Below are 57,671 nucleotides of genomic sequence, written 5' to 3'. Positions count from 1 at the left end.
CCCCTTGTGCGAGACGGCTGACGGGAATTCCCGTCCACTTCGACACGATATCGGAAATCTCTTCGTCCGTCACGGCTTCCCGGACGAGTTCATGCGCGACGTGTTCCGCTGATTCTTCCGCCACTTTCAACTGATTTTCAAGTGCCGGAATCTGTCCGTATTTGATTTCCGAGGCTGTATTCAAATCATACCGTCCTTCAGCTTCCTGAAGAGCCAGTTTTGCTTTTTCAAGATCTGCCCGCAACTGCTGGACATTTTGGGAACTGTCTTTCTCGCGTTCCCATCGTGTCCGGAGCGCACTTTCGTCTTCCCGGACAGAACTGAGTTCCTGTTGCAGGGTCTCGAGTCGTTTCCGGGATGCTTCATCGGTTTCTTTTTTCAGTGCGGCTTCTTCGATTTCAAGTTGCATGACACGGCGGACGAGTGAATCCAGTTCCGCCGGCATCGATTCCATATCGGTCCGAATCATCGCACACGCTTCATCGACTAAATCAATGGCTTTATCGGGCATGAAACGGTCCGTGATGTACCGGTCTGACAGGATGGCTGCCGCAACCAGGGCATTATCATGAATCCGGACACCATGATGGATTTCAAACCGTTCTTTCAGACCACGTAAAATCGAAATCGTATCTTCGACATCCGGTTCCGCGACCAGCACTTGTTGGAAGCGGCGTTCAAGTGCAGGATCTTTTTCGATGTACTTCCGGTATTCATCTAAAGTCGTCGCACCGATACAGTGCAGCTCTCCGCGGGCAAGCATCGGTTTCAGCATGTTTCCGGCATCCATCGCGCCTTCGGTCTTCCCGGCACCGACAATCGTGTGCAATTCGTCGATGAACAACAGAATCTGTCCTTCTGCTTCCTTAACTTCATTTAAGACCGCCTGAAGACGTTCTTCGAATTCACCACGGTATTTGGCACCCGCGACAAGCGTACTCATATCGAGACTGAACAACTGTTTGTTTTTGAGACTCTCCGGTACATCGCCCCGGACAATCCGTTGAGCCAGTCCTTCGACGATTGCCGTTTTACCGACCCCAGGTTCGCCGATCAGGACGGGATTATTTTTTGTTTTCCGGCTGAGAATCCGGATGACCCGGCGAATCTCGTCATCCCGTCCGATGACCGGATCCGTTTTACCGGACCGGAAATCCGCGACGAGATCCCGCCCGTATTTCTTCAGGACATCAAAGGTCGCTTCCGGATTTTTCGTCGTCACCTTCCGGTTGCCCCGCATCTCGATGATGGCTTCCCGCAAGACCTGCTCGGTCACACCCTGACTCCGCAAATATTGTGTCGCCGGACTGGATTGTTTCACAAGACCTAACAATAAGTGCTCGACAGAAACGTAATCGTCTTGCATCAAACGGGCTTCGGTTTCTGCTTCCGTCAACACCTGCAATAAGGAGTTGCTGATTCGCGGCGTCGAGGATTGACCGAGCGCCGGTAACCGTCCGAGTGCTTCATTGACGCCCGTCTCCAACTGGTCGATCCGTTGATCGAGTTTCTCAAAAACAATCCGTGCAATGCCTTCTTCTTGTGAAAGCAAAGCCAGCAACAAGTGCCACTCTGTAATCTCACTGTGTCGACGCTGTTTGGCAATGGCTTGTGCCGATACGATGGCTTCATGTGCCCGGTCCGTTAATTTTTCGAAATCCATTTTCCCGTCACTCCTTCACAGATAAACGATTTTCCCACTCTTCATAAAACGATGGTTCCATTTCCGGTAATTTGACTTCCAGTTGAACCAGCAAGGCACCGCGGTGTCCCTCCCGGTTACTGAGTCCCCGATTCGGGATCCGAAGACGGGCTCCCGGTTTTGTGCCGGGCTTGATTTTTAATTTGACACGTTTTCCTTCCAACGTATCTGCCACGACTTCTCCACCGAGAACAAATACCGTCGGATAGACACGGACAGTCGAGATGACATCGGTTTCCTGCCGGCGGAATTGATCATCATCCTTCAGGTGAATCGTCACGTACACATCTCCCGCAATTCCTTTACGGTTGCGTTTCGAACTTTTCCCGCGTAACCGGACTTTTTTCCCGTCATACAAATCTTTCGGCAGACTCATTTGAATGGCTCCTGTCGCCAGTCGGATCGTCACCTTGTCATTCTGACTGAGATGACTTAACGGAACCGTCAATTCGAGTTCTTCGTCCGTTTCTTCCGGTTCTTGACTAAAAAACGAACCGAACATATCTTCAAATCCAAACGATTGCCCTGCCGATCCCGCCGTCCGGGATTGACGTCCGTTGAATTGGCGGAAAAGATCGTCATAGTCGGCTGACTGTCCATACCCCGCTCCAGCCATCCGTTCATAGTTACTTCCATATTGATCATACTGTGCCCGTTTTTCTTCATCCCCGAGGACATCAAACGCTTCCTGGATATCTTTGAAGCGCTGATCCGCACTCGCTTCCTGATTGACGTCCGGATGGTATTGTTTCGCAAGCTTCCGGTATGCCCGTTTGATTTCCTGGTTCGATGCCGTCTTCTCGACACCAAGCGTTCGATAATAGTCTTTCGCCACGCTGATCACTCCCTTAACTTTTTGTTCTGTATCTTAATTATAGAATTGGTCAGTCAATTGGTCAAATATAGTCAAACTTTTTTTGACGATTCTTTTGTTCTTTTCACTTTACGCATTTTCCTCAAACAAGTTTCGCTCCAGGAAACCATGATATACTGACAACTAGCATTATGAAAAAGGAGCGATCAAGACATGGATGGTAAAAAACGCGCCGATGTTAAAATCGGACAACACGTCAGTATCGTATTAAAACAAGACCAGCGGACAGGTAAACGGACGGAAGGAATCGTCAAGGATCTGTTGACCAAGTCGCCGAATCACCCGCACGGAATCAAAGTCCGTCTCGAAGACGGACAAGTCGGTCGGGTTCAAGAAATCTTATAAGAGAGCACATGAAAAAGACACCCGTCTTCCGGTCATCATCGGCCGGAAAATGGGTGTCTTTTCGTCAATTACTGGACTCTTCGAGATAACGTAAGGTCACTTCGATTAAAATACGGGCTGCATGCTGCATCGCCTGCTCTTCAAAGTCAAACTTCGGGTGGTGATGGGGATAAAAGGTTTCGTCCCCTGCTCCCGTGAAGAAAAAGGTGCCGGGTACTTGTTGCAGATAATACGCGAAGTCTTCGCCGCCCATCGTCGGAGCAATTTCAAAGACGTGATCCGCACCCATGATGTCAGACGCAACGGTCCGTAAAAGGTTCGTTTCTTGCGGATGATTGACGACCGCCGGATATCCTCTTTCGTACGTAAACGAATAGGTCGCCCCTGCCGCGTCACACACGCCTTTAATCGTCCGTTCCATTTCGTGGACGATTTGCTCAGCGACTTCCGGATCAAATGTCCGGATTGTCCCGGTCAGTTCCGCACTGTCGGCAATGACATTAAACGTATTCCCGGCATGCAGTGTTCCGATGGTCAAGACCGCTTGCTGAAGCGGATCGAGTCGGCGGCTGACGATACTTTGCAACTCTTTGACGACCGTCGCCCCGAGTACGACGGCATCAATCGTTTCGTGTGGCTTCGCGCCATGTCCCCCGCGCCCGAACAACGTCAACTCGAACTTATCGGCCGCTGCCATGACAGGACCGATCCGGTAACCAATCGTTCCAAGTTTCGTCGTCGACCACAGATGGGTTCCGAAGATGACATCGACACCGTCGAGGCATCCGTCGGCAACCATGTCCCGTGCCCCGCCCGGAACGACTTCTTCCGCGTGTTGGTGAATCAAGACGACGTTCCCTGCCAACTGTTCTTTCTGACGGACCAGAATTTCGGCGACGGCAAGTAACGTCGCTGTATGGCCGTCATGTCCGCATGCATGCATGACACCGGGCACGATCGACCGGTAATCGACGGTTTTTTCATCCTGAATCGGCAACGCATCAAAGTCTGCCCGCAGTGCGACCGTTTTTCCCGGTTTTCCTCCGCGAATCGTTCCGACTACCCCCCGGCCACCGACACCGGTCCGGACTTCAATCCCAAGCTCCGTCAATCGATCCGCAATGAATTGCGGGGTATCGACCTCATGAAACGACAACTCCGGATGTTGATGTAAATACCGACGCCGTTCGACCATCACTGGAAATAACTGCTCCACCATCTCTTCCACTGTCTGTTTCATTATGTACGCCCCCTATTTTTTACTGTGCAACATCTTGACGCTTTCCCGTGTATACTGCAGCCGTTCGATCGTATCGTCATAATGGACAGCAGCATAGGATAAAAACAACACATCAATCGCAAACAACTGGGCGAGACGCGAACTTAAGGCCGCACTGCGTAACGGCGCTTCCGGCGCCCGTGACGTCCATAAGGCGATATCCGCCAACTGGCTGACCCGGTTATCCCCGAACCGCGTCAAACTGATGACTTTCAGCCCGCGAATCTTGGCAAGCCGGATTAACTCGACGACTTCCTCGGTTTCACCACTGTAAGAAATCGCAAAAAAGACATCATCCGGACTGGCGTTCGCAAGAATCGTCGCGACGAGATGTTGATCCGATTCCTGAATCGTCAGTTTCCCGACGCGTGTCCATTTTTGTGCAGCATCCAACGCGACGACGTTCGATGCCCCGATTCCGTAAAAGTAAATTGCGCGTGCCTGGTCCAAGACATCCGCCGCTTCGGCAATCCGGTCTTCACTCAATTGTTTCGCCGTATCTTGTAAGGCTTGAATGCTGTTGCTGACCGTTTTTTCCACTAAGTCAGCAGGCCGTTCATTTTTTTCAATATCATGATACCCCTTTAAATCGGTTCGTGCCGTATCCGCTGAAATCCGCATCCGCAGTTCTGGATATCCTTTTAAACCGAGTGCCCGGCAAAAACGGACGACCGCTGCGGCACTTGTTCCCGATTCCTCGGCTAAATGATGAATCGTCATCCCCGCGATTTCATTCATATGCGCTAAAACAAAATCAGCGACTTTCCGCGAAGAAGAAGGCAACTCTTCGTGGACGGCGCTAATCTGTGAAAAAATACCACCTTTCATGCGACCCGCTCCCTTACCATGGATTAAAACAGGCGAATCCAGCGTGTCTCTGCTGATTCGCATGATGCTTCTTTTCTATTATGCGCTTTCAAGACGGCTTTCGTAAATCTAAAGAAATCTGACAATAGTAAATCGTTGTTTTGTTGTGCTTAAAAGTCAGCTTAGACTCAACAAAAAAGACTCCTGCTTGCGCAAGGAGCCTGTCTGTTCAAATGAAATCAACGGATTTTGACAATCGGTTTTTTCATATCCGGCTCGATGAATAACATCGCTTCCGTATCGCCGTTCAAGTTCGTGACGGTAATCGTTGTCGGGACATTCCGATTGTATTCCCAACGATTTTCGAGCAAGTAGGTCACATATTGAATGAACGCTACGAGTTCTGCTTTTCCGTAAAACTGAACCGGAATCTTGATTTCCAACTTCTTCAGTTCACCTTCCTGATAAAAGCCTTCTCCCATCATACCGGTGTAGTTCGGGAAATAGTCTTCGAGGCGGTCCTTGAACAAATCAAACTTCGCGGAATCATCACGGACATCGTTCGTCGCGGCACCCGATGGGTAGTAATAGTATTTTTCATCATAGTTCTTCCAGTCGTTCGAACTGATCTGATTGCCGCGCCCGATAAAGGCGGAAGATACATAATGTCCGGAAACCGGTGACCCTTCACTTTCCTGCAAATACAAGGCGACGTGGATCGGTGTCGTTTTGATACCGTCCGTTTTCCGCATTTTCTTGACCAATTCATTTGCCATCCGTTTTCCTTCTGCGATGACTTTTTTCTCGTCGAGTTTCACGGTATAGGTCGGACCGTAGTTTTCATCCTGGAAAACATATTCGCTGTTTAAGACTAAAGCGACGGATGTCCCGCCGAGTTCGAGTTTTTTATCTTCTTCCAACATGTAGTCCTGTTCCAAAATGTGCGATAGAATCAAAGGAGACTTTTGGTTTTTTTCTTTGTAAGACTTTCCGGTCGTATAGGCAGGGTTCAAGCCGTTCGGATCACTGACACCATCCCCGGCTTTTCCTTTTCGTAACAACCACTGGGCAATTTGATCGGCCTCGAGCAGTTGTCCTTCTTGATAATAGTATTTATCCGGAGCAAAAAATTGAGTGGAGTGACGCATCAATCCGGTCTCGATTTCATCCAGCTCCAGGCGTGAACTGACTCGTTTTTGTGTCATCCCGCGAGCGACACTCGGCCGGAACGGTAAGACGGTCCGGTAATAGGAATCGGTCGTATCAATCGCCGGACTGACGACAGCCTGGACTTCTTTTCCTTGTTCACTCTCTGTAATGACTTCTTTTGTATCGCTTTTTTGTGATAAATCAAACGAACACGCGCCGAGGAATAGTGTACTCGTCAACGTCAACGCGACTATTTTTTTAGATTTCATCTGTTTTCGCACCCCATGTTTTCAAAATCGTTCTCTCTATCATAACAGAATAGTTTTCCATCGGGGAAGGTGTAGTTTTTCCCTGATTTTCAAAAAAGTATATCCTGCTTTTCAGCAGATGAAAGGATTTTTTTATGAAACGACGACTTCTTGGTCTTCTTCTTTTGATTGCCGGCATCCTGCTCATTCTTTGGCCGATGTATACCAATCATCAAAAACAACAGGCCGCTGACGAACTAAAACAGCAATGGACACAAAATTTAAAGGCGGTCGATGCCAAGGAAACGAAGAAACCGGTCGCAACAAACGGTAGCGGCTTACTGACGATTCCATCACTTGATTTTGAACAGGTCATCTTAGAAGGTGCTTCGACGACCATTCTTGATCAAAGCATCGGTCATCTGAAAGGAACCGGCGCGCCCGGTAAAGGGAATTACGCCTTAGCGGGACACCGCAGTTTCACGAAAGGACTGCATTTCAACCGTCTGCCCGAGTTGAAAACGGGTGCACATGTCATCGTGACGACAAAAAGTCATCGGTATACCTATCAAATGAAGACCTCACAACTTGTCAAACCAACGGATTTGTCCGTCTTAAATCAAGACGTCAAACAAGCAACCCTTACACTGATTACGTGTGATCCGCCGGAAACGGCAACCAATCGTTTGATTAAACAAGGGATTTTAATCAAAACCGAATCGTTGTAATTCTCCGTACACTTCAATACGAAACAGGGAAGGCGCATGATGCATGCCACCTTCCCTGTTTTTATTTAAATCATCTGTTTGACGGATTTTCTGTTACCCTTCGTATTTCGCCAACTCTTCAAGCAATTGTGTTTCATTCCAAATCTCGATTCCGAGCGACTCGGCTTTCGTTAATTTCGAACCGGCTTTTTCTCCGGCTACCAAAATGTCCGTTTTCTTACTGACGCTGCCGGTCACGTCCGCACCAAGCAACTCGAGCCGTTTCCCGGCTTCTGAACGCTTCAGTGATTCGAGCGTTCCGGTCAACACAATCGTTTTACCGGCGAGCGGTGCATTCGATTGATCGACCCGTTGTCCTAGAAACTGTTGGTTCAGTCCGAGTTCTGCTAAGTCCTTGATCAAGGCTTGCGCTTCCGGATGTTCAAAATACTTCGTCACAGAATCGGCAATCTTACTGCCGATTCCATCAATCGCTAAAATATCTTCATATTCCGCCTGTGCGATGCCGTCGAGTGAATCAAACCGCTCTGCCAGCAGGTACGCCGCTTTTTGACCGACCAATCGAATCCCGAGACCAAACATCAACCGTTCCAAAGAATTTTGCTTCGACGCTTCAATCGCAGTCAGAAGATTATCGACCGACGTTTCACCCATCCGTTCATACGTCAACAATTCATCCCGGTCGAGGCGGTACAAATCGGCGAGCGTCCGGATGGCTTCATGTTCATACAATTGACGCACGACTTTTTCGCCGAGACCGTCGATATTCATCGCTTGACGCGAGACGAAGTGAATGATGCCTTCGACAAGCTGGGCCGGACACTCCGGACTGACACACCGAATATCCGCTTCGCCTTCCAATCGAACAAGTTCCGACTCGCAGGCCGGACAATGAGCCGGAAATTCGATCGGTTGTTCGTTCCCTGTCCGTTCTGAAACGACAACGCTGACGACTGCCGGTATGACGTCTCCGGCTTTTTTGATGATGACTTGATCGTGCAGTCGAATATCTTTTTCCGTGATGAAGTCCGCGTTGTGCAATGTTGCATAACTGACGGTTGATCCGGCGACGACGACCGGCGCAAACCGGGCGCGCGGCGTGACTTTCCCTGTCCGTCCGACACTGAAATCAACTTCTTCGACTGTCGTCATGACTTCTTCTGCGGCAAATTTATACGCCGTCGCAAAGCGGGGACTTTTCGCCGTGAAGCCAAGTTCTTCCTGATCGTCATACCGGTCAACTTTCAGGACGATACCGTCGATTTCATACGGTAAATTAGAACGTTCCATCGTCCAGTGGGCAATGTAGGCTAAAATCTCTTCGACCGTCTCACACGTCTGCATCTCCTTGTTCGTCGGTAACCCGAGCTCAGCCAGCTGAAGCATCGCTTCGCTGTGCGAACGGGCACTCAGTGTATTGACACCGACACCGTAGACGAATAAGGACAGATTGCGGGATGCCGTAATCGACGAGTCGAGCTGGCGTAAGCTCCCTGCTGCTGCATTACGCGGATTGGCGAACAAGGCTTCCTCACGTGCTGCCCGGTCCGCATTCAAGCGTTCAAATGATTGTTTCGGCATATAGGCTTCCCCTCGGACTTCGACCGTCTCATTTCGACGTAACCGAAGGGGTAAGGCTTTGATTGTCCGCAGGTTTTGTGTAATATTCTCGCCGACCGTTCCGTCGCCCCGCGTCGCACCGCGGACAAGTTGTCCGTCTTCGTACTTCAAGGAAATCGCAAGTCCGTCAAACTTCAACTCTGCCACATACGTCGTCGACCGGCCGAGTGAGCGTTCGATGCGGGCGACCCACTCCCGGATTTCTGTTTCGTCAAAGACATTGCCGAGCGATAGCATCGGTAAATCATGAGTCACCTTCTCGAAGGCATCGAGCGGCGCAGCACCGACGCGTTGCGTCGGTGAATCTGGCGTGATCAGTTCCGGATGTGCCGTTTCAAGTTCCGTCAGTTCCCGTAACAATTGATCATAGGTGCTGTCCGGAACAGTCGGTTGATCCTGGACGTAATATTCGTAACTGTATTGGTTCAACTTTTGGCGTAATTCCTCGATTCGTGCCTGTTCTATCATCTTGACGCCTCCACTCATACCTTTTTGATTGGTGCGAATTTCGCAAGCAACCGTTTGACACCGACTTCCGGGAAGGCGATATCGATTTCTAAGCTGTCCCCTGCTCCGCGTGTCTGAACGACGGTTCCGCGTCCCCATTTTCCGTGTTCCGCTTTGTCACCGACGTTCCAGCCGAGTGATTCTGCGCCTGATGTCTTCATCGCTGTCGGTTTCGTGACCGATCGGCCGATGACGGCTTTTCCTTGCGGTACCGGTCGATCTTCCCATGGCAATGGCTTCGGTTTTTTACCGGTCCGTTCCAATACTTCCTCCGGTAATTCGGCAAGGAAACGGGATTCGAGATTGGCATTCGTCCGGCCATACAGTGAACGCATCCGCGCGTGGGACAAGTACAATCGTTTTTCAGCCCGCGTAATTCCGACATAGGCGAGACGACGTTCTTCTTCCATTTCGTCTTCATCCTGCAGGGAGCGGCTGTGCGGGAACAATCCTTCTTCCATCCCGATCAGGAAGACGATCGGGAACTCGAGTCCTTTTGCGGAGTGTAACGTCATCAAGGTGACCTGTTCCCCCGGATCACTCTCATCCAGTGAATCGACATCGGCGACCAGCGTCAAATCCGTTAAGAACGCGATGATCGTTTGGTCTTCCGGATCGGCTTTTTCGGTCTCTTTTTCAAAGTTTTGTGCGACTGTGATGAACTCGTTGATGTTCTCGAGACGACTTTGTGCTTCGAGTGTTTTGTCTTCTTTTAAGACTTGGCGGTATCCGGTTTTCTCAAGGGCTTCTTCCACCAGTTCGGACAGGCTGATGAATTCCTGCATTTGCTGTAAGCCAAGAATCATTGTCCGGAAATCCGTCAGTTTCGCTGCCGTTTTCGGGGCAATGCTCGACAATTCGATGTCGCGGATCGCTTCCATCAAGGACACGCCTTGCAGGTCGGCAAAATCACGCAGTTTATCAATCGTCGTCGCTCCGATACCGCGTTTCGGTTCATTGACAATCCGGGCAAATGATAAGTCTTCGTTCGGATTTGAAATCAGGCGCAGGTACGCCAGGACATCCTTGATTTCTTTACGGTCATAGAACTTCGTGCCGCCGATCATCTTGTACGGGACATTGGATTTCAGCAACGTTTCCTCAATCGCCCGCGATTGGGCATTCGTCCGGTACAGAATTGCGACATCGTTTAGTTTCATGCCGTAACGCAATGCATTCCGGATTTCCTGGACGATATAAAACGCTTCTTCCCGCTCATTTTCCGCTGTATGGACAATCAGTTTTTCGCCTTCTGCGTTTTCCGTCCACAGTTTCTTATCTTTCCGGGTACTGTTGTTTTGAATGACATGGTTCGCTGCATCCAAAATTCGTTTCGACGAACGGTAGTTTTGTTCGAGCAGGATGACTTTCGCTGTCGGATAATCTTCCTCAAACGACAGGATGTTTGCGATATCGGCTCCGCGCCAGCGGTAAATCGACTGATCCGAGTCCCCGACGACACATAGGTTCTGGTGGGCTGCTGCCAGGAGATTGACGAGATCATACTGGGCTTTGTTCGTATCTTGATACTCATCGACATGGATGTATTGGAACTTTCGTTGATAAAACGACAGGACGTCCGGATTTTGTTTAAATAGTTCTGTCGTCTTCCCGATCAAGTCATCAAAATCAAGGGCGTTGTTGCGACGCAGGACCGCTTCGTATCCTTTATAAATCTCAGCAACCGTTTTTTCATACGGATTCGTGACGATGGACGCGTAGAACTCGGCACTGCGCAGTTCATTTTTTTGACTCGAGATAATCGACAGCATCGACCGGGGATCCCACTTCTTCGGATCGAGGTTTTGTTCTTTTAAGACGAGCTTCAGTGCTGACTGTTGATCGCTCGAATCAAGAATCGTGAAGTTTCGGTTATAGCCGATTTTTTCGATGTCACGCCGTAACATCCGGACACACATCGAGTGGAAGGTCGAGACCCAGATGTCATTCGCGACACCGCCGACCAACCGTGAAATCCGGTCACGCATCTCACGTGCCGCTTTATTCGTAAACGTAATCGCCAGGATATTCCACGGAGCGACCTGTTTTGCTGCCATCAAATAGGCAACGCGGTGTGTCAGGACACGGGTTTTCCCGGAGCCTGCTCCCGCCATGATCAAGAGCGGTCCATCGGTGTGTTTGACTGCCTTTGCTTGTTCCGGGTTCAATCCGCTGACAAGCTGTTCACTTAAATTAAACATCTAAATAGCCTCATTTCTATATTCCGAACTTTTGTTCTTATATTTTATCGTGTTGCTGCGACAGTCGCAAGTGCCGCTTCTAAATTGTCATAGATGATGTTGCCGACGATGATCGTATCGGCATGTGTCAACATCTCCTGTGCCCGTTCGATGGAATCAATACCACCGCCGTAGAACAGACGGCCTTGCTTCAAGACCCGTTTGACGGAGGCGACGAGTGACGGATCACCATACATACCGCTGTACTCGAGATAAATGATCGGCATCCGAAAGACACTGTCCGCCAGTTGCGCGTAAGCGACCACTTGATCATCATTAAGAGGTTTTGCTTGTGTGACACGGGCGACCTTGGCGTCAGCGTTCAGGACGATATACCCTTCCCCGACCAGATCTTGATGCGCGAGCATATGTCCGACTTCTTCCAGCGCTTCGACTTGCTTGTCAATCACGTGCTCAAGCGTTCCGCTGTTGAGGACACTCGGCGTCAAATATGCATCAAATCCCATCGTCGCGGCCTCAAGCTCCGATACTTCCAGTGCCACAGCGACCGGATACCGCCGCAAGCGCATCAGTAAATCCAGTGTCGCATCGAGGGTGATATCATCGGTCCCTCCGACGATGATGGCATCCGTTCCCGAAGTCGCAATCGCTTGAAGAGCAGCCTCTTCAATCTCTTTTGCCGGATCGAGTTTAAAGACATGACGCCATTCGTTATAGGGTAACAACATGTTCGTTCCATCCTCTCTTCTCATTCTCTGTACCCAGTATAAAACAAAATCCCATCTCGCGCAGAGCGGGATGGGAGAAGCCATTCAAGTCCGGACCTGGCGTTTCGTTAACAACGCGGCAAGCCCCAGTGCAAAAAAGGCATAAAGGACGGCAAACGCCCACGGTTCTGCCAGGAAAAAACCCAGGACCGGGATATCCAGTAACGGGGAATCCGGCGAACAGAGCGCCCGTCCGTTGACGAGTGCTAAAAACGGTAAAGCCGGCACCATAAAGATATAACCAAAGTTGATCCAAAATGTCCGATTCACGTCACAACCTCCTTAACCGATGATGACTGATTCTTTCGGATAATTGTAATTCCGTTTTGGTTGATTCGCCTTCAGCAACAGGACAAACGAAATAACACCAATCCGTCCGATGAACATCAGGACGGATAAGGTCCATTTGCCGACATCGGATAACTCATTTGTAATTCCAAGCGACAATCCGGTAGTTCCGAACGCGGAACAGGCTTCAAAAAACAGCACGAGGAACGGGGCATCTTCAAAGATCAGCAGGACAATCAGTCCAATCATCGTTACACCGGTCGAAACGACGATGACGACAAAGGCTTTCCAAATGTCCGACTGTCCGATCTCGCGTCCAAAAATCTTGATGCCGTATTCGCCGCGAATAAAGGCGATGACACTGAGGACGGCGACGGCAAATGTCGTCGTCCGAATCCCTCCCCCAACGGAGGACGGCGACGCTCCGATGAACATCAGAATTGACAAGACAAAAATCGAGGCTTGCGAGAACGACGTAATATCGACCGTCGTCAGTCCGCCGTTTCGGGTCGTCACCGATTGGAACAAGGCATCGACCATTTTTTCATTGACCGGCAATCCTTTAAACGATTGATTCCACTCAAACAGCAGCAGACTGACCGTTCCGAATAAAACCAGGATGAAGAACGTCGATGCGGTTAATTTCGTGAATAATGAAAAGTGATACGGTTGACGGGTCGCTTGACGGGTCGCCCGGTACGAGATGTACCGACGGACTTCAACGAGGACCGGGAAACCGATCGCACCAAGCGTCAGCAGTAAAATCTGCATAAAGACGACAAATAAATCTCCCCGAAACGGAAGGAGGGATTCTCCGGTAATGTCGAACCCGGCATTGGTCGTCGCGCTGACCGAACCAAACAATCCTTGCAGCATCGCTTCGCCGAGCGTCGGAAAATATTTCGTATAATACAAACCTAAAATAAGAGCACCGATGATTTCAATTGACAGGATGATGATGATGACTTCCCGAATGTATTTGACGACCCCTTGCATCGTCGTCTGGTTCTGGTCACGGACAACCAGTTGCCGCTCCCGAAAGCCAATCCGTTTGCCGAGGATGACCCACATCGCGATATGCAGGGACATCAATCCGATCCCGCTGACCTGTACGAGAATCATGATCATGAAGTAACCGAACGTCGTGAACGTGTCCGAGACGGAGACTGTCGTCAATCCGGTCACGCTGACACAACTGACGGCCATGAAGACAAGATCCGTGAAATCCCAGTCGTAATTGCCCTGTGTCGACCAGGGTAACCCCAGTAAAATGACGCCGATGATGACGGCTACAAAATAAATAATGACGAGTGACTGGATCGGCGTCAGTTTTCGAATGAAATGTTGCAGTTTTTGTTGATACGCTAAGTCCATCAGGCTTCGTCCTCCTTCACAGAAATAGCGGATAACCGGTTAGTTATCCGCTACTTCCTCTTCTACGAGACCTAATCGTGCGAGTGCTAAGTCATAGCCACCGGAACCGTAATTCAGACAACGTTTCACACGCGAAATCGTTGCTGTCGAAGCACCTGTCGCCTTTTCGATTTTATGATACGTGTTACCTTCGCGTAACTGACGGGCGACTTCAAGACGTTGTGCCAATGCCTGGATCTCATTGACCGTCGCTAAGTCTTCAAACAGCGTATAACAATCTTCTAATGAATCCATCTTCATGATGGCTGTAAATAATTGATCGAGTTCTTTTCCACGCAATTTATCGAGTTGCATCGTCTAACTCCCTTTCCCATGTGTTGCTCTTTAACAGTTTAAAGTGCGACGTTTTAAATTTCAAGCGTCAGCGTAAAATTGCCGGGAAAAGTACTTTTTTCCGTAACACTTCATAGATGCCTTGCGGCGTAATCCGGACATACGGCAAATGGGTCGACGCGAGGAACAAGAGCGTATAAATCGGGTCTTCATACTGATAGCCGCGTGCGAATAACGCTTCCCGCAGTGCCGTCTCCTGCACAATCAAATCTTCCAGCGGTAAATCGGATGTCTGCCCCATTAAGGTCAACGGAACTTCTGCGATTACTTCCCCGTCATCGACAAGGACGACACCACCGCCGAATGATTTCATCCGGTCAAAGGCAATCTGCATGTCCCGTTTCGATTTTCCGATCAACAGGATATCGCCGCTGATCGAATACGAACTGACGAGCCCGCCGACGTGTGTCGCAAAGTTTTTCAAGACCGTATTCAGACGCCATTTGCCCTCCCGGTCAATCAGCATCAAGAAGGACTCATCGCATCCGGCAGGCAAGACTTGCATGCTTGTATCGTGTTCGACCTGATACAGCTTCATGATAACCGAATTGACCATCTCAAGACCAACCGGCATGCTGAAGGAAAAATCCTGTTCGGTTAACTCAATCCCGACTTGCGAAGCCGGCATCAAATCCATCGCCCGGTCCAGCGCTTCGACCGGATAACACGGAATATCATTTCTCCGGACCCAGGTGCCGCGGGCTACGACATCGACCGGTGTCGGCTTATCTTTCGCTTCAAGGATGTTTAAATGCGCAATTCGTCCGGGTGCGATACTGCCGAGCAGATGATCGAGATTAAAGTGACGCGCTGCATTATACGACGCAATCCGGTAAGCTTCTTCCGGAGCAATCCCTGCAGCAAGCATCAATCGGATCGTCTCATCCATCAATCCGGCTTTATAAAAGGAAGGTGTCGATCCGTCCGTCGTCACCAGCACTTTTTCATAATTTTGCAGTCCGGCTTCGACGAGACCGGCAAAGATATCCGGTAGATCCGGGCGAATCGAGGAGTAGCGGATGGTCGTCGTATAACCGAGTTCGAGGCGGGTCAAGGCTTCTTCGACCGTCATCGCTTCATGATCACTCGTCACGCCGAACAATGCCATTTTCGTCAAGGTCTTGGCGGAAGCACCGGGAAAATGTCCTTCAATCGGCTTGCCGAGTTTCATCGCATCCTGCATCCATTGCAACAGCTCGTCGTCGCCTTGCGACAGTCGCGGCCAGCCCGTTAATTCACCGGCTTGGATGACTTGTGGATGTTTCAGCCACGCTTGAATCCGTCGGTTATCAATCGTGATGCTGTCGGCATCCAGTTCTGTTTGAGCATCCAGTCGCGCCCACCAGTACATCGATGTTGGAAGGTCTGCCAGTGCGTCGACCTGCGCAAACGCTTGCTCCGTCGGCTCTAATAAAAGCAGCATATTATCGTTGACGAGTGTCGTCGTTCCGCGCTCTGCCGCAAATTTTGCAAGTGTCGCCGGATTATACAATTGGAACGGATGGGCATGCGGTTCGATGTAACCCGGGACGATGAATTTTCCCGTCGCATCGTAGACTTCATCCGCCGTTTCCGGCATGTCCGGTCCGACGTAGATAATCCGGTCGCCGCTGATCCAAATGTTGGCTGTCCGCCATGTTTTGAGTCCTTGATTTAAGTACGTCGCATTTTCAATCACGAGTGTAGGTGCAAGCTTTCCGTTGATGACCGCTTGATGCGTGCGGACTTCTGTTTTCGTCCATGGGGACCGCCCACAATTTTTTTTCATGAAAGCTCGACCTCCTTTATATTTGAAAACGCTTTCTTATAGTTCTTATACTAAAATGTTACCGGAAAAGTTTCAAGCTTATTCGTCGTCAATTCGAGTCATTTCGCCAAAATAACACAAAACTGCCATGGAAGACAAGTCATGTTCTGCCGTACCCGTCAAAAAAGCCGGCCCTCTCACACTGATGTGAGCAGAACCGGCTTATGGAAAGTAAGAAATTATGTCGTGCGAAATGCTTTTTTGGCGATATCCGTCCGGTAAAAGAAGCCGGTCCGGTCAAATGAATCAAGTCCGCTGTAAACGCTCGCTACGGCCTGCTTCATGTCTTTTGCCTTCGCCACACAGACGAGGACACGTCCTCCGGCCGAAAGAATCACATCATCATCCCCTGCGGCCGTGCCCGCGTGGAAGACAAGGAGATTTGACCCGATTGTATCTGCTGGGACAGGCTGACCCGTAACCGGTTGTTCCGGATAACCGTTCGCCGCGATGACGACACCAACGACCGCTTCATCCGACCAGGCGACTTCCGGAATGTCACCCTGCATCAATGGCATGATGACGTCAAGCAGCTCCGTTTCAAGCCGCGGCAAAATTACTTCTGTTTCCGGATCACCGAAACGGGCGTTGAACTCAATGACGGATGGTCCGCGACTTGTTAACATCAGACCCGCGTATAAGAAGCCGGTAAACGGAATCCCTTCGCTTGCCATCTGCTCGACAAGCGGACGGAGGACACGTTGCATCGCTTCTTCCGTCACGGCCTGTTCGTCAAATTGCGGCAAGGGACTGTACGCCCCCATTCCGCCTGTATTCGGGCCGGAGTCCCCGTCAAAAGCCCGTTTATGATCTTGCGACAGGACCATCGGAATGACGGTTTCTTCATGTACGAAAGCCATCAGCGAACATTCTTCACCGACGAGACATTCTTCAATCACGACACTGCTCTGCTGACCGAAATCGCCGCCAAAAATTTCGTCAATCGCTTGAACAGCCTGTTCAATCGTCGTCGCAACCGTGACACCTTTCCCTGCTGCCAGTCCGTCCGCTTTGACGACGATCGGTGCACCCTGCCGACGGATGTAAGCAGTCGCTTCAGCCGCTGATGTAAAGACGGCATGGTCCGCCGTCGGGATACCGGCCCGGTCCATCAAAGCTTTCGCAAATTGTTTACTGCCTTCAATCGCTGCTGCTTCGCGGGACGGTCCGAAAATCTTTAGGCCGGCTGCTTGAAACGCATTGACGATTCCGAGCACAAGCGGTCCTTCTGGTCCGACAATTGTCCAGTCGATCTGCTCTTCCCGTGCGAACTGAACCAATTCTTCAATCGCGTCTTCCCGGATCGGCACACAGACCGCTTCCGTCATCCCGACGTTGCCGGGTGCTGCATACACTGTCTCGATCCGGACATCCTGTGCCAATTTCCATACGAGCGCATGCTCGCGTCCACCTTTACCGACTACTAATACTTTCATTCGGCTCGCCTCCGCTTAGTGTTTAAAATGACGCACGTTCGTAAAGATCATCGTAATGCCATGTTTGTTGCAGGCATCAATCGATTCCTGGTCACGGATCGAACCGCCCGGTTGAATGATTGCTGTAATGCCTGCCGCAGCAGCTGCCTCAACCGTATCGCCCATCGGGAAGAACGCATCCGATCCCATTGCGGCACCGACTGCTTTAGCACCGGCTTGGGTAATCGCGATATTGGCTGACCCGACACGGTTCATCTGCCCGGCACCGACGCCGACCGTCACTTCATCTTTCGCGATGACGATTGCATTCGATTTAACGTGTTTAACGGCACGCCAAGCGAGTTTTAAGTCTTCCCATTCACCTGCCGTCGGTTTCCGGTCTGTCACGACACGTGCTGACGCGTCATCGAGCGTCTCGTCGTCACTGTCTTGAACGAGCATCCCGCCGGCAACTGCCGTATACCGGATCGCTTGAACCCGTTTGACGTCCAGTTCCAGTAACCGGAGATTTTTCTTCGCTGCAAGCAACGTAAACGCTTCTTCCGTAAAGGATGGAGCGATGATGATTTCGAGGAAGATCCCACTGAGTTGTTCTGCTGTCGCAAGATCGACTTCCCGGTTCAAGGCGACGATTCCGCCGAAAATCGAGACCGGATCCGCGGCATGGGCACGACGGAACGCTTCATCAATCGTCGGTCCGACCGCGACGCCGCACGGATTCATGTGTTTGACGACGACCGCTGCCGCTTCACGGAACTCATCGAGAATCTCAAGTGCCGCATTGGCATCCTGGATGTTGTTGTAAGACAATTCTTTGCCGTGGAGCTGCTTCGCGGACGCGAGTGAAGCCCCGCGGTAGATCGGTGTTTTGTAAAAGGCCGCTTCCTGGTGCGGGTTTTCTCCGTACCGTAAGTCCTGCACTTTTTCGAGCGTAATCGTCAATTGATCGGGGAACTTTTCACCCGTCTGCGTCAGGAAGTAATCGGCAATCAACGCATCATACGCCGCTGTGTGACGGAATGCTTTGGCTGCCAGCTTTTGACGGGTTTCGAATGTCGTTCCACCAAGATGAATTTCCTGAATGACCGCCTGATAATCTGCCGGATCGACGACAACCGTCACGGCGGCATGATTTTTGGCAGCCGAACGGATCATGCTCGGTCCACCGATATCGATGTTCTCGATCGCATCGGCATACGAGACATCTTCATTCATGACCGTTTCTTTAAACGGATAGAGGTTGACGACCACAAAATCAATCGGTTTGATCTGTTGTTCCGCCATCTGTTCGCGATGACTTTCAAGGTCTCGGCGTCCGAGCAGTCCACCGTGAACCATCGGATGGAGGGTCTTGACCCGACCGTCGAGCATTTCCGGGAATTGTGTGACTTCACTGATGCCAATGACCGGAAGTCCTGCTGCTTCAAGGGCTTGATGTGTCCCGCCTGTCGAAATCAATTCGATCCCTGCTTCATGCATCGCTTGTCCCAGTTCGACGATACCTGTTTTGTCTGATACGCTGATTAACGCTCTCATACGTTTGCCTCCTCTTTCATCCACTCTTCGATGACTTGCGGGTACAATCCGTGCTCCACCTGCTGAATCGCCTGTTGGAGCGTTTCCCGTGTCATATCCTCTGTGATCCGAACCGCTTCTTGTGCGATGATCGGTCCTGTATCCATACCTTCATCGACTATATGAATTGTAACACCTGTGATTTTGACTCCGCCACGAAATGCTTGACCGATCGCATCTTTTCCCGGAAACGCCGGGAGCAGTGACGGATGGATGTTGACGATTCGTCCGGCATAATGCGACAGCAGGACATCTCCAATCAACCGCATGTATCCGGCTAAGATGATCCGCTCCACATTTCTCCGTTGTAACTCAGAAACGATTTCCCGCTCGAACGTTGGTTTATCCGGATACTCCTTGGCTGTAAACACAAACACATCACAATTACGTGCGCGTGCCCGTTCAATCACTTTCGCTTGTTTTTGATCACAGACGACGAGTTCAATCGTAGCGTGCAGACGTCCTTCTTCAATCGCTTCGAACAATGCTTCGACATTACTGCCACTTCCCGAGGCAAAACAGGCGATTTTCATTGATCGACTCCATGGATGCGGACGCCCGGCTCACCCGTGACTGTCCCGATTGTGTAGACCGTCTCATTTTCACGGGCAAGACGTGCCGTAACGGCATCGACATCTTCCGGTTTGACGATCATCATGTAGCCGATTCCCATGTTGAAGACGTTGTACATATCGTGACGCGGCACGTTTCCGGCTTGTTCGAGCCAATCGAAGACCGGTAACGTCGGCCATTTTTTCGGGTCAAACGTCGCACCGCATCCTTCAGGAAGAACACGCGGCACGTTTTCGTAAAAACCGCCGCCCGTAATATGGACCATCGCCTGAATTTTTTCTGTCTCAAGGGCCGCTTTGACCGCTTCGACGTAAATCCGGGTCGGCATCAGTAATGTATTGCCGATCGTACTGCCGAACATCATCAGCTCATCTTCATACCGCAGACCGCTTTCAGCGACGATTTTTCGAACGAGTGAGAAGCCGTTCGAATGGACACCGGATGAAGCGAGACCGAGAATGACATCTCCCGGTTGAACGTGTTCTCCTGTGATCAATTTTTGTTTTTCGACGGCACCGACGGCAAAGCCGGCAATATCATACTCACCGTCTGCATACATCCCCGGCATCTCGGCCGTTTCCCCGCCGATCAGGGTACAACCGGATTGGACACAGCCTTCCGCAACACCGGCGACAATCCGCTCGATTTTTGCCGGAATAGCTTTCCCGAGGGCGATGTAATCGAGGAAATAAAGAGGTTCTGCGCCTTGGACAATGATGTCATTGACACACATCGCGACACAATCAATCCCGATCGTATCGTGCTGGTCGAGGGCGAAAGCAAGCTTCAGCTTGGTGCCGACGCCATCCGTCCCGCTGACGAGAACCGGTTCTTTCAGATTCAATTGGCTGAGGTCGAACATTGCACCGAAACTGCCGAGTCCCGTCATGACTTCTTTGCGCATCGAGCGGGCCACGTGTTTTTTCATTCGAGAAACGGATTCGTATCCTGCCGTCAGGCTGACACCTGCTGCTTCGTATTGTTTACTCATGCTTTGTTCCCCCATCTGTTCAAAGTTTAGCTTCTAATTCCAACGTACCGATCGGCGTTGGATATTCGCCTGTGAAACAAGCCGTACATTGGCCTTTTAACGGTCCTTCAAATGGTCGGTCGATCGCATTGACCATTCCGTTGACTGTCAGGAACTCGAGCGAATCGGCTCCGATTTCCCGGCAAATCTCGTCGGGTGTCAACCGGGCGGAAATCAATTCATCTTTGGAAGATGTATCGATGCCGTAATAACACGGATTGGTGATCGGCGGTGCCGTGATCCGGACATGAACTTCCGTTGCCCCGGCTTCCCGTAACAGTCCGACGATGCGACGGCTCGTCGTTCCGCGAACGATGGAATCATCAACCATGATGACCCGTTTACCGTTAACGACTCCCCGCAGCGCCGATAGTTTCATTTTGACACCGCGTTCGCGCAATTCTTGCGACGGTTGAATGAACGTCCGACCGACATAACGGTTTTTGATCAAACCCATTTCATACGGAATGCCGCTCGCTTCCGCGTACCCGATGGCTGCCGAAATACTCGAGTCCGGCACACCGGTGACGACGTCTGCTTCGACCGGTGCTTCTTCGAACATCTTTTTGCCAAGTGCTTTTCGTGCCGTGTGGACGTTGACCCCATCAATCATCGAATCGGGACGGGAAAAGTAAATGTATTCCATCGAACACATCGCCCGCTCATGTGGTTCCATATACTGACGTGATGACATGCCGGACGTTGTGATCGTTACGAGCTCCCCAGGCTCGATATCGCGAATGAACTCGGCACCGACAATATCAAAGGCACACGTTTCAGATGAAAAGACGATGCCGCCGTCCGGTGTTTTACCGAGCGACAATGGACGCAGACCGTGTGGATCAACGGCAACGTACAACGTATCTTCCGTTAAGAACAGGAAAGCGAACGCTCCGACGAGTCGCGCCAGACTATCGGCAATCCGGTCTTCAAGCGTCGGTAACTTACTCCGTTTGACGAGATGCGCGACGACTTCCGTATCACTCGTCGTTTGGAAAATGGCGCCTTCCGCTTCAAGTAAATGTTTTAACGAATCAGCATTGACGAGGTTTCCGTTGTGCGCAAGCGCCAAGTCGCCCGTCCGTGATTTAAAATGGAGCGGTTGTGTATTTTCGAGCGTATTTCCCCCGGCTGTCGAATAGCGGACATGTCCGATGGCGTGGTGCCCGGATAAAGAATCCAGTGTTTCCTGTGAAAAAACTTCCGTGACGAGTCCTTGTCCGCGGTGCGGCAGAAGCAGTTTCCCGTCGCTTGCGACGATTCCTGCCCCTTCCTGTCCCCGGTGTTGTAAGCTGTGAAGACCATAATACGCAAGTTGCGAGGCTTCCGGTTGTCCGAAAATCCCGAACACCCCACACTCTTCATTTAATCCTTTGATGTCATATAACACGCGATCGCCCCTTCCCAGTCGGCTTGCAGTGTTGAACGTGTTGCTTCGATGAGTGTATCGTTAGTCTTAATTTGCAAAGCATCTTGATCGGTAACGTATCCTAATTTATACGCTCCTGTCTGCTTGACGAAGGCTGCTTCCTGTTCCGACTTCACCGTCACGACGAAACGTGATTGCGATTCACTGAACAGGTGCAGGGCTGGTCCGTCAAATATCACGTCAAGACCAAGCGTCGTCCCGAATGTCATCTCGGCTAAGGCAACGGCGAGACCACCTTCTGCCACGTCATGGATCGCCGTGACAAGTCCCGCTTGAACCGCCGCTTGCAAGGCGAGTAACCGTTCTTGTTCGACGGCTAAGTCAATGTGCGGTGCTTTGCCGAATGATTTTTCGAATTGCAGGTATTGCAGTTCACTGCCGCCGAATTCCGCTGTCGTCTCTCCGAGTAGGTAGACAGCGTCGCCTGCTTGCTTGACGTGTTGTGTCGTAATCCACTCCGTTTGTTCGTGGAGACCGACCATCCCGACGACCGGCGTCGGATGAACTGCTTTTCCGGCAGATTCGTTGTATAAGGAAACATTCCCGCCGATGACCGGCGTCTCGAGCACACGACACGCTTCGGCCATTCCGGCCGTCGCTTGCTGTAGTTGCCAGAAGCCTTCCGGTTTATCCGGATTCCCGAAGTTCAGGCAGTCGGTAATCGCCAGTGGTGTCGCACCACTCGCAACGATGTTGCGGGCTGCTTCGGCGACGGCAATCTGTCCGCCGACAAACGGATCGAGGTAAACGAACCGGCTGTTGCAGTCGGTTGTCATCGCGAGTGCTTTGTTCGTTCCGCGAACCCGGATGACGGCTGCATCAGACCCCGGTGCGACGACCGTTGACGTCTGAACCATATGATCGTATTGATCGTAGACCCAACGTTTTGAAGCAATCGTCGGCTGTTTGAGCAAGGCCCGCCATGTTTCAACAGCATCTTCGACGACCGGTAACGTTTCATCCATTGCTTGGAACTCTTCATAATAAGCCGGGACACGGGATGGTTTGTTATAAACCGGTGCTTCTTCCGCGAGTGCATCGACCGGTACTTCAGCGACAATCTTACCGTGGTGAACGAGACGAAGCACTTTCTCGTCGATAACTTCTCCGACATGCACCGCATGGAGTCCCCATTTGCTGACGATGGCTTCGATCTCTGCTTCGCGTCCGCGTTCGACGACGAGCAACATCCGTTCCTGTGATTCCGATAACATCATTTCATAAGCTGTCATCCCGGTTTCGCGCTGAGGAACGTCATCAAGATGCATCTCGATGCCCATACCGGCTTTCGAAGCCATCTCGGCTGACGAGGACGTCAGTCCGGCGGCGCCCATATCCTGCATCCCGACAAGTGCCGGATGACCGACGATTTCAAGACAGGCTTCAATCAACAACTTCTCCATGAACGGATCTCCTACCTGAACGGCCGGACGTTTCGCTTCGGTATCTTCCCCAAGATCTTCTGAAGCAAAAGTCGCTCCGTGAATGCCGTCACGACCGGTTGCTGCACCGACGTACATGACCGAGTTACCGGCGCCTTTTGCGAGACCCTTTTGAATGTCTTCGTGGTTGATCAAGCCGATACACATCGCATTAACGAGCGGGTTGCCTTCATACGAATGATCAAATCCGACTTCTCCTCCGATGGTCGGAATCCCGACACAGTTCCCGTACCCGGCGATTCCAGCGACCACCTGTTCAAACAGTTGATTGACACGCGGCGTCCCGAGATGACCGAACCGAAGTGAATTCATCAACGCGACTGGACGGGCTCCCATCGAGAAGATATCACGAATGATGCCACCGACACCGGTTGCTGCACCTTGATACGGTTCAACGGCTGACGGATGATTGTGGCTCTCGATTTTAAAGACAACGGCTTGATTGTCACCAATGTCGACGACACCTGCTCCTTCACCGGGACCTTGCAGGACGCGTGGACCTGTCGTCGGAAACTGGCGTAAGACTGGCTTCGACGTTTTATATGAACAGTGTTCCGACCACATGACGGAAAACAAGCCGATTTCCGTATAGTTCGGTTGGCGTCCGAGTAAGTTGACGACCATCTCGTATTCTGCGTCACTAAGTCCCATTGTTGCGTAGATCCGTTGTTCCTGAATTTGCTCCATCGTTGGTTCAGACTGTTGTTTTAACATGGTGTGCCCCCTGTTTGACGAGTGAAGTGAATAACTTAAGTCCATCCGTTCCGCCGGTCAGCAGCTCGACTGCCCGTTCTGGGTGCGGCATCATGCCGAGGACGTTCCCGGCTTTGTTCGTGATGCCGGCGATGTCGCCGCGTGATCCGTTCGGGTTATTCGTATACGTAAAGGCAATTTGACGGTTCGTCTGTAGCATCGCGTATGTGGCGTCATCACAGTAGTAGTTGCCTTCTCCGTGTGCGATGGGAATCGTTATCGTTTCCTGCGCAGCATAGTCTGATGTAAAGCGTGTCTCGTTGTTTTCGACTTTCAGTTCAACCGTGCGGCACATGAACTTCAGTCCCGTGTTGCGGTGTAAGACACCCGGGAGAAGTCCGGCTTCAACAAGAATCTGGAACCCGTTGCAGACGCCGAGAACCGTTTTGCCTTCTGCCGAAAAGCGTTTTACCTCTTCCATGATCGGTGAGAATTGAGCAATCGCTCCACACCGGAGATAGTCCCCGTAAGAAAAGCCGCCCGGCAACAAGACGCCGTCATATCCTTCGAGAGACGTTTCCGTATGGAAGACGTATTCCGCTTCTTCACCAAGCGCATCTTTCACAGCATGATACATATCTAGATCACAGTTAGATCCGGGAAAAACGATAACGGCAAACTTCATGCGGTCGTCACCTCTTCTACATCAAAACGATAATCCTCCATCACAGTATTAACGAGCAGCTTCTGACACATCTCATGAATCATCGCGTCTGTCGTTTCATCCGCAACGAGCAACTCGATCCGTTTACCGATCCGCACTTCTTCGACACCCCCAAAACCAAGCTGAACAAGACCGCCTTTAACCGCAACACCTTGTGGATCTAAAATACTTTCCCGTAATGCGACCGCTACTGTAACCTTTTTCATTGTCCGTTTCCCCCTAGGCGATTGAATAGTGTTTGGTACGTGTCGATGAGTGATCCGATATTACGGCGAAAGACATCTTTATCGAGATGTTCGCCTGTTTCCTTATCCCATAACCGGCATGTATCCGGTGAGATCTCGTCTGCGAGTAAAATCTTGCCAGCCGGTGTTTTACCGTATTCGAGTTTAAAATCAATCAATGTGATTCCTTTTTCATCAAAGTAAGGACGTAAGACATCGTTGACACGGTTGGCTTCCTGTTCAAGCAAGGAAAGCTCCTCCGTAGTCGCAATCTTCAGTAAATTGATGTGTGCCGGTGTGACAAGCGGATCGCCTAAGCTGTCATCTTTATAATAAAACTCGACGATCGGTGTTTCGAGAACCGTTCCTTCTTCGATGCCCAGCCGTTTACTCAGGCTGCCGGCGACGACGTTTCGAACGACGACTTCCAGTGGAATGATCGTGACACGACGTACGAGCTGTTCGCGCTCCGATGTCCGTTCAATGAAGTGTGTCGGAATTCCTGCCGCTGCGAGGACCTCAAAAAAGTGGCTCGTTAAGCGGTTGTTCAGTTCTCCCTTACCGGCAAACTCTGCCTTCTTCTCTCCATTAAATGCCGTAGCTTCGTCTTTGTAGACGATGCGGAGCACATCCTGATCCTGCGTCGTGTATAATCGTTTTGCTTTTCCTTCATAAAGTGGTTGCATCGATTTCGTCCCCCATGATCCTAAGATGTAGACGGGAGTCAGACTCCCGTCTCAGGTTGATTAGTTCAAGCCACACCGTCCAAAGATTTCATCGACCCGGCTCGTATGATACGTCGGATCAAAACAAGCATCGAGTTCTTCTTCTGTAAAGAGTTCTTGAATATCCGCTTCCTGCCATAAGACATCGCGGAACATGATTTGTTCTTCCCATGCTTGCATCGCCCGCGGTTGGACGAAGTCGTACGCCGCTTCACGTGACCAACCTTTTTCAATCAAGGCGAGTAAGACGTGACCGGAGAAGATGACACCAAACGTCCGGTCCATGTTGCGTTTCATATTTTCCGGGAAGACCGTCAGATTTTTAATGATGTTACCGAACCGGTTCAGCATGTAGTTGAGTAATCCCGTCGCATCCGGCAAAATGATCCGTTCCGCAGACGAGTGGGAGATATCGCGTTCATGCCACAGCGATACGTTTTCGTACGCTGTCACCATATGCCCGCGGATGACCCGGGCAAGACCGGTCATGTTCTCCGAACCGATCGGATTCCGTTTATGCGGCATCGCCGATGATCCTTTTTGACCTTTAGCGAAGAATTCTTCGACTTCACGGGTCTCCGTTTTTTGCAGACCACGAATTTCCGTCGCCATCTTTTCAATCGATGTCGCGATTAAGGCAATCGTCGACATGTAATGGGCATGACGATCACGTTGCAGGGTTTGCGTCGAGACCGGTGCCGGTTTCGTACCAAGCTTCTCACAGACATATTTTTCGATGAACGGGTCGATGTTGGCAAACGTTCCGACCGCTCCCGACATCTTGCCGTATTCGACTGTTTCCCGTGCTGCCTCGAACCGGACTTTATTGCGTTTCATTTCTTCGTACCAAAGGGCCAGCTTCAGACCAAACGTCGTCGGCTCGGCGTGTACGCCGTGTGTACGTCCCATCATGACCGTATATTTATGTTCGTTGGCTTTGACTTTTAAAATCTCGATGAAACGATCGAGATCGGCCGCCAAGATATCATTGGCTTGTTTCAACAGATACGATAACGCCGTATCAACGACGTCCGTTGACGTCAGTCCGTAATGAACCCATTTGCGTTCTTCGCCAAGTGTCTCCGATACGGCACGTGTGAAGGCGATGACGTCGTGTCGTGTCTCCTGTTCAATCTCATTGATGCGGTTGACATCAAAGGAAGCTTTTTTCCAGAGCAACTGGACATCTTCTTTTGGAATCACGCCAAGCTCACTCCAGGCTTCACATGCTAAAATCTCAACTTTCAACCAGGCTTCGAATTTGTTCTGTTCTGTCCAGATCGCTTTCATTTCAGGACGTGTATAGCGTTCGATCATCTAACCGTCTCCTTCCATATCTGCAGGCGCTCAACTTCGGCTAACGCTTCTTCGACCGAATCAGCCAAGATGTTCAGATGCCCCATCTTCCGCCCCTGTTTTGCGTCCTGTTTTCCGTATAAATGGACTTTCGTCCGCGAGGATAACATCGGTAATGCCTCGTCTAATGCCGTGATATGCTGACCTAGGATGTTCGCCATGACGACCGGTGTCGTCAAGCGGGTGTCGCCAAGCGGCAGTCCGCAGATAGCGCGGATGTGCTGCTCGAACTGTGACGTCTCGCACGCATCAATCGAATAATGACCCGAGTTGTGCGGGCGCGGCGCCAGTTCGTTGACGATCAGTTCGGAGCCGACGACGAACAGTTCGATTGCCAGTGTGCCAATCAAATCGACATCGTTTGCGAGACGTGTCGCCAGTTCAATCGCTTTTTGTTCCAAGTCGATTGGGATGCGGGCGGGAACGATTGACAGATGCAGAATGTTGTCTTGATGGATATTTTCACTGACCGGGAAGACCTTCGTTTCCCGCTCGCTTCGCGTGACGATGACGGAAATCTCCTGATCAAACGGTAACCATTTTTCAGCAACATATTCGGTTGCTTCAAAGGTCTTCATCGCTGTTTGTAAATCCAGCTCTGTCCGAATGACCGTCTGGCCTTTCCCGTCGTAACCAAAGCGGGCTGTTTTCAAGACGAATGGGAGACCTAACTGCCGTTTGGCTCCAAGGAGATCTTCACTTGTCTGAACTCCCTGATACGGTGCCACCTTGTAACCAAGCTGTTCAATCAGTTCTTTCTCCCGAATCCGGTGTTGGGTCCGAAACAAAAGCTCTGTCCCGTGAATCAGTTTATAACCGATTGCTTCCGCTACTTCGTGTGAGATATTCTCAAACTCATAGGTCACGACGTCTGATTCAGCAGCAAGTCGCTTTGCGGCCTCGACATCCGTGAACGGTGCTTGAATCTGTTGATCCACTACTTGCGCACACGGTGCGTTTTCAGTTGGATCAAGTGTGATGAGCGAATAGCCCATTTGGCGTGCAGATAAAGCCATCATCCGACCTAATTGACCTCCACCTAAGATACCAACCCGTTTCATGTCAGATGCACCTCGGAAGCGATGACGTCTCCTTCCAGTTCGACACGCATATGATCAAGAGCTCGGGCAATCCGTTCGTCAACCGTTCCAAGAATCTGAGCAGCAAGTAAACCCGCATTTTTGGCTCCGGCGTCACCGATTGCAACTGTCGCGACTGGAACACCACCGGGCATTTGGACAATGGAGAGTAAGGAATCGATGCCTTGAAGTGCTTTGCTTTGAATTGGGACACCGATTACCGGTAATGTCGTCTTCGCAGCAACCATTCCCGGAAGATGAGCGGCTCCGCCTGCCCCGGCAATGATGACCTTGAGCCCTCGTTCCCGGGCTGACTCGGCATATCGAAACATTAAGTCAGGTGTCCGGTGTGCCGATACAACTTTCTTTTCATAACCAATGTCCAATTGATCCAGTACATCACACGTTTTCTGCATGGTCACCCAATCCGATTGGCTGCCCATGATGACTCCGATTTCTACCTTACTCATCTGCGTCTCCTCCTCTTTTTGCATAAAAAAAGCCCAAACCACGTCTAAAAGGGTGGCTTAGGGTATAAAAAGGTACGCCAAAGAATTATCGACGAACATCCATATACCCCATAGTCCAACGATTTAGGGTCGTCGGGTAGAAACTTGCAAGCCATATCCCTGCTATTATACGAGGTGTTATATTCAATCTTCCTATCACGCCTTCATCTTAACAAGACTTCGGTCCGTTCGTCAACCAAAGGCGAACAATTTAATTATCTGAAAATTCATCGTTCGGTTTTATGGATAAATTGTTGAATTCATTTCGTTCAGCATTCGGAAATTTGAAAAGTATTCAACACGGACGACAAGAAAACCACAAAAAAATACGACCCTTTCTTTTACGAAAGAGTCGTGTGTTTGAGAAGAGACCTCGATTCAGACATTCTCAGCTTCGAGCTTCGGTTTGCAGTCAAAAATGATTTGCTGACGGATGGGATACGGTTCATCATTCGCATCCAGTCCAAAAATCGGTTCTTCCCGTCGGACGGTCGGACGATAACCCATGGCATCGATCCGATCCAGACAATCACTGATCGTTTCATTTTCTTCTACGGCAACGCGCATTTTTTGTTTTTTTGCCATGAGTATCACATTCCTTCCTTATTATATGTGTGAAAAAACCAAAAAAAGTCCATAAAAAAGCGGCGGCCCTTGAGCGTATGCTCCAGAACCACCGTTTGCCTGGCAACGTCCTATCCTCACAGGGGGAAGCCCCCAACTACTTTCGGCGTTCAAGTGCTTAACTTCCGTGTTCGGCATGGGAACGGGTGTGACCACTTGGCTATCGTCACCAGACGACGGGCTCGCGCCCTCAAAACTGAAGTCATCAACAAGATCATCTGCTAGAACAAGGCCTCGACCGATTAGTATCACTCAGCTCCGCATGTCGCCATGCTTCCACCCGTGACCTATCTACCTCATCGTCTCTGAGGGGTCTTTCTTGATTACTCAAAGGGAAATCTCATCTTGGAGGGGGCTTCATGCTTAGATGCTTTCAGCATTTATCCCGTCCGCACGTAGCTACCCAGCGATGCTCCTGGCGGAACAACTGGTACACCAGCGGTGCGTCCATCCCGGTCCTCTCGTACTAAGGACAGCTCTCCTCAAATTTCCTGCGCCCACGACGGATAGGGACCGAACTGTCTCACGACGTTCTGAACCCAGCTCGCGTACCGCTTTAATGGGCGAACAGCCCAACCCTTGGGACCTACTCCAGCCCCAGGATGCGATGAGCCGACATCGAGGTGCCAAACCTCCCCGTCGATGTGGACTCTTGGGGGAGATCAGCCTGTTATCCCCAGGGTAGCTTTTATCCGTTGAGCGATGGCCCTTCCATGCGGAACCACCGGATCACTAAGCCCGACTTTCGTCCCTGCTCGACTTGTAGGTCTCGCAGTCAAGCTCCCTTCTGCCTTTGCGCTCTACGAATGATTTCCAACCATTCTGAGGGAACCTTTGGGCGCCTCCGTTACTGTTTAGGAGGCGACCGCCCCAGTCAAACTACCCGCCTGACACGGTCCTCCAGCCGGATGACGGCTGCGAGTTAGAGACTCTATGCATGAAGGGCGGTATCCCAAGGGTGACTCCTCCGAAGCTGGCGCTCCGGTCTCGACGTCTCCCGCCTATCCTGTACATCATGCACAAAGCCTCAATATCAGGCTGTAGTAAAGCTCCATGGGGTCTTTCCGTCCTGTCGCGGGTAACCTGCATCTTCACAGGTACTATGATTTCACCGGGTCTCTCGTTGAGACAGTGCCCAAATCGTTACGCCTTTCGTGCGGGTCGGAACTTACCCGACAAGGAATTTCGCTACCTTAGGACCGTTATAGTTACGGCCGCCGTTTACTGGGGCTTCGGTTCAAAGCTTCGCTTGCGCTAACCCATCCCCTTAACCTTCCAGCACCGGGCAGGCGTCAGCCCCTATACGTCATCTTGCGATTTAGCAGAGACCTGTGTTTTTGCTAAACAGTCGTTTGGGCCTATTCACTGCGGCTCTACTCATGTAGAGCGTCCCTTCTCCCGAAGTTACGGGACCATTTTGCCGAGTTCCTTAACGAGAGTTATCCCGCGCGTCTTAGAATTCTCATCCCGCCTACCTGTGTCGGTTTACGGTACTGGCACCTTCCACCTCACTAGAGGCTTTTCTTGGCAGTGTGAAATCGTGACCTTCGTCCCTACGGGACTCCGCATCGTTCCTCGACTTTGGTGCCTGACGGATTTGCCAATCAGACGGTCTCGAAACTTACACATGCACTTCCATCCGCATGCGTCACTATCCTCCTGCGTCCCCCCATTGTTCAAACGGTGGATCGGTGGTACAGGAATATCAACCTGTTATCCATCGCCTACGCCTTTCGGCCTCGGCTTAGGTCCAGACTAACCCTGAGCGGACGAGCCTTCCTCAGGAAACCTTGGGCTTTCGACGGAGGGGATTCTCACCCCTCTTTTCGCTACTCACACCGGCATTCTCACTTCCAAACGCTCCACTGCTCCTTACGGTACAGCTTCACAGCGGTTTGGAACGCTCCCCTACCATTCCTTACGGAATCCGCAGCTTCGGTGGTATGTTTAGCCCCGTTACATTTTCGGCGCGGCGCCACTCGACTAGTGAGCTATTACGCACTCTTTGAATGGTGGCTGCTTCTAAGCCAACATCCTAGCTGTCTAGGCAGCGCCACATCCTTTTCCACTTAACATACACTTTGGGACCTTAGCTGGCGGTCTGGGCTGTTTCCCTCTTGACTACGGATCTTATCACTCGCAGTCTGACTCCCGAGTATAAGTTGCCGGCATTCGGAGTTTAACTGAATTCGGTAACCCTGTGGGGGCCCCTAGTCCAATCAGTGCTCTACCTCCGGAACTCTCAACCTCGAGGCTAGCCCTAAAGCTATTTCGGGGAGAACCAGCTATCTCCAGGTTCGATTGGCATTTCACCGCTACCCACACCTCATCCCCGCACTTTTCAACGTGCGTGGGTTCGGACCTCCAGTCAGTGTTACCTGACCTTCATCCTGGACATGGGTAGATCACCTGGTTTCGGGTCTACGACAACGCACTATGGCGCCCTATTCAGACTCGCTTTCGCTACGGCTCCGCCTCATCAGCTTAACCTCGCGCGCTATCGTAACTCGCCGGTTCATTCTACAAAAGGCACGCCATCACCCATTAACGGGCTCTGACTACTTGTAGGCATACGGTTTCAGGATCTATTTCACTCCCCTTCCGGGGTGCTTTTCACCTTTCCCTCACGGTACTGGTTCACTATCGGTCACTAGGGAGTATTTAGCCTTGGGAGATGGTCCTCCCGGATTCCGACGGGGTTTCACGTGTCCCGCCGTACTCAGGATCCACTCTGGAGGGAAAACAGTTTCAGCTACAGGGCTGTCACCTTCTTCGGCCGACCTTTCCAGGTCGTTCACCTACTGTCTTCCTTTTTGACTCCGTATAGAGTGTCCTACAACCCCGGAGAGCATGCTCTCCGGTTTGGGCTGTTCCCGTTTCGCTCGCCGCTACTCAGGGAATCGCATTTGCTTTCTCTTCCTCCGGGTACTTAGATGTTTCAGTTCCCCGGGTCTGCCTCACGCTACACTATGTATTCATGTAACATGTCCCATCCCATTACGGATGGTGGGTTCCCCCATTCGGAAATCCTCGGATCAAAGCATACTTACTGCTCCCCGAAGCATATCGCTGTTCGTCGCGTCCTTCATCGGCTCCTAGTGCCAAGGCATCCACCGTACGCCCTTCATACCTTGATCTAGCATTTTGGTATTCTAAGAACACACGTCTAATGACATGGTTATAAAAATTTGATGTCTTGTTGATGTCTTCAGTTTTCAAGGTGCGAGTGTCTCTTGCGAGACTGAGAGACGAGCTCTCAAAACTGAACGATGGGCATGTCCCGTAAGGGACGTTTTCCTTAGAAAGGAGGTGATCCAGCCGCACCTTCCGATACGGCTACCTTGTTACGACTTCACCCCAATCATCTACCCCACCTTCGACGGCTGGCTCCTTGCGGTTACCTCACCGGCTTCGGGTGTTGCAAACTCTCGTGGTGTGACGGGCGGTGTGTACAAGACCCGGGAACGTATTCACCGCAGTATGCTGACCTGCGATTACTAGCGATTCCGACTTCATGCAGGCGAGTTGCAGCCTGCAATCCGAACTGGGAACGGCTTTCTGGGATTGGCTCCACCTCGCGGTCTCGCTGCCCTTTGTACCGTCCATTGTAGCACGTGTGTAGCCCAACTCATAAGGGGCATGATGATTTGACGTCATCCCCACCTTCCTCCGGTTTGTCACCGGCAGTCTCCCTAGAGTGCCCAACTGAATGCTGGCAACTAAGGATAGGGGTTGCGCTCGTTGCGGGACTTAACCCAACATCTCACGACACGAGCTGACGACAACCATGCACCACCTGTCACCCTTGTCCCCGAAGGGAAAACTTGATCTCTCAAGCGGTCAAGGGGATGTCAAGAGTTGGTAAGGTTCTTCGCGTTGCTTCGAATTAAACCACATGCTCCACCGCTTGTGCGGGTCCCCGTCAATTCCTTTGAGTTTCAGCCTTGCGGCCGTACTCCCCAGGCGGAGTGCTTAATGCGTTAGCTTCAGCACTGAGGGGCGGAAACCCCCCAACACCTAGCACTCATCGTTTACGGCGTGGACTACCAGGGTATCTAATCCTGTTTGCTCCCCACGCTTTCGCGCCTCAGCGTCAGTTACAGACCAAAGAGTCGCCTTCGCCACTGGTGTTCCTCCACATCTCTACGCATTTCACCGCTACACATGGAATTCCACTCTTCTCTTCTGTACTCAAGCCTTCCAGTTTCCAATGACCCTCCCCGGTTGAGCCGGGGGCTTTCACATCAGACTTAAAAGGCCGCCTGCGCGCGCTTTACGCCCAATAATTCCGGACAACGCTTGCCACCTACGTATTACCGCGGCTGCTGGCACGTAGTTAGCCGTGGCTTTCTCGCAAGGTACCGTCAAGGTACGAGCATTACCTCTCGTACTTGTTCTTCCCTTACAACAGAGTTTTACGATCCGAAAACCTTCATCACTCACGCGGCGTTGCTCCATCAGACTTTCGTCCATTGTGGAAGATTCCCTACTGCTGCCTCCCGTAGGAGTCTGGGCCGTGTCTCAGTCCCAGTGTGGCCGATCACCCTCTCAGGTCGGCTATGCATCGTCGCCTTGGTGGGCCATTACCCCACCAACTAGCTAATGCACCGCAAGGCCATCCCAAGGTGACGCCGGAGCGCCTTTCATCATCAGACCATGCGGTCTGAAGAACTATTCGGTATTAGCTCCGATTTCTCGGAGTTATCCCAATCCTTGGGGCAGGTTCCTTACGTGTTACTCACCCGTCCGCCGCTCATTCCCTTCACTTCCCTCCGAAGAGTTCCGTGAGCTTCCTGCGCTCGACTTGCATGTATTAGGCACGCCGCCAGCGTTCGTCCTGAGCCAGGATCAAACTCTCCATAAAGTGTTTGACTTGCTCGTTGTTGTGACCGAAGTCACGTTGACGAAGCTTGCGCTTCATTCATTGTTTGTATCCGAAGATACGTTTTTTGCCTCATCGTTCAGTTTTCAAAGTTCGTCATTTCTTCCGCGTCGTGTTAGCGACTTCAATAGATTAACAGGTTCTTTCGATTATGTCAACCACGTTTTAGAAAAGATTTTTCAGCCCCAACAAACCGTTTATAAAAGGCGTCTCGCTGGAACATTTATTAATATACCAACAAAATTCGACAAACACAAGCATTATTTCAAAAAAACTTTACAAAGGATTTAAAAACCCTTTGTAAAGCCTTTAGAGTCTTAACATGCTCATTGCCGTGAAGCCGATGTTGGCCGGTCGTTCCGCCAAACGTTTCATCAGATACGTATACCAGTCGACACCATGAGGGACATAAATGACGACACGATATCCTTCAGCTGCTAATTCCTGTTGCCGCTTCGGCCGCATCCCTTGCAGCATCTGGAATTCAAATTGATCGAATCCAATTCCCTGTCGGTGGACGAATCGAATGACTTCTTGAATCATATCTTCGTCATGTGTCGCGACTTGCGTATAACAGCCTTGCAAAAGATTTTGTTTCACGAGTTGTAAATACGTCGCATCCACCGTTTCTTTCCGCTCGATATAAATGTCTTCCGGACCCGTATAGGCACCCTTGACGACACGAACCGTCGAATGCAATCGTTCAAGATCAAAACGCGTTCGGTATAGATTGGCTTGCAAAGCGATTCCGACATTTGAAAAACGACGATGCAATTGTTCAAAAACTTGAATGATGCTTTCACATACGGCTTCTTCTTCCATATTAATCGTGACACGCAAATCAAACGTTTCTGCTGTTTCCAAAATCCGTGTCATCTGCGCAACTGCAATTTTCGGATTTAACCTTAATCCGACTGAAGTCAGTTTCAATGAGACTTGCGCATTCAACTTTTCTTCCGAAATCCGATGAATGACTTTGATGCATTCATCAGCAATCCCGATTGCATCTTGTTCCGTTTCGATGAATTCACCGAGACAGTCCACTGTGACTGCTCGTCCGTCCTGATTTAAGGTTCGAACCGTCTCGATGGTTTCTTCCGTCCGTTGTCCACCGACAAAAAATGTTCCCCCTAACGGCAGCCCCACCTTCCGCGCCGTTTCAATCAACCCTTTATGCTCCGCCAAGTATTCAAAGACAGGACCTGTAATTTTTTCAATCATGGAAACACCTCCTCTTATTTCCCTTTCCCTCCTGCATAAAAAAAACGCCTTTCTTCTATATAGAAGAAAGGCGTTAACTATAAAAGGAAACTCAGTGTAACCAGATGAAGTAAGCAAGGAATCCGAGTGACATCGCGTACATGATCGGATGGACTTCCTTCGCGCGACCTTTTGCAATCATCGTAATCGGATAGAACAAGAATCCGAAAGCGATTCCGGTTGCAATGGAATACGTAAGCGGCATCATGATGACCGTCAAGAAGGCCGGAACCGCGTACTCGAACTTCTTCCAGTCAATCTGGAGAAGAGATGAAGCCATCAATACACCAACGATGATTAATGCCGGTGCTGTCACCGGTGCTGTGATAACTGCGAGGAGTGGCGAGAAGAACAATGCAAGTCCGAAGAATAAACCGGTAACAATCGCCGTCATTCCTGAACGACCGCCTGCTGCGACACCCGCACTTGATTCAATGTAAGAGACCGTAGTCGACGTTCCGAGAATTGAACCCGCGACCGTTGCCGTCGAATCTGCAATCAAGGCGCGGCCGGCACGCGGGACTTTATTTTCTTTAATCAATCCTGCCTGGTTTGCGACCGCAACAAGTGTTCCGGCTGTATCGAAGAAATCAACGAAGAAGAATGTCAGGATGACGACTGCCATCTGGACTGTGAAGATTTCGTCAAAGTGTAAGAATGCTTGACCGAATGTCGGTGCGATACTTGGTGGTGCTGAGACGATTTCACCGAGACCTGACGGGACCGGAATTAAACCAAAGATCATACCGGCAATGGCTGTGATGATCATTCCGAAGAAGATCGCCCCTTTAATTCCGCGTGTCATCAAAATAGCTGAGATGACTAAACCGAAGACAGCAAGTAATGTCGTCCCCTGCCCCAGGTTACCAAGTGACACGAGTGTTGCTTCATTGGCGACGACGATACCGCCCGTTTTTAAGCCGATGAAAGCAATGAATAAACCGATTCCGGCAGCTACTGCCATTTTAAGCGGTTCTGGAATCGCATTGATGATTGTTTCCCGAATACCAGACGCTGTTAACACCATGAAGACCAGACCGGATACTAAAACACCGGATAAAGCCGTTTGCCATGGGATCCCCATTCCGATGACGACACTGTAAGCGAAGAACGCATTCAATCCCATACCTGGTGCCAGAGCGATTGGGTAATTGGCGAGTAAGCCCATCGTAACCGAACCGATGATGGCAACAAGTGCTGTTGCACCGAAGACCGCTCCCGCATCCATTCCCGCTTCTGCGAGTGTGTTCGGATTGACGAACAAGATGTAGGCCATCGCGAAGAACGTCGTCATACCGGCGATGAACTCTGTCCGCATATTCGTACCGAGTCCATTAAAATCGAAGTAACGCGCAATCGCATTCTCCTTTTGTTTTGGTTGTTGCGGTTTCATCTGTGTGCTCATGATTGCCCTCTTTCCAAATAAGCCGTCTCAAGAAACGAAAAAAACGGCAGTTACCTAAGCGGTAAAAGCCGTTTCTTTAAGCGCACACCAGAATCAGTGCACGCCGTAGTAGGAACCTTTAAGGTGTTCCTGTAGAGACTTCCGGGCCATATCCCCAGAATTATACGGCATTATTTTTTGTTTTTTAGTGGATAATTAAAATAAGAACAGACACATCGTAGCATGCTCAAAATTGCGGGTCAACCATAAAAACGAAATTTAGTCGTTTAAATAATCCGAACGTTCGGTTTTGGAAGCGTTTTTCTCAATTAACTCACTTCTTCCAAGTTTTCCTAATTACGTCTGTCGTTCTTAAACAAGAGCGGGGATAACTGAAAACGAATCGTGATTCTTCCCAAGCCAACTACAAGAACAATCGCCAGTATCCTTTTCTTATCGTAAGCTCATTAAAATAAGCAGAGGCGATGAGCCTTTTAACCACAAACTTATAAAGTATGTATATATAGATGGTCAGCGTCTTTGTACCAAGATATCGTATTCCATATAAATAAAAAGAGCGTAGCTCATAAGCTACGCCCTCTTAACCATTAACTAAAAAATTATCTTCTGTCATCTCGATTAAGTCCGTTGTTTCGATCAAGATCATTATCTCGGTCAAGTCTGTTATCCCGATCAAGATCGTTGTCTCGGTCCAGGTTATTAGTAGTACTCACACTATCATCAATATCTGCTTCTTCACGGCGAACTGTTTCTGAGACGGTTTCCGTATCCTGAACTTTCCGTTTCCCGACGACAATTTCTTCAGTAACAACATCTTGTTTTGAAACGACAACGCGTTCTTCAGAAAGTGGAACATGAATCGAATCATTTTCATCTACAAAAGCATCTGTTCTTGTTTCGCTCTCGTTGACCGGGCGACGTTCCACATATACTTCTTCGCGTTCAACAGGTACTTCGATGGATTGTTGATCTTCGACAACACGTTTGCTAACATTTACTTCTCCAGTTTGAACTCTTTCTTTATCAACGTTCAAACGTTCTTCATGCAAGCGAAGACGTTCTTCCTCTGTTCCAGCATCTGGTGCAATAGCAGATGTCCGATCCGTTTTTGAAGAGTTATCATAATCCTGATTCCGGTCCACTCCGGAAGTCGTACCGTATCCTTGATCCCCGTTCATATCTGAAGCAACACCATAACTTTGATTGTGTTTTTCGTAAGAATCCCCATACTCACTGTCTACATACAATACTAATTTGCCGTTTTGTACTTGACGGCGGTACTCTTCCGATTCAGTACGATCCAATCCCATACCACTGAATGCTCCCGCAGAAGAATCTTCAGAGAAGGCGGCCATAAATTTCCCCATGAACCCTTGATGCTGCTCTTCACCTGTAGTATCCACATGGACGTCTGTCTGGTCTTTTAACATAGAAAACGAATCTTTATCTTGTGCGACAACATACATATCGCTTTCATTGTAACCCTGTGCCTTTAATTCATTCACTTTACTTAATACTTCCGCTTGGGTATTAAACACGTCGATAAATGTATTTTCTTTTCTACTCATGACCTTCTCCTCCTTTGGGATAAACAGCGTTTAAAATTCAATGTTAAAATCAAATATCAAACGCTTACAAGTAATTTTAGATACCAACATTTTGAATTTCCCCTACTTCTTTTTTAATTAAACATTTTTTTCACATGTTTAATTAAAAGAAAGTCCGCGCTGGTTTAGCAACAGACTTTCTTCTGGCATTCCATGTTTTGCATTAATCAACAAAAAAACTAATATTTCGCCTTAACCCCTCTATACTTCTTCACATTTTTTATACATCAGATCTCCTGCAAAAAAATTGAGGATTAAAAATCATCTGGAATGTTAGCTAAATATACTTTTAAAGTACTCAGACAGTAGGCCTTCTCCTCTAAATCGATCTTCTAAAACAGGTTTTACCCGCTTTAATTCATTCTTACGTGTTCGATAAGTATTCGTGAAAGATCCTAAGTAAGAATATTTATATATAGGTTCCTCAGGATACAATTCATAAGCATGCTTTAACATGGAAATCCCTTTTTCTTCCCACTGTTCATAGTCTCCAAAGTAATAAGGAAACATGGAAATCATATAACCAAAACACCAGAGAAAATCTTCATGCGTTATAAAATGAGCCAAACCGAAATTTGTCACTTCAGTCAACACAGACTCTAATTCATCCGTATCTATATCTGCATCTGTAATCCCAAGCGGCCCTTGTTCGACTACGACATACCAACAAAAAAAGCCAAGTCGTACAGTCGTTTTTAAGTCCGTCGGATTTTGTTGCCATGCTTTTATAAGATATTCTTTTGCTTCATTCCAATTCTCTTGATGCTCTAATCGATCAACTTCAGGCCATGTCCAATCAATCATAGTGGTTCGCCACCTATTCCATTTCATTACTGACTTCATATTATATCAACTGTACGATACACAGCTCGGTGTGTCTTATTTTACTCCTTAGAATTTGTTGGTTCAGTTTGACGTCACTCAACAGTTCCATGATTTTAGTCGCGAAAAAAGCTCCCTTTCATTCACAAATCATGTGAACAAAAGAGAGCTTCATTTTGAAATACAATTGTTGAAGGTGAAACGGACTTCCTTTCACCTGTGTCCTTTAACACGTTGGTAGGACAGGCTTCATGAGACGAATCTCCTCAGCAAGTCTAGTTCTTACTCCCACTCAATCGTTGAAGGTGGTTTCGACGTCACATCGTACAGGACACGGTTAACGTTCTGTACTTCGTTGACGATCCGGACTGAAATCTTCTCGAGCACGTCCCACGGGATGCGTGCCCAGTCCGATGTCATACCGTCGATTGACGTAACGGCACGGATTCCGACGGCATAGTCGTATGTCCGCTCGTCGCCCATGACACCGACTGAACGAAGCGGCGGCAAGACCGTGAAGTACTGCCAAATTTCGCGTTCGAGACCGGCTTTTTTGATTTCATCACGGAGGATGAAATCGGATTCGCGGACGATTTCAAGTTTCTCGTCTGTGATTTCACCGAGGACACGGATCCCGAGACCTGGTCCCGGGAACGGCTGACGCCAGACGATTTCGTCCGACAAACCGAGTTCTTTTCCGAGTTCGCGGACTTCGTCCTTGAACAGCGTGTTGATCGGTTCGATCAACTTGAACTGCATGTCTTCCGGCAATCCACCAACGTTGTGGTGTGATTTAATCGTTTGGGCCGTATCTGTTCCGCTTTCGATGATATCCGTATAAAGCGTTCCTTGAGCCAGGAAGTCCATATCCGTCAGCTTCGACGCTTCTTCGTCGAATACATAAACGAATTCGTTCCCGATGATTTTTCGTTTTTGCTCCGGATCCGAGATCCCTTTTAACTTGTTGAGGAAGCGGTCCTGCGCGTCAATCTTGATGACGTTCATGTGGAAGTGATCCGCAAATGTCTTCATGACACTTTCGGCTTCCCCTTTTCGCAAGAGACCGTGGTCGACGAACATACATGTCAACTGGTCACCGATTGCTGCGTGAATGAGTGCCGCGACGACGGATGAATCAACACCGCCTGAAAGGGCGCAAAGGACCTTTTTATCGCCGACTTCTTCTTTAATTTTTGCGATTTCGATTTCGATGAAGTTTTCCATCGACCAGTCGCCCGTACACTGACAGACTTCGAAGAGGAAGTTTTTCAAGAGTTCTTTACCGAACATCGTATGGTTGACTTCCGGATGATACTGGACGCCGTACATCTTCAGCTCTTCGTTTTTGATTGAAGCAATTGGGCACGAGACATTTGTTCCATCGACGACGAAACCGTTTGGTACCGATGTGACGAGGTCACTGTGGCTCATCCAAACCGTCTGTTCGAGCGGGAGGTTCGCATACATCGGCGATGGATCGTTGAGTGTCAACGTCGCTTTTCCGTACTCGCGGTGTCCGGCGCGTTCAACCGTTCCACCAAAGTGTTGCGACATCAATTGCATACCGTAACAAATTCCAAAAATCGGAATGCCGAGGTCAAAGATTTCTGGATCACAGCGGTACGCGTCTTCTGCGTAGACACTCCGTGGTCCACCGGAGAAGATGATACCGGCTGGTGCGATGTCTTTTACTTCCGCTGCAGTGATCTTATGCGAATGCAGTTCACTGTAAACTCCGAGATCACGAATGCGGCGTGTGATCAATTGATTGTACTGACCTCCAAAGTCGAGGACGAGGATCATTTCTTGGTCCAAATGTGCTTCCAAATCTATTCCCGCCTTTCCAATTTCATGCGTACCCCGATGAAAAAAGCCCACTCTTCCCCCATAGATAAATGGAAAAAGAGCAGGCCGCTTCACAAAAAAGTGTATACGAAGGGTCTGCTCCTTCATAGTCAGGTCGTTTAAGGTGACCCGGTAGAGACTCTCACGCCATATTCGCGAGTATATACAAAGGAGATGCATGTATGATTTACGTTGTTCCCATTGTAACTGTATCAATTCGAAAATATCAACCCTCTATCCGTCGAATGATATTTTCGAAATATTCACGTTTTTTATCAACCGATAACGATTCGCCTCCGTAGACCATCCGTTCATAGGCATCCGTCAACGGACGCATCGCATACGTTTCGTAATATCCGTCAACCTCATGCGCAAGTTCCGTCAGTGTCCGGCCGTCCTTGTAGTGGAAGCCTTGTTTGTCGAGACGGCGCAATAAGAAACGGTACATCCGCTTGAATCCTTCCGGACTATGAAGCTGGTTGCGGAAAAATAAAATCGCCGCGGTCCGGGTCAACGGTTTCCGGAACAGATACAAGAATACCAGTCCGACGATTACACCGACAACCGGCCAAATCGGAAACGATTGTTGTTCGGTCTGCGCTGCTGTCGTCGTTTGTTCTTCATCCAGCAGATTCTCCTGCGGACGTTCCGGTGTTGCGGTTTCCGTATCGGTCTCCGTATCGCGTTGCGGATTCGCTTGTTCGGTCTCATTATTCGTTTCCTGATCAATCGTATATTGTCCGGCTCCGTCAAAACTGACGGTCGGTTCGAGCGGTACCCAACCCGGTCCTTCGATATAGACTTCGACCCACGAGTGGGCATTTTTATTGCGGACCGTATAACTCGTCACGGCTGCCCCGATGACATCCGATTCGCCGCCCGTAAATCCTTTTACCCAGCGGGCCGGCAAACCGGCAGCGCGTAATAACACGGTCGCGGACGTCGAAAAATTATCACAGTAGCCGAGTTTCGTCTCAAATAAAAATTGATCGACATAATCCTGATTTTCTTCCGGTACGGCGACTTCTTCCGTATTGTATTCGAAGTTTTCCTGCTCAAAATAACTTTCGATCGCCTTCGCTTTGTCCCACGGACTGTCTTCGTCCGCGACGATCTCTTCCGCGAGATCTCGGACACGATTCGGTAACGTATCCGGTAACTGTAAATACCGGTCCTGCTCCACCTCCGACAATGTAATCGGCTCATCCGTCTGGAGCAATTCTTCCGTAAACAACGGATACGTGTATTGAATCTGATAATTTTGCTGGCGTTCCGCATCATCCAGGTACGAGACCTTTTGATTTTCCGGATCAATCAACAGATTTTGCCGTTGCTTATCTACACTCAAACGGACATTGTCCCCGTTATACGGCACAAACGGCAGCTCCCGTGACAGTTCAAATGTCGCCCGTTCTTCCCGTGTCTTGACATCATCTCCGAAGTGCGAGAAAAATCCCCGCGAATCGATTTCCGGTTCTGATTTCGACAGGACCCAGCCTTTTCCGGTATAGACGTCTTTTGTCTCGACACGCCAGTAACGGCTGCCTTCACTTTCGACCTGAAAGACTTCCCGGTCGTCCATCTGGAACGGACCGCCGAGCTGCTCGTCGTTGTTGCCGTAGCCAACTTTTTGAATCCGGCTCGACGATGTGCCCTCACTCTCGAAACCATCGGTCCAGTCATACCAGCTATCCTGCCACGTCGCCGTAATGACCGGGCTTTGAACAGCAGCAACCACTGTCGCTCCGATGATAAGCAACGCACTGAGCGGACGGACGTAAGACGCCGTCGGACGTTCGCTGACTTCTGTCGCATACAACAGAAACAGTGCCAGGACGATCGGATAGATGATGAACTGTTCTCCCGAGTAATCCGTCCATGTGTCGCAGTAGGCAATGAAGCCGATGACGCCGAGCGCCAGCCCGAAAACAAAGCCTCGGTTCGGAAACGTCCGCCGCGCCAAATAGCCGATCAAAAAACTGATCAGTCCAATCGAGAAGGCAAATGCCGGACGTCCCGGTAACTCTCCGTTGATGACACGGTTGATGTCGCCCGCGATTTCACGGAACAAGTTCCACGGTGCTTCTCCGGGAATCAAAATAAAGTAAAACGAAACGAGTAACGCAAGCAGACTGCCGAGTAAAAACCAGCTGCGCCGCAGATGCGACAACAGGAGGGGGGTCAACAGGAGCGGCAAGAACGGAATGACACTCTCAAATGTCGTCAGTTCGAGTAACGGCGGCATGAAGCTCGCAAACAGTAATCCTGCAAGCAGATTCCAAATCAGTCGTCGTATCATCCGGTCGTCCTCCTCTCTGGTGTGTAGACATGAACGCTTGCTTCCTGCCGGACTTTCGAAATCCACATTTCATTGTTGGATTCGAGATCCGGTGTGATGAACAGGACATTTCCGCTCAGTCGTAACGCTTTCGAAGAGTATTCCCAGGATTCGATGAATGACCGGGTCCGGCTCGGTTGCGCCGTCATCAGATAGTGGGTCAACTTCGCGCCTTCAAGCGGCAACGATAAGGACTGCACACCGTGCCCGACGAGGTGAATCCGGTAATTCAGATGACGTTTGTTCAGTTGATCCGTCGCGGCAGCCAGCATGGAAATACTTTTTTCAAAGTTCTCATCACTGACCGTTCCTTCGTCAAATACAATCGTCGTCTCGCGTTCCTGTTCCCGTTCAAACGTTTTCGTCATCAATCCCTGCCGTTTCGCGGTCGATTTCCAGTCAATCTGATTCATCCGGTCCCCGCTGACGTATTCGCGGACACCGACGACCGTAAAGGACGATTGCCGGAGATCGAGTGAAACGGGAGAAATCCCGCCGTCGCCACGGTCATCTTCGTGCGGCAGTTGAACCGCCAACCGGGCAGGTTCGACTGCCAGATATGTTTCGACCGGATAGAGCTTTTTCCGCATGAACAAGCCGAACGGATCGCGTATTTCCAGTACACAACCGGGAATTTGATACAGTCCACGACGGATCGATGGAATCAAATAATCAATGTGTTCGACTTTCCGGTAATGTGCCCGCAGCGGATGCCGGATATTCAGCGGTTCTTCACTGAGTGCATCCGGAACGGCTTCCGTCACGTCGACGGCCCCGACAAGGAACGGAAACTTCCGTCGTACTTGAAGCGAGACCGGTATATCGGTTCCGGCAATCAACATCTTATTGGAGACTTCCCGCGTCGCCAACGCTTGCGTGACGGGCCAAATCAAAAACAGTGTCCAGTACAAGGTCAATCCTGCCATGACATAAACCAACAGCGATGCGACATTCCCGCCGTCAATCCGGGCATAGACCCATAACGCGGTGAGTGTGATCAGCAAGACGGCGTAACGCCAACCGATTTGCCATCTCGTCATAAGGAATCCACATCCTGCTGAATCGGCACGGTGACTTCTTTTTTCACTTGTTCGAGAATTCGTTCTGCCGTCTGTCCGTGATAGCGTGCGTCCGCTGTTAAAATCAGGCGATGCGAGAGCACAGGCGTCAACAGCTCCTTGACGTCATCCGGTAAGACGAATGACCGTCCTTCCATGTACGCCCAGGCTTGTGCCACTTTCATCAGGGCGATCGAAGACCGCGGACTGGCTCCGAGATAAAGGGATGCATGCGTCCGTGTCGCCTGGACCAGTTGAACGATATATTTTTTAACCGGTTGAGAGACATGAACGTCCTTCACCGCCTCTTTCATCCGTAACAATTCGTCACGTGTGATGACGGACTCGAGCGTCTCGATTGGTTCATCCCGTTCGAACCGCGTCAATAGCTTCATTTCTTGTTGAAAGTCGGGATAACCCATCTTGACCTTAATCAAAAACCGGTCGAGTTGGGCTTCCGGAAGCGGATACGTCCCTTCATGTTCAATCGGATTTTGAGTCGCCATGACAAAAAAGGGATTAGGAAGCGTGTGAATTTCTCCATCCACCGTGACATTCGCTTCCGCCATCCCTTCGAGCAATGCAGATTGTGTTTTTGGTGAGGTCCGGTTGATTTCATCTGCCAGGACAATGTTTCCCATCAAAGGACCCGGCCGGTATTCAAACTGACTCGTCTTTTGGTTATACATCGAAACCCCCGTCAAATCGGACGGCAGCAGATCAGGTGTGAATTGGACACGTTTAAATGTCAAACCAATCGAACGGCTGAATGCGCGAACGAGCATCGTCTTTCCGACACCCGGTACGTCTTCGAGTAACACGTGACCTCCGGCAAGTAATGCTGCTAAAGATTGTGTAATCACGTTTTCTTTTCCGATGATTACTTTTTCTACGTTGTCGATGATCGCTTGAATCTCCTTCGTATATGTTCGCATTGTCTGGCCCCTTGCTGTTTAGTAGTTGAATTTTCTGACTTTTTATATCATCTCATATCTGTCGATGCTTTTAAAGGCATAGGGATAGCTGAATACGCACAAAAGGGGGCGCCGCTGTTCGCGACTCCCCCTTCCTGCTTTCAGGAACGATCACATATCGTAAACCGTTCTTGAACCGTGCAATCTGCACGTAAAACACGAATCACTTCGTGTCTATTGTCATGTTGCGTCCGTCAAGTCCGGTGATCCTCTTCTTCTCGAAGCGACATGCGATCGTTCCCTATACATTGATAATCATTCATGTGCATCACCATCCTTTCATATACTGAATATTACCTATTCTATTCGAAGTTAAACCACTTTTTTTTAATTTTTTTTGAAACGGTAATAGGTCGAAGCCAAGGCAAGCGCCAAAACGGCACCTTTGATGATGTTCAGTGAATAATACGGTACCGACAACATGACGAGCCCGTTCTCAAGAATTCCGACGAGACAAGCACCGACCAGTGTCCCGAGCGCATTCGGCTTCCCTTGTCCGGCAAATGAAGAACCGATGAACGCTGCTGCAACAGCCGGCATCAAATAACCGGATCCGGCATTGATTTGGGAGGAACCGACTTGCGACGCCAGCAAGATCCCGCCGACAGCCGCCAGTAATCCGGCAATCAGATAAGCGAGTGCCCGGTACCGGTTGACCCGGATTCCGGTCAGATGGGCCGCTTCCGGATTTCCGCCGATGATGTACAAAAAACGTCCATGCCGGGTATGGTTCAAAAAGACATGCGTCACGGCGACGACGACAAGCATGATCAGAATGATCCAAGGCGCCTGACTGATTTTTAAAAACGACTCCGGAATCAATCCGACCGTCGGTGTTCCGTCGAGACGGGGCATCCCGGCACTGATTGATCCGCCACCGGTATAGGTCATCGCGACGCCTTCAAAAATGAACATCGTCGCAAGTGTGGCGAACAGATCCGGAATCTTAAACTTCACAATCAACAAAATGTTGACGAGTGCGACCGCCAAGGCAATTACGAGGGCCAGACCAATCGAGACGCCGAGCGGCAGGCTGTACCAGACAAAAAAAGAGACGACGAGCGAGCTGGCAAAGGTTGCGGTTGAACCGACGGACAAGTCAAAGCCGTTGACCGTCAACGAAACCGTTAATCCGATGGCGATGATGGTCACAATCGAGATGCTTCGTAAAATATTGACCAGGTTCGTCCCTTGTAAGAAATTCGGCGCCGTCATGGCAAAGAACAGAATAAGTGCAACAATCGCGAGGACGATGCCCCAGTCGTTCAAAAAGCGTAATAACGGTTTTCCCGGTGCGGTTCGTGGTGCGTCCGGCTTTGCCGTCGGTTTTTGCAATACATCATTCATTCTGTTGTCCTCCTGTTGCATACCACAATAATTGTTCTTCGGTCGTTTCCGCAGTGGTCTTTTCAAACACGATCCGTCCGTCATACATGACATAAATCCGGTCGGTCACAGCCAGCAGTTCATCCAGTTCGCTCGACGCATAGATGACGGCTTTCTGTTCTGCAGCCAATTGATCAATCACTTGGAAGATTTCCGCTTTCGCCCCGACATCGACGCCTTTTGTCGGTTCATCCAATACCAGGACGGACGCGTCTGCCAGCAACCATTTCCCGATGGCGACTTTTTGCTGGTTCCCACCGGATAAGTCGGCGGCACGTTGCTCGGTACTGCTGACTTTAATCGACAGTTGCTGCACGATTTTTTGAGCTGCGGTCCGCTCCTTTGTTTTCTGTATAAATCCGAACCGGTTGACGAATTGTTGGAGACTGGCTGCCGTCATGTTTTGGTCAATCGGATCTGCGACTAAAATCCCTTCTTTCCGCCGTTCTTCCGGCACCAGCCCAATACCGAGCCGGACTGCATCATTCGGCGAACGAAGGCGGTGTGTTTCTCCATGCAGACGAATCGATCCCGAAGTGACAGAAAGCGATCCGAAAATCGTTTTACACAGTTCCGTCTTACCGGCACCGACGAGTCCGGCAATTCCGATCACTTCTCCGGCACGGACGGTTAACGAGATATCATCCAGTTGTCCGGCGACTGTGACCCGGTCGAGTTCAAGTGATGGTGCACCCGCCGGACGCGCTTCCCGTTTCGATTGGCGCAGACGCCGGCCCAGCATCTGTTCGACGACGGTTTCCTTTGTTTGTCCGGCAAGAAGCTGACGTGACACCAGCTTGCCGTCCCGCATGACAGAAATGGATTCACAAATCTCAAATAGTTCCTGCAGGCGGTGGGAAATGAAGATGACGCCCAGTTGTTCCGTCTCTGCCAGCTCACGAATGATGCGAAACAGTTGCTCCGTTTCCCGTCCGCTGAGCGGGGCGGTCGGCTCATCCAATATCAGGAACCGGCTCTCCTGGACCAAGGCGCGGGCAATCAAGACCAGTTGTTTTTCGGCCAGACGCAACTCGCTGACCCGCTGCCGGACATCAATTGATGCTTTCAGTTTCCGTAAAGCACGTTCGGCTATTTCCTCGTATCGCTGCCGTCTGATGAACCCTTTCAGCTGTCCGTTCGTCAGCACATCGAGACAAATATTTTCCGCCACGGTCAAATAACCGACCAGTGCCGTATCGACTTCCTGATAAACGATTTCAATCCCGGCCCGTTTTGCGGCAGCCGGTGAATCGATTGTCAGAGGTACACCGTCAAACCAAATCGTTCCGTCATATGAATCGTACGCCCCGGCCAACACTTTCATCAGCGTGGATTTACCGGCTCCGTTCGCTCCGACAAGCGCATGGATTTCCCCACGGCCCACGGAAAAATCAACATCGTCCAGCGCCTTGACGCCGGGGAATTCGATTGAAATTCCCTGCATCTCCAGTCGTTTTTCCTTCACCGGACGGGTCATTTCCCGTCATTCGCTTTCCGCAGTTTTTCCATCCACGGTTCATTGAACTTTTCGGACGTACTCCAGCCTTTGATGATCGTATCGAGATTGTACATCGTCGTATCGACTTTCAGTGCTTTTTGTTCGACCAGTTTAGCGTCTAGGTCAAAAGTGTCCGGTGTGTTTTCCCCGGCCAGCTTTTTCGCCAGCAGACGCATATCCGTCTGTCCGATCAAATGCGGATCGACGGCACTCGTCGACACCCAGTTACTGCCCTTTTCACGCATCAGATTGATGTCCTGGTTCGAAACGTCGATTGAAATCAACGGAATCTCCTGACGTTTGTTATCCTTTAAGGATTTATAGGCTCCTTTGGCGACTTCATCCCAAGCACCCCAGACGGCATCGATACTTCCTTTCGGATATTTGGCGAGAATCGCGTTCATCTTCGCCGCAATATCGCCTTGGACATCCTGGAAGTTCGTTGGTCCGACTGTTTCAAGCGTTTTAATTTTTCCGTCTGCTTCGTATGTCTTGTAGATTTCCTGACGGCGGTCAAGCGGGGCAAATCCCGGACCGAACCACAGTTTGATGACCCGGACCGGCTGATCGTCTTTGACTTTCGTTACTTCATCGAGTGAAAGCTGTGCCAGTTTATGATCATCCTGGAACGTTTCCGTGATGCCTTTTAACGTCTGGTCCTTTTTCTTTGTCACTGTATCGAACGTCACGACTTTGATTCCTTTGTCGATTGCCGGTTTGATCATGTCGTAGGCATAATCCTCTTTTCCGTGCGAGATGATCAGTCCGTCATAATCCTGTTGGACGGCTTGGGCGACGAGTTCCTTGAATTTGACGTCATTGCCTTCCGAGATGAACGTGTTAACCTGAAAACCGAGCGCTTCCCCTTCCGAACGAGCTCCGTCCAAAAACTGTTTCGTATGGTCATCGGATGCCAGATTGCGGATAACGGCAATTTTGACGTCTCCCTGGACACTTTCCGGTACACCACTGATTTTTTTCGTCGGTGTCGCTTCGCTATTGGCGCAAGCAGCCAGCAAGACCGCCGGTGCAAGTACCGCAAATGCTAATTTTTTCATTTCGATCTCCCCAGTCTGTTTAACGTATTTGTTGTCCGATTGTCTGCTCGATCGTTTCGACGGACGGATGCTTGATGACTCCCAGTTCCGTAATGATTGCCGTGATCAATTCGTGCGGTGTCACGTCAAACGCCGGATTAAAGACGGCCACACCGGCCGGCGCCGTTGCTTTCCCTGCGAATTGCGTCACTTCACGGGCATCGCGTTCTTCAATCTCAATCTCGTCTCCCGACAAGCTCGTCAAATCAAAGGTCGAAAGGGGTGCCGCGACATAAAACGGAATCCCGAAAGCACGGGCCAGTAACGCCAGTTGAAACGTCCCGATTTTATTCGCGGTATCCCCGTTTCGGGTAATCCGGTCGGCACCGACGATGATGGCGGTGATGTTTTTTTCTTTGATGGTATGGGCGACCATATTATCGGTAATCAAGGTCACGTCAATACCGGCCCGTTGCAGTTCCCATGTCGTCAGACGCGCTCCCTGCAGTAACGGCCGCGTTTCCGATGCATAAACGGAGAGCAGAATTTCCTGTTCTTTCGCGAGATAAAACGGGGCAAGTGCCGTCCCGTAAGCCGCTGTCGCAATCGATCCGGCATTACAAATCGTCAGAACCCGGTCACCGGACTCAAATAATTCCAATGCGTGGATCCCGATTTGCCGGGATGTCTTGGCATCCGTTTCATACAGTTCGAGCGCCTTTTGTTCCAACCGTTTTGGTAACTCGGCAAGCGCCGTACTCGAGACAATAATTTGATTCAGCTCATCAAGCACGTTCCGCAAATTGACCGCCGTCGGCCGGGTTGCGAGCAATTGGGCCGACACCGTCAACAGTTCCTGTTTCGCTTCAGAAAGTGACCCTGTCGTCCGGCGGAATGCTTCCTGCACAAGGATGAAGCCGCCGAACAGGCTGATGGCCGGGGCACCGCGGACACGTAATTGTTTGATGGCGTCAATCGCTTGCGCCAAGTCATGGATAACCTCGTATCGTTCTTCTTCCGGGAGCCGGGTCTGATCCAAAATCGTCACCGTCCCGTTGTCATAGATGATGCTTTGGACGAATTGGCTCATCGGCTGAGTTCCTCCGTCAAATCGAAGTTCCGTAAATCGGTGAACGTCTTGCATTCGGTCCGGCGTTTGATCAATGCCACTCCAAGACGTAACGCATGACGTTTCCGCTCAAGTCGTTCCCCCGCGTCCGTGATGTTCTCGAGGTCCGCAACCGGTGCCAATCCAATCGTCCGCCGGATCAACTCACAACCGGCAAAGCCCAGTGCGTCCTGTAAAATCGTACTGAGGACATCGTCGACAAGTCCGCCCGCCGAACGGAACGGCTCTACCGCTTCGCGTTCCCATAATGCTTTGAACGTCGACGCAAAGGTCAGCCAAAACGTATCGATATCCTTCACCCGTCCATCCCGTAACTCGGCATAGTTTGGATACGCGGCAAAGCAGAGATGGGCGATGAATTGTCCGACATCAAAACCAAACGGTCCGTAAAAGGCGAACTCGGGATCGATGACTTTCGTTTCATCGGCTGAAGCAAAAATACTTCCGGTATGTAAGTCACCGTGCAATAATGCATCACCTTTTGTGATGAACAGTGTTTCCAGTTTCGCGACTTCGCGTTTCAGTTCTGCATCCTGCCATAACCGAACCGCTTCCGCTTCGAGGCCTGCTTCAATCGCATTCGTTTCCGCATCATAAAACGGGTCTGTGAAGATCAATTTTTCCGTGATATCACAGAGATCCGGATTGTAGTAGTTCCGCGCCACTTGTTTTTTCGCGACCGGTCCAAGCGCAAAATCCGACGTATAAAACAGTGTCCGCGCCAGGTACGAACCGATGTGTTCCGCGAGTAACGGATACTTTTCCCCTTCGAGCAAGCCGGTCCGGGCGATCGTTAAATGCGACAAATCCTCCATCACCGTAAACGCTTCTTCCTTGCTCGCATGGTAGACGTGCGGAACGAAAGGAACAGCGACTTTTGCGAATTCTTTTAAGGCCGATTGTTCAATCCAGGCCCGTTCGAGCGACAGCGGCCAGCTTTCCCCGACGACTTTCGCATATGGCAACGCCTGCTTTAAAATCAGCCGTTTTTCTCCTTCCTGAATCCGGAAAACGAGATTTAAATTCCCGTCCCCGATCTCTTCTGCCGTCACCGGTTCATTGCCGATTAATCCGAGTGTCCGGACCCGTTCAATCGCGTCCTGTACTGTAAATGCTTGGTATCCCATTCTGGTTTCCTCCTTGTTGATCACACGAAAAAACGCCTCTTTTCGTCAAAGAAAAGAGGCGCGGCAGAATACTCCGTCCTCTTATCTCTCAGACGAATGTCTGTTGGATGTAGCACCGTGCCGGATGGTCGGTTGCTGCGGCGTCTTCGGGCCAATTCCCTCTGCCAACTCACGATAAGAGTCATATGTAGTTGTCATGTGATTTGATGTTGATTTGAATACTACGTGCGTTGCTGGCCGTCTGTCAATTCCAATTTTTAGTGAAACGGATTCAAAAACGGAACCGTCTATAGAAGAAGTATTTTCAAAAAAATAAATTTTCAAAATATAGTTTGACAAGTGATGGATCTCATGTAAAAATTGCAATTAGATTTCACAATTTCATCCAATTCTTATCAAGAGCAGACGGAGGGACGAGCCCTACGATGTCGCAGCAACCGACCACTTGGCACGGTGCTAATTCTTGCAGCTAATACGCTGACAGATAAGAGTCCACGCGCAATTTTTCATGGTCTCTTGTCATTGACGAGGGACCATTTTTGTATTTTTCAATAAGGGAGAGACGATTCATATGGCGTACATTACCGCAACATACCAACTCGGAACGACCGATCAGTTGCCGAAACGGGCAGAGCAAATCGCGCTCGGTCTGACGGTCGGTTCATGGACCGATTTAAATCACTTGGAACAACAACAACTGGAATCCTTTAAAGGACAGGTCGTCCATACAGAAGAACATGACGGCAAAGGTTACATTACGATCCGTTATCCGGAACACAACGTCTCACGGGACTTTTCCGCTATCTTAACGACGGTCTTCGGTAAACTGTCGCTCGATGGACAAATCAAGTTAACCGACTTACAGCTTCCCCCGTCATTCACGAACGACTTTCCCGGTGCCAAATTCGGGATTGAAGGAGTCCGTCAATTGATTCAGGTCCATGACCGTCCCCTGTTGATGAGCATATTTAAAGGAGTCATCGGACGGGACCTCGTCTTTTTACGGGAACAACTCGAAGCACAGCTCGCGGGCGGCATCGATCTCGTTAAAGATGATGAGATTCTATACGACAATCCGTTGACGCCGGCACTCGACCGGGCACGGATCGGACGGGAAGTCCTCGACGCCCATTATGAACGCACCGGCAAACGGGCGCTTTATGCGATTACGTTAAGCGGTCCCGTCTTCGGCTTGAAGGAACAGGCAAAACGCCTGATTGAAGCAGGTGCCACGGCCTTCCTGCTCAACACGTTTACATACGGACTCGATGTCCTGCGCGAGTTGGCTGCCGATGCGGACATTTCCGTCCCGATTTTTAATCACCCGGCCTTAAGCGGTGCCTTGATCGCAAGTCCTGAATACGGTATTTCGGCTCCTGTTCTGCTTGGAACGTTACCCCGACTGGCCGGTGCTGACTTGACATTGTTCCCGTCTCCCTATGGTAACGTTGCACTCGCCAAAGATTTGGCCCGCGGGATCGCCGTTGAAGCGACGCGAATCGGAGAAACGAAGACGATTCTGCCGGTTCCGTCCGCCGGCATCCATCCCGGCCTCGTCGCTCAGCTCGTCCGTGATTTCGGTACCGATTCGGTCATCAATGCCGGAGGCGGCGTTCACGGTCATCCGCAAGGGGCAGCGGCCGGTGTCCTTGCATTCCGTCAGGCGCTCGACGCCGCACTGACCGGAGAATCGCTGACAAGTGCCGCAACGCGGCAGGAAGAATTACGGGTCGCCCTTGACGCCTGGGGGATCACGAAATGACGACTCGGATTTTATGTGACTTCGACGGCACGGTGACGGAACACGACAACATCATCGCCTTGATGAAAGAGTTTGCCCCGCAAGAAGCATTTGAACCATTAAAAAAAGGTGTGCTCGACCGTTCGCTGTCGATCCGGTCCGGGGTCGGACAGATGTTCCGATTGTTGCCCTCAGATCGAAAACAGGAGTATATCGATTTTTTGATTAATCGGGCAGTCATCCGTCCCGGCTTCGACACCTTACTCGCCTTTGCCAAATCAAACGGAATCGACTTTGCGATTGTCAGCGGCGGGATTGACTTTTTTGTCCAACCGATTCTTGCCGATTTACTGACAGATGAAACGATTTACTGCAACGGCAGTGACTTCAGTGAAGAGACGGTCCGGATTGAATGGCCACACGCTTGCGATGCGGCATGCAACAATCAATGCGGCTGTTGTAAAACGTCAATCGCCCGGAAGTTGAAGCAGGACGGCGATTCGATCATCGCAATCGGCGATTCCGTGACGGATTTTGAACTGGCGAAAAAGGCTGATCACGTCTATGCCCGGGATTATCTGATAACACTCTGTGAACAGCACGGTATTCCCTATACGCCGTTTGAAACGTTTTATGACATCGTCAAACACTTACAGACCACGGGGGTGCATGCATGACATTCTTGAAACGATACGAAGAACTCCGCGCCATCAAGCAGGAGTTCGCCGTACGCGACTGGTTTCCCGGCACGAGCGGTAACCTCGCCATTCGAACGAACAGCAGTCCGACGGAATTTCTTGTGACAGCCAGCGGCAAAGATAAACGGCAGGACACGCCGAACGATTTCGTCCATGTTGACGCGACCGGTCAATTGATCGGCGAACAAAACGGACGTCCGTCTGCTGAGACCTTACTTCATGTCGAGGTGTTTAACCGGACGTCGGCCGGCTGCTCGCTTCACGTCCATACCGTCGACAACAATGTCATTTCAGAACTCTACGGAGACCGCGGGGAAATCCGGTTTACCGGTCAGGAAATCATCAAGGCACTCGGCCGCTGGGAAGAAGATGCGGAAGTCGTCGTACCGGTTATTGAGAACCATGCGGATATCCCGACTCTTGCCGCAGTGTTTGCCAGGCATGTAAAAACGGAAAGCGGTGCCGTCCTGATTCGCAATCACGGGATCACCGTCTGGGCACCGACTGCCTTTGAAGCGAAAAAACAGTTGGAAGCCTTTGAATTTTTATTCAGCTACACGTTAAAACTGCAAACGTGCCGACAGGCGATTCATTAAAAGGAGGAATTTAAAATGGCAACAGTACTTTTCCAACAGACAAACGAACGGTATACGGATCAAAACGAGGTTTCCGCTTTTCTTTCTTCACGTGGTGTCCTGTATGAACAATGGGATGTCTCGAAACTCCCGGCAGAACTGGTCGACACCTATACGCTGACGGACGCGGACAAACAAACGATTCTCGATACGTTCGAGCCGGAAATTACGGACGTCTCGGAACGCCGCGGCTACCAGACGGCCGATATCATCTCACTGTCCGATGCGACACCGAACTTGGATGAGTTGCTCGTCAACTTCCAAAAAGAGCACCACCATACGGATGACGAAGTCCGGTTCATCGTCAGCGGTCACGGCGTCTTTGCGATCCAGGACGACGAAGTCGGCTATTACAACATTGAACTGAACCCCGGAGATTTGATTTCCGTTCCCGTCAATACACGTCATTACTTCACACTACAGGACGATCGCCAAGTCGTTGCGGTCCGGATTTTCGTGACAACGGATGGTTGGGTTCCAATTTATGAAAAAGATCCGATCGAAACTACAAACTGAGGAAACATCCGAATAGCAGACGGCCCGGTCCATCCGGCTGTCTGTTTTTTTCTGCTCCATTCCTATCTTACAAACATACCGCTTGTTTTCGTTTCCTCCTATATAATGAAGAAAAGACTCTTTTGAATTGGAGGTCACGTGTATGATGATTCGTCCTGTCCAAGAAGCTGATTTACAAGACATCCTCGACATCTATAACGAAGGCATCGAAGATCGGATCGCGACGCTTGAAACGGATACCAAGGAATTATCTTTCATGCAGGACTGGTATCAGGAACGGACACCCCGCTATGCCGGGTTTGTAGCGTATGAAGGAACGACGATCCTTGGCTTCATCTCACTTGACCCCTACAATCCGCGCCCCGTCTATCAATCGGTCGGTGAACTGTCGGTCTACATCACCCGGACCCACCGCGGACAAGGCATCGGGCGTCAGCTGCTCCATGTCATTGAAGAACACGCGATTACGCAAGGGTTCCACAAGTTGATTCTGTTTACGTTTCCGTTTAACAGACTCGGTCAAAAACTGTACATCCGGTCCGGTTTCCGGATTGTTGGAACATTTAAGGAACAGGGTATGCTCAACGGGTATTATGTCGATGTCCTGGCGATGGAAAAGTTGCTTCCGAAAACGATCGACGAGCAGATATGATTAGTCCGGCGTCTGAATGGGAAATGAACGAACAGTGAAACATTCCCAACCCGAAAGGAAGACTGCCTGTGGATATTCAACAGATCCGTAATGCGACACTCGTCGTTACTTATGCCAATCAAGTATTTTTAATCGATCCGTTTCTCGGTGAAAAAGGAACCTTACCGCCGTTTGGTCACACACCTAATGCCGTTCCGAACCCGCTCGTCGACTTACCGGTCGATATCGCAACGTTACTTGATCCGGACGCGATTTTCGTCACCCATCTGCATGCCGACCATTTTGACGAGACGGCAAAAGAAGTGTTACCGAAACAAATTTCGCTTTATGCACAAAATGAGTCGGATGCGGCCACGATCCGCGAATCCGGGTTCACGAATGTATCTTCGTTTGAGAACGGACTGTCGCTCGGTGATATCCGTGTCTCCCATACGTCGGGACAACACGGTGTCGGTGAAATCGGTCAACGGATGGGTACGGTGTCCGGTCTCGTCTTGAAACATCCTGACGAACCGACGCTCTATATCACCGGTGACACGATTTGGTGTGATGAAGTCGCGAAGGCAATCGAACAACATGCGCCGGATATCATCATCGTCAACAGTGGTGCTGCACAATTCCTGACCGGCGAACCGATTACGATGTCCCAGCGTGATCTGCTTGCTGTTCATGAAGCGGCGGCTGAAGCCACGATCATCGTCTCGCATCTCGAGTCCGTCAACCATTGTCTCCTGCGCCGCGATATGATTGCCGACTTTCTGGCCGCTCATCATCTGTCCGCACATTTCCTCATCCCGGATGACGGTGAAACCATTTCCTTCTAAACAAAATGAAGTCCACTGTCCCGAGTACTACCGGGACAGTGGACTTCATTTTGTTTATCGTTAATCGTGACTTGGAATGACGAGTCCGAGTAAACGGGCAAATGTGATGGCCTGGCTTTCCGTAACGACGGCACCCGGTAAGAAGCGTGGATCAATCGTGATTCCGGACAGATCGGCATGCCGCAGATCGAGTCCTTTTAACGCCGTCTCGACCCATTGGCTTTCCGATAAATCAACTTCATGCAGACGGAAATCGGTTGGCTTCATTTCAAAGAAATGGCTTTCCCGCATCGTCGTCTGCTCCAGTGCGACGTGACGTAACGCTGTCCGGATAACTTGAGCATAATTAGCCTGACAGTTTTTGATCGTCACATGATCGATTGTATTGGACTCAAAGTGAATCCCGGTCAGACGACAATCCTCAAAGACGATCCGGTGAAAACGACTGTCCTGAAACTGGCAGCCCGTCAAGTCACATTGTTCAAACCGGACATTTTCAAATGAAGCCCGTTCAAAAACCAGTCCTGCAAACGAGACGTTCCGAAAACAGACTTGATTGACGTCCAGCCGTTCTGTCAGCTCGACCGGTAATGTCTCTTTTTCATACAGCGTTTGGTACAGATACGGGTCATCGATTTCGACATCCTCAAAGGTTTCTGCTGTCAATTGATGCGGTAACTCGGGTAATTGAATGATTTGTTTTTTCACGTACTTCCCCTTCTTTCTTTA

Annotated in this window: 47 protein-coding genes, 3 rRNA genes and 5 riboswitches (1 of these 55 running past the window's edge); of the genes, 8 read left to right on the top strand and 42 right to left on the bottom strand. The window is 50.2% G+C overall.

The features are described from left to right. Nucleotides 1–1,663: the 5' portion of an ATP-dependent chaperone ClpB gene (gene clpB / locus HNY42_RS03865; RefSeq protein WP_188005142.1), read on the bottom strand. Its footprint begins 911 nt before the window's first position; 1,663 of the gene's 2,574 nt are visible here — the first part of the coding sequence; the start codon lies at nucleotides 1,661–1,663; the stop codon falls past the left edge of the window. A 7-nt stretch (nucleotides 1,664–1,670) separates the two neighbouring features. Further along, the gene (locus tag HNY42_RS03860; RefSeq protein WP_012369377.1) at nucleotides 1,671–2,537 is read right to left on the bottom strand and encodes a DnaJ C-terminal domain-containing protein; all 867 of its coding nucleotides are present in this window, start codon (nucleotides 2,535–2,537) and stop codon (nucleotides 1,671–1,673) included. Nucleotides 2,538–2,729: 192 nt separating this feature from the next. Here HNY42_RS03860 and HNY42_RS03855 point away from each other — a divergent pair, with 192 nt between their 5' ends. Beyond that, a complete protein-coding gene (locus HNY42_RS03855; protein WP_012369376.1) occupies nucleotides 2,730–2,921 on the top strand; it encodes a YwbE family protein in 192 nt (63 codons plus the stop codon). Nucleotides 2,922–2,985: 64 nt separating this feature from the next. Here the strand turns inward: HNY42_RS03855 and HNY42_RS03850 are convergent, their stop codons facing one another. The 3 genes from HNY42_RS03850 to HNY42_RS03840 all read right to left on the bottom strand — a co-directional run bounded on the left by HNY42_RS03850 (nucleotide 2,986) and on the right by HNY42_RS03840 (nucleotide 6,425). Continuing rightward, the gene (locus HNY42_RS03850; protein WP_188005141.1) at nucleotides 2,986–4,161 is read right to left on the bottom strand and encodes an amidohydrolase; all 1,176 of its coding nucleotides are present in this window, start codon (nucleotides 4,159–4,161) and stop codon (nucleotides 2,986–2,988) included. Between the two features lie 12 nt (nucleotides 4,162–4,173). After that, a complete protein-coding gene (locus tag HNY42_RS03845) occupies nucleotides 4,174–5,028 on the bottom strand; it encodes a MurR/RpiR family transcriptional regulator (RefSeq protein ID WP_188005140.1) in 855 nt (284 codons plus the stop codon). A gap of 218 nt (nucleotides 5,029–5,246) precedes the next feature. After that, nucleotides 5,247–6,425, bottom strand: a complete 1,179-nt coding sequence (locus tag HNY42_RS03840) for a CamS family sex pheromone protein (protein ID WP_188005139.1) — start codon at nucleotides 6,423–6,425, stop codon at nucleotides 5,247–5,249. 134 nt (nucleotides 6,426–6,559) lie between these two features. Here HNY42_RS03840 and HNY42_RS03835 point away from each other — a divergent pair, with 134 nt between their 5' ends. Beyond that, nucleotides 6,560–7,132: a class D sortase gene (locus HNY42_RS03835; protein ID WP_114596947.1), complete on the top strand. Its 573-nt coding sequence runs from the start codon at nucleotides 6,560–6,562 to the stop codon at nucleotides 7,130–7,132. 93 nt (nucleotides 7,133–7,225) lie between these two features. Here the strand turns inward: HNY42_RS03835 and ligA are convergent, their stop codons facing one another. From ligA to mtnK, 36 genes are all read right to left on the bottom strand, one after another. Continuing rightward, the gene (gene ligA / locus HNY42_RS03830) at nucleotides 7,226–9,220 is read right to left on the bottom strand and encodes an NAD-dependent DNA ligase LigA (protein WP_131504457.1); all 1,995 of its coding nucleotides are present in this window, start codon (nucleotides 9,218–9,220) and stop codon (nucleotides 7,226–7,228) included. A 14-nt stretch (nucleotides 9,221–9,234) separates the two neighbouring features. Next, on the bottom strand, nucleotides 9,235–11,460 hold the full coding sequence (pcrA, locus tag HNY42_RS03825; protein ID WP_188005138.1) for a DNA helicase PcrA: 2,226 nt from the start codon (nucleotides 11,458–11,460) through the stop codon (nucleotides 9,235–9,237). Nucleotides 11,461–11,504: 44 nt separating this feature from the next. Further along, on the bottom strand, nucleotides 11,505–12,188 hold the full coding sequence (locus HNY42_RS03820; protein ID WP_188005137.1) for a heptaprenylglyceryl phosphate synthase: 684 nt from the start codon (nucleotides 12,186–12,188) through the stop codon (nucleotides 11,505–11,507). An 84-nt stretch (nucleotides 12,189–12,272) separates the two neighbouring features. Beyond that, a complete protein-coding gene (locus HNY42_RS03815; RefSeq protein WP_131504454.1) occupies nucleotides 12,273–12,497 on the bottom strand; it encodes a hypothetical protein in 225 nt (74 codons plus the stop codon). A gap of 12 nt (nucleotides 12,498–12,509) precedes the next feature. Beyond that, on the bottom strand, nucleotides 12,510–13,889 hold the full coding sequence (locus HNY42_RS03810) for a TrkH family potassium uptake protein (protein WP_131504453.1): 1,380 nt from the start codon (nucleotides 13,887–13,889) through the stop codon (nucleotides 12,510–12,512). A gap of 39 nt (nucleotides 13,890–13,928) precedes the next feature. Next, complete coding sequence (locus HNY42_RS03805) at nucleotides 13,929–14,243, bottom strand: YerC/YecD family TrpR-related protein (RefSeq protein WP_012369366.1); 315 nt, start codon at nucleotides 14,241–14,243, stop codon at nucleotides 13,929–13,931. A 67-nt stretch (nucleotides 14,244–14,310) separates the two neighbouring features. Then, nucleotides 14,311–16,050, bottom strand: coding sequence for an adenine deaminase C-terminal domain-containing protein (locus HNY42_RS03800; RefSeq protein WP_188005136.1), 1,740 nt, complete (start codon nucleotides 16,048–16,050; stop codon nucleotides 14,311–14,313). Nucleotides 16,051–16,268: 218 nt separating this feature from the next. Continuing rightward, complete coding sequence (gene purD, locus HNY42_RS03795; protein WP_131973682.1) at nucleotides 16,269–17,525, bottom strand: phosphoribosylamine--glycine ligase; 1,257 nt, start codon at nucleotides 17,523–17,525, stop codon at nucleotides 16,269–16,271. A gap of 15 nt (nucleotides 17,526–17,540) precedes the next feature. After that, the gene (gene purH, locus HNY42_RS03790) at nucleotides 17,541–19,061 is read right to left on the bottom strand and encodes a bifunctional phosphoribosylaminoimidazolecarboxamide formyltransferase/IMP cyclohydrolase (RefSeq protein WP_131504450.1); all 1,521 of its coding nucleotides are present in this window, start codon (nucleotides 19,059–19,061) and stop codon (nucleotides 17,541–17,543) included. Further along, nucleotides 19,058–19,633: a phosphoribosylglycinamide formyltransferase gene (gene purN / locus HNY42_RS03785; RefSeq protein ID WP_131504449.1), complete on the bottom strand. Its 576-nt coding sequence runs from the start codon at nucleotides 19,631–19,633 to the stop codon at nucleotides 19,058–19,060. Before purN ends, purH begins: the two co-directional genes overlap by 4 nt. Continuing rightward, on the bottom strand, nucleotides 19,630–20,664 hold the full coding sequence (purM, locus tag HNY42_RS03780; RefSeq protein ID WP_131504448.1) for a phosphoribosylformylglycinamidine cyclo-ligase: 1,035 nt from the start codon (nucleotides 20,662–20,664) through the stop codon (nucleotides 19,630–19,632). The genes purN and purM overlap by 4 nt, the downstream gene beginning before the upstream one ends. 19 nt (nucleotides 20,665–20,683) lie before the next feature. Next, nucleotides 20,684–22,093, bottom strand: a complete 1,410-nt coding sequence (purF, locus tag HNY42_RS03775) for an amidophosphoribosyltransferase (RefSeq protein WP_188005135.1) — start codon at nucleotides 22,091–22,093, stop codon at nucleotides 20,684–20,686. Continuing rightward, on the bottom strand, nucleotides 22,069–24,288 hold the full coding sequence (gene purL / locus HNY42_RS03770; RefSeq protein WP_188005134.1) for a phosphoribosylformylglycinamidine synthase subunit PurL: 2,220 nt from the start codon (nucleotides 24,286–24,288) through the stop codon (nucleotides 22,069–22,071). The genes purF and purL overlap by 25 nt, the downstream gene beginning before the upstream one ends. Next, nucleotides 24,269–24,952 carry a phosphoribosylformylglycinamidine synthase subunit PurQ gene (purQ, locus tag HNY42_RS03765; RefSeq protein WP_188005133.1) on the bottom strand — a complete coding sequence of 228 codons (684 nt, stop codon included), beginning with the start codon at nucleotides 24,950–24,952 and terminating at the stop codon, nucleotides 24,269–24,271. The genes purL and purQ overlap by 20 nt, the downstream gene beginning before the upstream one ends. Next, nucleotides 24,949–25,197 carry a phosphoribosylformylglycinamidine synthase subunit PurS gene (purS, locus tag HNY42_RS03760; RefSeq protein WP_131504445.1) on the bottom strand — a complete coding sequence of 83 codons (249 nt, stop codon included), beginning with the start codon at nucleotides 25,195–25,197 and terminating at the stop codon, nucleotides 24,949–24,951. Before purS ends, purQ begins: the two co-directional genes overlap by 4 nt. Continuing rightward, nucleotides 25,194–25,901 carry a phosphoribosylaminoimidazolesuccinocarboxamide synthase gene (gene purC / locus HNY42_RS03755; RefSeq protein ID WP_188005132.1) on the bottom strand — a complete coding sequence of 236 codons (708 nt, stop codon included), beginning with the start codon at nucleotides 25,899–25,901 and terminating at the stop codon, nucleotides 25,194–25,196. The genes purS and purC overlap by 4 nt, the downstream gene beginning before the upstream one ends. Nucleotides 25,902–25,961: 60 nt before the next feature. Further along, the gene (purB, locus tag HNY42_RS03750) at nucleotides 25,962–27,257 is read right to left on the bottom strand and encodes an adenylosuccinate lyase (protein WP_188005131.1); all 1,296 of its coding nucleotides are present in this window, start codon (nucleotides 27,255–27,257) and stop codon (nucleotides 25,962–25,964) included. Then, complete coding sequence (gene purK, locus HNY42_RS03745) at nucleotides 27,254–28,357, bottom strand: 5-(carboxyamino)imidazole ribonucleotide synthase (RefSeq protein WP_188005130.1); 1,104 nt, start codon at nucleotides 28,355–28,357, stop codon at nucleotides 27,254–27,256. The genes purB and purK overlap by 4 nt, the downstream gene beginning before the upstream one ends. Beyond that, on the bottom strand, nucleotides 28,354–28,845 hold the full coding sequence (gene purE, locus HNY42_RS03740; protein ID WP_114596963.1) for a 5-(carboxyamino)imidazole ribonucleotide mutase: 492 nt from the start codon (nucleotides 28,843–28,845) through the stop codon (nucleotides 28,354–28,356). Before purE ends, purK begins: the two co-directional genes overlap by 4 nt. 91 nt (nucleotides 28,846–28,936) lie before the next feature. Beyond that, nucleotides 28,937–29,038: riboswitch (purine riboswitch) on the bottom strand. Between the two features lie 224 nt (nucleotides 29,039–29,262). Further along, a complete protein-coding gene (locus HNY42_RS03735; RefSeq protein WP_012369352.1) occupies nucleotides 29,263–29,469 on the bottom strand; it encodes an NETI motif-containing protein in 207 nt (68 codons plus the stop codon). A 97-nt stretch (nucleotides 29,470–29,566) separates the two neighbouring features. Beyond that, nucleotides 29,567–29,682: ribosomal RNA gene (gene rrf, locus HNY42_RS03730) — 5S ribosomal RNA — on the bottom strand. A gap of 48 nt (nucleotides 29,683–29,730) precedes the next feature. Next, nucleotides 29,731–32,645 (bottom strand): 23S ribosomal RNA (locus HNY42_RS03725). A 165-nt stretch (nucleotides 32,646–32,810) separates the two neighbouring features. Continuing rightward, a 16S ribosomal RNA gene (locus HNY42_RS03720) occupies nucleotides 32,811–34,372 on the bottom strand. Together the 16S, 23S and 5S rRNA genes form the textbook arrangement of a ribosomal RNA operon. Nucleotides 34,373–34,699: 327 nt before the next feature. Continuing rightward, entirely contained in the window at nucleotides 34,700–35,611 is a 912-nt protein-coding gene (locus tag HNY42_RS03715; protein ID WP_188005129.1) for a proline dehydrogenase family protein, read from the bottom strand. Nucleotides 35,612–35,702: 91 nt separating this feature from the next. Next, nucleotides 35,703–37,055 (bottom strand): NCS2 family permease, encoded by a 1,353-nt coding sequence (locus HNY42_RS03710; RefSeq protein ID WP_131503431.1) that lies wholly within the window; start codon nucleotides 37,053–37,055, stop codon nucleotides 35,703–35,705. An 86-nt stretch (nucleotides 37,056–37,141) separates the two neighbouring features. Next, a riboswitch (purine riboswitch) is annotated at nucleotides 37,142–37,243 on the bottom strand. A 411-nt stretch (nucleotides 37,244–37,654) separates the two neighbouring features. Then, the gene (locus HNY42_RS03705) at nucleotides 37,655–38,623 is read right to left on the bottom strand and encodes a YsnF/AvaK domain-containing protein (protein WP_131503430.1); all 969 of its coding nucleotides are present in this window, start codon (nucleotides 38,621–38,623) and stop codon (nucleotides 37,655–37,657) included. Nucleotides 38,624–38,935: 312 nt separating this feature from the next. Next, a complete protein-coding gene (locus tag HNY42_RS03700; protein WP_188005128.1) occupies nucleotides 38,936–39,466 on the bottom strand; it encodes a hypothetical protein in 531 nt (176 codons plus the stop codon). Between the two features lie 300 nt (nucleotides 39,467–39,766). Further along, nucleotides 39,767–41,287: a glutamine-hydrolyzing GMP synthase gene (gene guaA, locus HNY42_RS03695; protein WP_041261800.1), complete on the bottom strand. Its 1,521-nt coding sequence runs from the start codon at nucleotides 41,285–41,287 to the stop codon at nucleotides 39,767–39,769. 129 nt (nucleotides 41,288–41,416) lie between these two features. Further along, nucleotides 41,417–41,518, bottom strand: a riboswitch (purine riboswitch). A 37-nt stretch (nucleotides 41,519–41,555) separates the two neighbouring features. Next, nucleotides 41,556–43,628: a transglutaminase TgpA family protein gene (locus HNY42_RS03690; RefSeq protein WP_188005127.1), complete on the bottom strand. Its 2,073-nt coding sequence runs from the start codon at nucleotides 43,626–43,628 to the stop codon at nucleotides 41,556–41,558. Then, the gene (locus tag HNY42_RS03685) at nucleotides 43,625–44,707 is read right to left on the bottom strand and encodes a DUF58 domain-containing protein (protein WP_188005126.1); all 1,083 of its coding nucleotides are present in this window, start codon (nucleotides 44,705–44,707) and stop codon (nucleotides 43,625–43,627) included. Before HNY42_RS03685 ends, HNY42_RS03690 begins: the two co-directional genes overlap by 4 nt. Then, complete coding sequence (locus tag HNY42_RS03680; protein ID WP_188005125.1) at nucleotides 44,704–45,660, bottom strand: AAA family ATPase; 957 nt, start codon at nucleotides 45,658–45,660, stop codon at nucleotides 44,704–44,706. The genes HNY42_RS03685 and HNY42_RS03680 overlap by 4 nt, the downstream gene beginning before the upstream one ends. A gap of 366 nt (nucleotides 45,661–46,026) precedes the next feature. Then, nucleotides 46,027–47,046 carry an ABC transporter permease gene (locus HNY42_RS03675; RefSeq protein WP_131973292.1) on the bottom strand — a complete coding sequence of 340 codons (1,020 nt, stop codon included), beginning with the start codon at nucleotides 47,044–47,046 and terminating at the stop codon, nucleotides 46,027–46,029. Further along, entirely contained in the window at nucleotides 47,039–48,562 is a 1,524-nt protein-coding gene (locus HNY42_RS03670) for a sugar ABC transporter ATP-binding protein (protein ID WP_188005124.1), read from the bottom strand. Before HNY42_RS03670 ends, HNY42_RS03675 begins: the two co-directional genes overlap by 8 nt. Then, a complete protein-coding gene (locus HNY42_RS03665) occupies nucleotides 48,559–49,641 on the bottom strand; it encodes a sugar ABC transporter substrate-binding protein (protein WP_188005123.1) in 1,083 nt (360 codons plus the stop codon). The genes HNY42_RS03670 and HNY42_RS03665 overlap by 4 nt, the downstream gene beginning before the upstream one ends. 19 nt (nucleotides 49,642–49,660) lie before the next feature. Then, nucleotides 49,661–50,710 (bottom strand): S-methyl-5-thioribose-1-phosphate isomerase, encoded by a 1,050-nt coding sequence (mtnA, locus tag HNY42_RS03660; protein WP_188005122.1) that lies wholly within the window; start codon nucleotides 50,708–50,710, stop codon nucleotides 49,661–49,663. Further along, nucleotides 50,707–51,876, bottom strand: a complete 1,170-nt coding sequence (gene mtnK / locus HNY42_RS03655; protein WP_131503421.1) for an S-methyl-5-thioribose kinase — start codon at nucleotides 51,874–51,876, stop codon at nucleotides 50,707–50,709. The genes mtnA and mtnK overlap by 4 nt, the downstream gene beginning before the upstream one ends. A 78-nt stretch (nucleotides 51,877–51,954) precedes the next feature. Further along, nucleotides 51,955–52,057: riboswitch (SAM riboswitch) on the bottom strand. Nucleotides 52,058–52,265: 208 nt separating this feature from the next. Beyond that, nucleotides 52,266–52,367: riboswitch (SAM riboswitch) on the top strand. Nucleotides 52,368–52,447: 80 nt separating this feature from the next. Between mtnK and HNY42_RS03650 the strand changes: the two genes are divergently transcribed. The 6 genes from HNY42_RS03650 to HNY42_RS03625 all read left to right on the top strand — a co-directional run bounded on the left by HNY42_RS03650 (nucleotide 52,448) and on the right by HNY42_RS03625 (nucleotide 56,942). Beyond that, on the top strand, nucleotides 52,448–53,638 hold the full coding sequence (locus tag HNY42_RS03650) for a 2,3-diketo-5-methylthiopentyl-1-phosphate enolase (RefSeq protein ID WP_131503420.1): 1,191 nt from the start codon (nucleotides 52,448–52,450) through the stop codon (nucleotides 53,636–53,638). Further along, on the top strand, nucleotides 53,635–54,294 hold the full coding sequence (locus HNY42_RS03645) for a 2-hydroxy-3-keto-5-methylthiopentenyl-1-phosphate phosphatase (RefSeq protein WP_188005121.1): 660 nt from the start codon (nucleotides 53,635–53,637) through the stop codon (nucleotides 54,292–54,294). Before HNY42_RS03650 ends, HNY42_RS03645 begins: the two co-directional genes overlap by 4 nt. Beyond that, a complete protein-coding gene (locus tag HNY42_RS03640) occupies nucleotides 54,291–54,911 on the top strand; it encodes a methylthioribulose 1-phosphate dehydratase (RefSeq protein ID WP_188005120.1) in 621 nt (206 codons plus the stop codon). Before HNY42_RS03645 ends, HNY42_RS03640 begins: the two co-directional genes overlap by 4 nt. A 15-nt stretch (nucleotides 54,912–54,926) precedes the next feature. After that, the gene (locus tag HNY42_RS03635) at nucleotides 54,927–55,466 is read left to right on the top strand and encodes a 1,2-dihydroxy-3-keto-5-methylthiopentene dioxygenase (RefSeq protein ID WP_131973299.1); all 540 of its coding nucleotides are present in this window, start codon (nucleotides 54,927–54,929) and stop codon (nucleotides 55,464–55,466) included. Nucleotides 55,467–55,608: 142 nt separating this feature from the next. Beyond that, the gene (locus HNY42_RS03630; protein ID WP_131503416.1) at nucleotides 55,609–56,118 is read left to right on the top strand and encodes an arsinothricin resistance N-acetyltransferase ArsN1 family A; all 510 of its coding nucleotides are present in this window, start codon (nucleotides 55,609–55,611) and stop codon (nucleotides 56,116–56,118) included. Nucleotides 56,119–56,186: 68 nt separating this feature from the next. Continuing rightward, complete coding sequence (locus HNY42_RS03625) at nucleotides 56,187–56,942, top strand: MBL fold metallo-hydrolase (protein ID WP_131503415.1); 756 nt, start codon at nucleotides 56,187–56,189, stop codon at nucleotides 56,940–56,942. Between the two features lie 60 nt (nucleotides 56,943–57,002). Here the strand turns inward: HNY42_RS03625 and HNY42_RS03620 are convergent, their stop codons facing one another. Further along, nucleotides 57,003–57,650 carry a pentapeptide repeat-containing protein gene (locus HNY42_RS03620; RefSeq protein ID WP_131503414.1) on the bottom strand — a complete coding sequence of 216 codons (648 nt, stop codon included), beginning with the start codon at nucleotides 57,648–57,650 and terminating at the stop codon, nucleotides 57,003–57,005. Between the last annotated feature and the right edge of the window lie 21 nt (nucleotides 57,651–57,671).

Origin of the sequence: Exiguobacterium sp. Helios (assembly GCF_014524545.1) — a bacterium.
Classification (GTDB): Bacteria; Bacillota; Bacilli; order Exiguobacteriales; family Exiguobacteriaceae; genus Exiguobacterium_A.
This window is presented reverse-complemented; position numbering and strand designations above follow the sequence as displayed.

Coding starts and splice junctions, on each gene's coding strand:
- HNY42_RS03855 (WP_012369376.1), top strand. CDS start 2,730: ATGGATGGTAAAAAACGCGCCGATGTTAAAATCGGACAACACGTCAGT.
- HNY42_RS03850 (WP_188005141.1), bottom strand. CDS start 4,161: ATGAAACAGACAGTGGAAGAGATGGTGGAGCAGTTATTTCCAGTGATG.
- HNY42_RS03845 (WP_188005140.1), bottom strand. CDS start 5,028: ATGAAAGGTGGTATTTTTTCACAGATTAGCGCCGTCCACGAAGAGTTG.
- HNY42_RS03840 (WP_188005139.1), bottom strand. CDS start 6,425: ATGAAATCTAAAAAAATAGTCGCGTTGACGTTGACGAGTACACTATTC.
- HNY42_RS03835 (WP_114596947.1), top strand. CDS start 6,560: ATGAAACGACGACTTCTTGGTCTTCTTCTTTTGATTGCCGGCATCCTG.
- ligA (WP_131504457.1), bottom strand. CDS start 9,220: ATGATAGAACAGGCACGAATCGAGGAATTACGCCAAAAGTTGAACCAA.
- pcrA (WP_188005138.1), bottom strand. CDS start 11,460: ATGTTTAATTTAAGTGAACAGCTTGTCAGCGGATTGAACCCGGAACAA.
- HNY42_RS03820 (WP_188005137.1), bottom strand. CDS start 12,188: ATGTTGTTACCCTATAACGAATGGCGTCATGTCTTTAAACTCGATCCG.
- HNY42_RS03810 (WP_131504453.1), bottom strand. CDS start 13,889: ATGGACTTAGCGTATCAACAAAAACTGCAACATTTCATTCGAAAACTG.
- HNY42_RS03805 (WP_012369366.1), bottom strand. CDS start 14,243: ATGCAACTCGATAAATTGCGTGGAAAAGAACTCGATCAATTATTTACA.
- HNY42_RS03800 (WP_188005136.1), bottom strand. CDS start 16,050: ATGAAAAAAAATTGTGGGCGGTCCCCATGGACGAAAACAGAAGTCCGC.
- purD (WP_131973682.1), bottom strand. CDS start 17,525: ATGAAAGTATTAGTAGTCGGTAAAGGTGGACGCGAGCATGCGCTCGTA.
- purH (WP_131504450.1), bottom strand. CDS start 19,061: ATGAGAGCGTTAATCAGCGTATCAGACAAAACAGGTATCGTCGAACTG.
- purN (WP_131504449.1), bottom strand. CDS start 19,633: ATGAAAATCGCCTGTTTTGCCTCGGGAAGTGGCAGTAATGTCGAAGCA.
- purM (WP_131504448.1), bottom strand. CDS start 20,664: ATGAGTAAACAATACGAAGCAGCAGGTGTCAGCCTGACGGCAGGATAC.
- purL (WP_188005134.1), bottom strand. CDS start 24,288: ATGTTAAAACAACAGTCTGAACCAACGATGGAGCAAATTCAGGAACAA.
- purQ (WP_188005133.1), bottom strand. CDS start 24,952: ATGAAGTTTGCCGTTATCGTTTTTCCCGGATCTAACTGTGATCTAGAT.
- purS (WP_131504445.1), bottom strand. CDS start 25,197: ATGAAAAAGGTTACAGTAGCGGTCGCATTACGGGAAAGTATTTTAGAT.
- purC (WP_188005132.1), bottom strand. CDS start 25,901: ATGCAACCACTTTATGAAGGAAAAGCAAAACGATTATACACGACGCAG.
- purB (WP_188005131.1), bottom strand. CDS start 27,257: ATGATCGAACGCTATACACGTCCTGAAATGAAAGCGATCTGGACAGAA.
- purK (WP_188005130.1), bottom strand. CDS start 28,357: ATGAAACGGGTTGGTATCTTAGGTGGAGGTCAATTAGGTCGGATGATG.
- purE (WP_114596963.1), bottom strand. CDS start 28,845: ATGAGTAAGGTAGAAATCGGAGTCATCATGGGCAGCCAATCGGATTGG.
- HNY42_RS03735 (WP_012369352.1), bottom strand. CDS start 29,469: ATGGCAAAAAAACAAAAAATGCGCGTTGCCGTAGAAGAAAATGAAACG.
- HNY42_RS03715 (WP_188005129.1), bottom strand. CDS start 35,611: ATGATTGAAAAAATTACAGGTCCTGTCTTTGAATACTTGGCGGAGCAT.
- HNY42_RS03710 (WP_131503431.1), bottom strand. CDS start 37,055: ATGAGCACACAGATGAAACCGCAACAACCAAAACAAAAGGAGAATGCG.
- HNY42_RS03705 (WP_131503430.1), bottom strand. CDS start 38,623: ATGAGTAGAAAAGAAAATACATTTATCGACGTGTTTAATACCCAAGCG.
- HNY42_RS03700 (WP_188005128.1), bottom strand. CDS start 39,466: ATGATTGATTGGACATGGCCTGAAGTTGATCGATTAGAGCATCAAGAG.
- guaA (WP_041261800.1), bottom strand. CDS start 41,287: ATGATCCTCGTCCTCGACTTTGGAGGTCAGTACAATCAATTGATCACA.
- HNY42_RS03690 (WP_188005127.1), bottom strand. CDS start 43,628: ATGATACGACGACTGATTTGGAATCTGCTTGCAGGATTACTGTTTGCG.
- HNY42_RS03685 (WP_188005126.1), bottom strand. CDS start 44,707: ATGACGAGATGGCAAATCGGTTGGCGTTACGCCGTCTTGCTGATCACA.
- HNY42_RS03680 (WP_188005125.1), bottom strand. CDS start 45,660: ATGCGAACATATACGAAGGAGATTCAAGCGATCATCGACAACGTAGAA.
- HNY42_RS03675 (WP_131973292.1), bottom strand. CDS start 47,046: ATGAATGATGTATTGCAAAAACCGACGGCAAAGCCGGACGCACCACGA.
- HNY42_RS03670 (WP_188005124.1), bottom strand. CDS start 48,562: ATGACCCGTCCGGTGAAGGAAAAACGACTGGAGATGCAGGGAATTTCA.
- HNY42_RS03665 (WP_188005123.1), bottom strand. CDS start 49,641: ATGAAAAAATTAGCATTTGCGGTACTTGCACCGGCGGTCTTGCTGGCT.
- mtnA (WP_188005122.1), bottom strand. CDS start 50,710: ATGAGCCAATTCGTCCAAAGCATCATCTATGACAACGGGACGGTGACG.
- mtnK (WP_131503421.1), bottom strand. CDS start 51,876: ATGGGATACCAAGCATTTACAGTACAGGACGCGATTGAACGGGTCCGG.
- HNY42_RS03650 (WP_131503420.1), top strand. CDS start 52,448: ATGGCGTACATTACCGCAACATACCAACTCGGAACGACCGATCAGTTG.
- HNY42_RS03645 (WP_188005121.1), top strand. CDS start 53,635: ATGACGACTCGGATTTTATGTGACTTCGACGGCACGGTGACGGAACAC.
- HNY42_RS03640 (WP_188005120.1), top strand. CDS start 54,291: ATGACATTCTTGAAACGATACGAAGAACTCCGCGCCATCAAGCAGGAG.
- HNY42_RS03635 (WP_131973299.1), top strand. CDS start 54,927: ATGGCAACAGTACTTTTCCAACAGACAAACGAACGGTATACGGATCAA.
- HNY42_RS03630 (WP_131503416.1), top strand. CDS start 55,609: ATGATGATTCGTCCTGTCCAAGAAGCTGATTTACAAGACATCCTCGAC.